The organism is Corynebacterium sp. HMSC072A04 (assembly GCF_001809235.1).
Lineage (GTDB): Bacteria > Actinomycetota > Actinomycetes > Mycobacteriales > Mycobacteriaceae > Corynebacterium > Corynebacterium hiratae.
The window spans coordinates 1-57671 of record NZ_KV796799.1 but is presented as its reverse complement, the minus strand read 5'-3'; the positions used below and the strand labels follow the sequence as shown (position 1 = coordinate 57671).

The 57671-nt window shown below is 62.3% G+C and carries 49 protein-coding genes, 1 tRNA gene and 1 pseudogene (1 of these 51 running past the window's edge); 34 read left to right on the top strand and 17 right to left on the bottom strand.

The window, feature by feature from the left end:
- The 6 genes from HMPREF2565_RS09075 to HMPREF2565_RS09050 form a co-directional block, all read right to left on the bottom strand.
- Positions 1–53 (bottom strand) — tRNA-Arg (locus tag HMPREF2565_RS09075) (it extends 21 nt beyond the left edge of the window).
- 138 nt (positions 54–191) lie between these two features.
- On the bottom strand, positions 192–1787 hold the full coding sequence (locus HMPREF2565_RS09070; protein ID WP_070511535.1) for an alpha/beta fold hydrolase: 1596 nt from the start codon (positions 1785–1787) through the stop codon (positions 192–194).
- Between the two features lie 104 nt (positions 1788–1891).
- Positions 1892–2521, bottom strand: a complete 630-nt coding sequence (locus tag HMPREF2565_RS09065) for a LutC/YkgG family protein (protein ID WP_071407187.1) — start codon at positions 2519–2521, stop codon at positions 1892–1894.
- On the bottom strand, positions 2518–4023 hold the full coding sequence (locus tag HMPREF2565_RS09060) for a LutB/LldF family L-lactate oxidation iron-sulfur protein (RefSeq protein WP_070511539.1): 1506 nt from the start codon (positions 4021–4023) through the stop codon (positions 2518–2520). The genes HMPREF2565_RS09065 and HMPREF2565_RS09060 overlap by 4 nt, the downstream gene beginning before the upstream one ends.
- A complete protein-coding gene (locus tag HMPREF2565_RS09055) occupies positions 4023–4808 on the bottom strand; it encodes a (Fe-S)-binding protein (protein ID WP_010187137.1) in 786 nt (261 codons plus the stop codon). The genes HMPREF2565_RS09060 and HMPREF2565_RS09055 overlap by 1 nt, the downstream gene beginning before the upstream one ends.
- Positions 4809–5132: 324 nt before the next feature.
- Complete coding sequence (locus HMPREF2565_RS09050) at positions 5133–6785, bottom strand: L-lactate permease (protein ID WP_049155101.1); 1653 nt, start codon at positions 6783–6785, stop codon at positions 5133–5135.
- Between the two features lie 236 nt (positions 6786–7021).
- On the opposite strand from HMPREF2565_RS09050, the gene argS reads away from it, so the two are divergent.
- The 4 genes from argS (at position 7022) to thrB (ending at position 12451) form a co-directional block, all read left to right on the top strand.
- Positions 7022–8683, top strand: coding sequence for an arginine--tRNA ligase (argS, locus tag HMPREF2565_RS09045; RefSeq protein WP_070511541.1), 1662 nt, complete (start codon positions 7022–7024; stop codon positions 8681–8683).
- 12 nt (positions 8684–8695) lie between these two features.
- The gene (gene lysA, locus HMPREF2565_RS09040) at positions 8696–10033 is read left to right on the top strand and encodes a diaminopimelate decarboxylase (protein WP_070511543.1); all 1338 of its coding nucleotides are present in this window, start codon (positions 8696–8698) and stop codon (positions 10031–10033) included.
- Positions 10034–10184: 151 nt separating this feature from the next.
- On the top strand, positions 10185–11510 hold the full coding sequence (locus HMPREF2565_RS09035) for a homoserine dehydrogenase (protein WP_071407186.1): 1326 nt from the start codon (positions 10185–10187) through the stop codon (positions 11508–11510).
- Between the two features lie 17 nt (positions 11511–11527).
- Complete coding sequence (thrB, locus tag HMPREF2565_RS09030; RefSeq protein WP_070511549.1) at positions 11528–12451, top strand: homoserine kinase; 924 nt, start codon at positions 11528–11530, stop codon at positions 12449–12451.
- A 1-nt stretch (position 12452) separates the two neighbouring features.
- On the opposite strand, the gene HMPREF2565_RS09025 is transcribed toward thrB, so the two are convergent.
- The 4 genes from HMPREF2565_RS09025 to HMPREF2565_RS09010 form a co-directional block, all read right to left on the bottom strand.
- Positions 12453–13154 (bottom strand): helix-turn-helix transcriptional regulator, encoded by a 702-nt coding sequence (locus tag HMPREF2565_RS09025; protein ID WP_070511551.1) that lies wholly within the window; start codon positions 13152–13154, stop codon positions 12453–12455.
- A 117-nt stretch (positions 13155–13271) separates the two neighbouring features.
- Positions 13272–15017, bottom strand: coding sequence for an ATP-binding cassette domain-containing protein (locus HMPREF2565_RS09020; RefSeq protein WP_232751643.1), 1746 nt, complete (start codon positions 15015–15017; stop codon positions 13272–13274).
- A 9-nt stretch (positions 15018–15026) separates the two neighbouring features.
- Positions 15027–15749 (bottom strand): molybdate ABC transporter substrate-binding protein, encoded by a 723-nt coding sequence (locus HMPREF2565_RS09015; protein WP_070754407.1) that lies wholly within the window; start codon positions 15747–15749, stop codon positions 15027–15029.
- Positions 15750–15771: 22 nt separating this feature from the next.
- A complete protein-coding gene (locus HMPREF2565_RS09010; protein WP_049155089.1) occupies positions 15772–16032 on the bottom strand; it encodes a DUF2249 domain-containing protein in 261 nt (86 codons plus the stop codon).
- A gap of 93 nt (positions 16033–16125) precedes the next feature.
- Here HMPREF2565_RS09010 and HMPREF2565_RS09005 point away from each other — a divergent pair, with 93 nt between their 5' ends.
- Complete coding sequence (locus HMPREF2565_RS09005; RefSeq protein ID WP_049155087.1) at positions 16126–17325, top strand: hypothetical protein; 1200 nt, start codon at positions 16126–16128, stop codon at positions 17323–17325.
- Positions 17306–18685, top strand: a complete 1380-nt coding sequence (locus tag HMPREF2565_RS09000) for a multicopper oxidase domain-containing protein (RefSeq protein WP_070515569.1) — start codon at positions 17306–17308, stop codon at positions 18683–18685. The genes HMPREF2565_RS09005 and HMPREF2565_RS09000 overlap by 20 nt, the downstream gene beginning before the upstream one ends.
- Here the strand turns inward: HMPREF2565_RS09000 and HMPREF2565_RS08995 are convergent.
- The 5 genes from HMPREF2565_RS08995 to HMPREF2565_RS08975 form a co-directional block, all read right to left on the bottom strand.
- A complete protein-coding gene (locus HMPREF2565_RS08995) occupies positions 18672–19238 on the bottom strand; it encodes a molybdenum cofactor guanylyltransferase (RefSeq protein WP_049155084.1) in 567 nt (188 codons plus the stop codon). The two genes, HMPREF2565_RS09000 and HMPREF2565_RS08995, sit on opposite strands and share 14 nt — an antisense overlap.
- A 6-nt stretch (positions 19239–19244) precedes the next feature.
- Positions 19245–19730 carry a cyclic pyranopterin monophosphate synthase MoaC gene (moaC, locus tag HMPREF2565_RS08990; RefSeq protein WP_070702019.1) on the bottom strand — a complete coding sequence of 162 codons (486 nt, stop codon included), beginning with the start codon at positions 19728–19730 and terminating at the stop codon, positions 19245–19247.
- A gap of 126 nt (positions 19731–19856) precedes the next feature.
- A complete protein-coding gene (locus tag HMPREF2565_RS08985; protein WP_049155082.1) occupies positions 19857–21074 on the bottom strand; it encodes a molybdopterin molybdotransferase MoeA in 1218 nt (405 codons plus the stop codon).
- Between the two features lie 10 nt (positions 21075–21084).
- A complete protein-coding gene (gene moaA, locus HMPREF2565_RS08980) occupies positions 21085–22224 on the bottom strand; it encodes a GTP 3',8-cyclase MoaA (protein ID WP_071407185.1) in 1140 nt (379 codons plus the stop codon).
- Positions 22225–22273: 49 nt separating this feature from the next.
- The gene (locus HMPREF2565_RS08975) at positions 22274–24028 is read right to left on the bottom strand and encodes a long-chain fatty-acid--CoA ligase (RefSeq protein WP_071407184.1); all 1755 of its coding nucleotides are present in this window, start codon (positions 24026–24028) and stop codon (positions 22274–22276) included.
- Between the two features lie 467 nt (positions 24029–24495).
- Between HMPREF2565_RS08975 and rho the strand changes: the two genes are divergently transcribed.
- From rho to HMPREF2565_RS08875, 21 genes are all read left to right on the top strand, one after another.
- Positions 24496–26439, top strand: a complete 1944-nt coding sequence (gene rho / locus HMPREF2565_RS08970; RefSeq protein ID WP_071407183.1) for a transcription termination factor Rho — start codon at positions 24496–24498, stop codon at positions 26437–26439.
- Positions 26439–27515 (top strand): peptide chain release factor 1, encoded by a 1077-nt coding sequence (prfA, locus tag HMPREF2565_RS08965; RefSeq protein ID WP_049155076.1) that lies wholly within the window; start codon positions 26439–26441, stop codon positions 27513–27515. The genes rho and prfA overlap by 1 nt, the downstream gene beginning before the upstream one ends.
- 25 nt (positions 27516–27540) lie before the next feature.
- Entirely contained in the window at positions 27541–28437 is an 897-nt protein-coding gene (prmC, locus tag HMPREF2565_RS08960; protein WP_070511573.1) for a peptide chain release factor N(5)-glutamine methyltransferase, read from the top strand.
- A 54-nt stretch (positions 28438–28491) separates the two neighbouring features.
- Positions 28492–29169 (top strand): L-threonylcarbamoyladenylate synthase, encoded by a 678-nt coding sequence (locus tag HMPREF2565_RS08955; RefSeq protein WP_070511575.1) that lies wholly within the window; start codon positions 28492–28494, stop codon positions 29167–29169.
- 10 nt (positions 29170–29179) lie between these two features.
- Entirely contained in the window at positions 29180–30355 is a 1176-nt protein-coding gene (locus HMPREF2565_RS08950; protein ID WP_049155071.1) for an MraY family glycosyltransferase, read from the top strand.
- 16 nt (positions 30356–30371) lie between these two features.
- Positions 30372–30806, top strand: coding sequence for a Cg1360 family ATP-synthase-associated protein (locus HMPREF2565_RS08945; protein ID WP_049155069.1), 435 nt, complete (start codon positions 30372–30374; stop codon positions 30804–30806).
- A gap of 446 nt (positions 30807–31252) precedes the next feature.
- On the top strand, positions 31253–32065 hold the full coding sequence (atpB, locus tag HMPREF2565_RS08940) for a F0F1 ATP synthase subunit A (protein WP_049155068.1): 813 nt from the start codon (positions 31253–31255) through the stop codon (positions 32063–32065).
- A gap of 98 nt (positions 32066–32163) precedes the next feature.
- Complete coding sequence (locus tag HMPREF2565_RS08935) at positions 32164–32406, top strand: ATP synthase F0 subunit C (RefSeq protein ID WP_010187073.1); 243 nt, start codon at positions 32164–32166, stop codon at positions 32404–32406.
- 45 nt (positions 32407–32451) lie between these two features.
- The gene (locus tag HMPREF2565_RS08930; RefSeq protein ID WP_010187072.1) at positions 32452–33024 is read left to right on the top strand and encodes a F0F1 ATP synthase subunit B; all 573 of its coding nucleotides are present in this window, start codon (positions 32452–32454) and stop codon (positions 33022–33024) included.
- 6 nt (positions 33025–33030) lie between these two features.
- Positions 33031–33846, top strand: a complete 816-nt coding sequence (locus tag HMPREF2565_RS08925; protein ID WP_010187070.1) for a F0F1 ATP synthase subunit delta — start codon at positions 33031–33033, stop codon at positions 33844–33846.
- A gap of 60 nt (positions 33847–33906) precedes the next feature.
- Positions 33907–35547, top strand: coding sequence for a F0F1 ATP synthase subunit alpha (atpA, locus tag HMPREF2565_RS08920; protein ID WP_010187069.1), 1641 nt, complete (start codon positions 33907–33909; stop codon positions 35545–35547).
- A 56-nt stretch (positions 35548–35603) separates the two neighbouring features.
- The gene (locus HMPREF2565_RS08915; RefSeq protein WP_070511577.1) at positions 35604–36587 is read left to right on the top strand and encodes a F0F1 ATP synthase subunit gamma; all 984 of its coding nucleotides are present in this window, start codon (positions 35604–35606) and stop codon (positions 36585–36587) included.
- 3 nt (positions 36588–36590) lie between these two features.
- Complete coding sequence (gene atpD / locus HMPREF2565_RS08910; RefSeq protein WP_010187062.1) at positions 36591–38039, top strand: F0F1 ATP synthase subunit beta; 1449 nt, start codon at positions 36591–36593, stop codon at positions 38037–38039.
- 10 nt (positions 38040–38049) lie between these two features.
- A complete protein-coding gene (locus HMPREF2565_RS08905) occupies positions 38050–38418 on the top strand; it encodes a F0F1 ATP synthase subunit epsilon (RefSeq protein WP_049155064.1) in 369 nt (122 codons plus the stop codon).
- Between the two features lie 174 nt (positions 38419–38592).
- Positions 38593–39078, top strand: a complete 486-nt coding sequence (locus HMPREF2565_RS08900) for a DUF2550 domain-containing protein (RefSeq protein ID WP_070511579.1) — start codon at positions 38593–38595, stop codon at positions 39076–39078.
- A gap of 23 nt (positions 39079–39101) precedes the next feature.
- A complete protein-coding gene (gene nucS, locus HMPREF2565_RS08895) occupies positions 39102–39794 on the top strand; it encodes an endonuclease NucS (protein WP_071407182.1) in 693 nt (230 codons plus the stop codon).
- Complete coding sequence (locus HMPREF2565_RS14260; RefSeq protein WP_080975079.1) at positions 39794–40078, top strand: hypothetical protein; 285 nt, start codon at positions 39794–39796, stop codon at positions 40076–40078. Before nucS ends, HMPREF2565_RS14260 begins: the two co-directional genes overlap by 1 nt.
- A gap of 10 nt (positions 40079–40088) precedes the next feature.
- On the top strand, positions 40089–40397 hold the full coding sequence (locus HMPREF2565_RS08890) for a thiamine-binding protein (protein WP_049155059.1): 309 nt from the start codon (positions 40089–40091) through the stop codon (positions 40395–40397).
- Entirely contained in the window at positions 40394–41329 is a 936-nt protein-coding gene (locus tag HMPREF2565_RS08885; protein ID WP_071407181.1) for a tetratricopeptide repeat protein, read from the top strand. The genes HMPREF2565_RS08890 and HMPREF2565_RS08885 overlap by 4 nt, the downstream gene beginning before the upstream one ends.
- 203 nt (positions 41330–41532) lie before the next feature.
- Entirely contained in the window at positions 41533–43110 is a 1578-nt protein-coding gene (locus tag HMPREF2565_RS08880; RefSeq protein ID WP_070511583.1) for a peptide ABC transporter substrate-binding protein, read from the top strand.
- Between the two features lie 47 nt (positions 43111–43157).
- Complete coding sequence (locus HMPREF2565_RS08875) at positions 43158–43556, top strand: arsenate reductase/protein-tyrosine-phosphatase family protein (RefSeq protein WP_071407180.1); 399 nt, start codon at positions 43158–43160, stop codon at positions 43554–43556.
- 91 nt (positions 43557–43647) lie between these two features.
- Here the strand turns inward: HMPREF2565_RS08875 and glgB are convergent, their stop codons facing one another.
- The gene (glgB, locus tag HMPREF2565_RS08870) at positions 43648–45768 is read right to left on the bottom strand and encodes a 1,4-alpha-glucan branching protein GlgB (RefSeq protein WP_071407179.1); all 2121 of its coding nucleotides are present in this window, start codon (positions 45766–45768) and stop codon (positions 43648–43650) included.
- Between the two features lie 106 nt (positions 45769–45874).
- Positions 45875–47881 carry a maltotransferase domain-containing protein gene (locus tag HMPREF2565_RS08865; RefSeq protein ID WP_071407178.1) on the bottom strand — a complete coding sequence of 669 codons (2007 nt, stop codon included), beginning with the start codon at positions 47879–47881 and terminating at the stop codon, positions 45875–45877.
- 57 nt (positions 47882–47938) lie between these two features.
- On the opposite strand from HMPREF2565_RS08865, the gene HMPREF2565_RS08860 reads away from it, so the two are divergent.
- The 7 genes and pseudogenes from HMPREF2565_RS08860 to HMPREF2565_RS08830 all read left to right on the top strand — a co-directional run.
- Positions 47939–48787 (top strand): ABC transporter ATP-binding protein, encoded by an 849-nt coding sequence (locus tag HMPREF2565_RS08860; RefSeq protein WP_046648947.1) that lies wholly within the window; start codon positions 47939–47941, stop codon positions 48785–48787.
- 96 nt (positions 48788–48883) lie between these two features.
- Positions 48884–49711, top strand: a complete 828-nt coding sequence (locus tag HMPREF2565_RS08855) for an NUDIX hydrolase (RefSeq protein WP_049154926.1) — start codon at positions 48884–48886, stop codon at positions 49709–49711.
- Positions 49712–49732: 21 nt separating this feature from the next.
- Positions 49733–50881 carry a THUMP-like domain-containing protein gene (locus HMPREF2565_RS08850; protein ID WP_070821223.1) on the top strand — a complete coding sequence of 383 codons (1149 nt, stop codon included), beginning with the start codon at positions 49733–49735 and terminating at the stop codon, positions 50879–50881.
- A 34-nt stretch (positions 50882–50915) separates the two neighbouring features.
- Positions 50916–51716 (top strand): electron transfer flavoprotein subunit beta/FixA family protein, encoded by an 801-nt coding sequence (locus tag HMPREF2565_RS08845; RefSeq protein WP_070511592.1) that lies wholly within the window; start codon positions 50916–50918, stop codon positions 51714–51716.
- 12 nt (positions 51717–51728) lie between these two features.
- Entirely contained in the window at positions 51729–52688 is a 960-nt protein-coding gene (locus HMPREF2565_RS08840; protein ID WP_070511595.1) for an electron transfer flavoprotein subunit alpha/FixB family protein, read from the top strand.
- Complete coding sequence (locus HMPREF2565_RS08835) at positions 52688–53824, top strand: cysteine desulfurase family protein (RefSeq protein WP_070515593.1); 1137 nt, start codon at positions 52688–52690, stop codon at positions 53822–53824. Before HMPREF2565_RS08840 ends, HMPREF2565_RS08835 begins: the two co-directional genes overlap by 1 nt.
- 112 nt (positions 53825–53936) lie before the next feature.
- Positions 53937–57639, top strand: a pseudogene (locus tag HMPREF2565_RS08830) (DEAD/DEAH box helicase family protein); the annotation flags it as partial.
- Positions 57640–57671 lie beyond the last annotated feature (32 nt).

The following is a 57671-nucleotide window of genomic DNA, read 5'->3' as shown; positions in this document are numbered from 1 at the left end:
CTGCGACCTTCGGTACCGGAAACCGATGCTCTAATCCGCTGAGCTACAAGGGCATTGCTGGCGAAATGCCAACGATGCGATTCTAGCCTATAAAGACTGAAGCGCAGTAATTGGCCTCACGCCGATGGGGGTGTGGTGGGAGGAGCGAGCGGTTAGGATCGCCGCTCGCTCGTCTCCCGCAGCCTGTGCGACTAAGCGGGCTGCTCCTGTGCCTGGGGCTGGTCAAAGAAGCCCGGCGCATCCGCGGTGTGGACCTCACCGGTGCGCAGGTAATCAACCACGATCTGGTCGACGGCCTTGTTGCCCATCGCGAAGTGGCCGTGACCCGGGCCGTGGACGGTCACCACGCGGGACTGCATCGGATCCGAGAGACCGCGGTAGAAAGCGTACGGGGTCTGCGGGTCACCGGTGGCCTGCAGCTGCAGCGGCTTGGTCTGCAGGTTCTGGCCGGAGACGGCAATCGGGGTGTTGACCGGTGCGCGGCCACCGCAACCCGCGCCGGAGGCGTACATCGAGTTGAACAGAGTGAAGGGGTCAATCGTGACGAAGTTCGACCAGAGGAACGCCGGAATGAGGGTGGGATCCGTCGGCGCGGTGTTCTCATTGCACATGATGATGTTCTGCATGCTCACGGCATTGAGAACGTCCTGCTGAGCCTGCTGCGGATCCTGCTGAGGCTGCTGTGCTGCCTGCTCCTCAAAGTTAATTGGCTCGATGCCGCCGATGTGCTTGGCCAGCGTGTCCCAGGCCTCCGGGCGGGGGAGCAGCTCACGGGTTGCGGACAGCGTCGGCGAGGAGGCTTGGACAGCTTGCGGGTTGCGTACCTTGCCGGCGAGGTGCTCCGCCTGCACGCGCAGCTCACCGGTAGCAGTCATGATATTGGCACCTGGCTGGCCGGCGAACTCCAGCCCCGGCGGGAGGTCACCAATCTGGGCGTTTGGTGGAAGCACAGTCGGGCGCACGCCTGCCTCGGCGGCAACAATCTGGGACCAGCGCTCGTAGGCCTTCAGCGGGGTCTTTCCGGCGTGGTAGGTGGCGTCATTCTTGGCCACGTACGCAAAGAAGTCATGTAGCGCATTCTCGTAGCCTGCCTGCTGGGAAGCGAAGATCTGGTTCCATGCCATGTTCGGGTTCATGCCAGAGTCGAGCACGACCTTGTCGGTGTGCTGTGGGTAGAGCGTGGCGTAGGTGGAGCCCAGGAAGGTGCCGTAGGAGAGACCGGCGATGTTGATTTTCTCCTCGCCGAGTGCCTGGCGGACAACCTCCCAGTCCTTGGCGGTGTTTTCCGTCGTCAGGGAGTCGGTGTAGCCAGGGGTGTTCTTCTCGCAGTCATTGCGGGTAATCGCGCCGATCTGCGTCATCTCCGCAAGGGGATTGGCGCCCAGCTCACTGGCCGTGCAGTTCACCTCTCCCGACTCGCGCAGGCCACGCGGCTGCACACCGATGATGTCGTAGCTCTGTTTGACTTCCTCCGGCCACGCGGCGAAGCTCACCCAGCTATACGCGTCACCGCCCGGGCCACCCGGGTTGGTAAACAGGGTGCCCTGTCGGTTTCCGGTGGCCTTGAGGCGGATGAGGCCGACGTCGATGGTGCCTTTCTCCGGGGCATCGTGATAGGTCGGAACGGTCACGTGCCCGCATTCAGCGCGCTCTTCGGTGACCCCTTCCGGGCACGGGCCCCAGTTGATGGTGGGTTGATCGGCGTGAGCAACAGCGGGCGCGGCAACCAGGCCGGCAGCAACAGCTACGGGCCCCAGCACCGAGCCTAAAACGCGAGAAAGACGCATAGAATAAGGCTCCTCAAATCGTTAATAAGTACGTGCCTTATCCTATGCGCCGGGGGTGATGTGAGCCGAGTGTTCGGAAGGGGCGGGTGCCCCCGAACGTCACACTACTTAACAATCACCACAATAAGATCGCGCGGGCCGTGGACACCCTCCACGCGGGAGAGCTCGATATCCGAGGTAGCGGAAGGGCCAGAGATCCACGTTGCCGGGCGCTCCGGGTTCATACGGGAAACCATCTCCGGGACACCGTAGACGATCTGGTCCTTGCGCACGATACACACGTGACGGTCCGGCACCAGGGTCAGCGCGCGACGGCCACAGGTCTCATTGGACTCAAGCACAATGGTGCCGGTCTGCGCGGAGGTGACGTGGGATTCGGTCACCACGGCATCGACAGCGTCGAGCTCGCGCGGGTCCTTGGCGTTGTCGTCTGGGGTGGTGGTGCCTTCGGAGCCGTCGAGAAGCCCAGCGTCCATGCCGGGTGCGTAGACGACGTTCGAGCAACCGCGCTCTTTAAGGATGTCCACGAGGGTGGAGTTCAACCCAGACTCATCGGTGACGTGCACATCAGCCTTGTAGTCTTCGAGGCGGTCCACCAGCATCTCACGCAGCTCATCCTCGTTGAGCGTGCCTTCCTTCTGGTACTCGCGCGGAATGTCTACGTGGTCCGGCAGGCCGGCCTGCTTCTGGGCGGCGGAAATGCGGTTGAGGATTTCCTCTTTGGCGGTGGTCACTTGATGCCCTCCTTCTTGGCTTGGGCGAGGAGTTCTTGAGCTTCGTCAGTGTCGAACCATTGGCGGAAGGACTTCTTCGGCGGAACGGCGGTGTCGCGTACGTCGGACCACCCAGACATGAACAGCGGCAGCTTGTCGATGACTCCGTTGAAACCGCCGAGGACACGGCCGAGCGCCACCATGTGGGTGATCTGGTTCCAGATCTTCGGGTTCTTCCACACCAGCTCAACTACCTGGAAGAGTTTCTCTTCGACCGGCGGGGTGGCGTGGGTGACCTTCTGGTAGCGGTTTTCCAGAATGACCTGGGAGAGCGGGATGCGCACCGGGCATACCTCGTCGCAACGGCCGCACAGGGAGCAGGCATAGGGCAAGCTTGCCGACGGATCGTTGTGGTCCTTCATGCCAGTCAGCTGCGGCGTCAGGGAGATACCAATCGGGCCCGGGTAAACGGAGCCATAAGCGTGGCCGCCGGCGCGCTCGTAGACCGGGCAGACGTTCAGGCAGGCAGAACAGCGGATGCACTTGAGTGCCTCGTGGCCCTTGGGGGAGGACAGAGCAGCGGTGCGGCCGTTATCCAGCAGCACGATGTGGAAGTTCTGCGGGCCGTCACCTTCGGTCACACCAGACCACATGGAGGTGTACGGGTTCATGCGCTCTGCAGTGGAGGAGCGCGGCAGCAGCTGCAGGAAGACCTCGAGGTCCTGGAAGGTCGGGACAAGCTTCTCAATACCCATCACGGTAATGAGGGTCTCCGGCAGGGTCAGGCACATGCGGCCATTGCCCTCGGACTCCACGATGTTGATGGTGCCGGTTTCTGCCACACCGAAGTTAGCGCCGGAGATGGCGACCTTGGCCTTCATGAACTGCTCGCGCAGGAACTGGCGGGATGCCTCAGCCAGTTCCGCCGGCTCGGCCTTGAGGGAGTCATCGGTATTCGGCATCTTGTTGACAAAGATGTCGCGAATCTCCGCGCGGTTGCGGTGGATAGCCGGGACCAGAATGTGGGAAGGCTTGTCCTCACCCAGCTGGACGATGAGCTCCGCCAGGTCAGTTTCCTGGGCGTGGATGCCGGCCTCTTCCAGGTGCTCGTTGAGCGCGATTTCCTGGGTGGCCATGGACTTGATCTTGACCACCTCGGTCTCACCGGTCTCGCGGATAAGACCCTCGATGATCTCGTTGGCTTCCTTGGCGTCGCGTGCCCAGTGGACGATGCCTCCGCGCTTGGTCACCTGCTCTTCGAATTGGAGCAGCAGTTCGCCCATGCGCACGGCGACGTCATCCTTGAGTGCCGAGCCGGCGTCGCGAAGCTGCTCCCAGTCCGGTGTTTCATCCACGGCGTGCTGGCGCTTGTCACGAATCGTGGTGGTGGCGTGGTGCAGGTTGCGGCGCTGGGTGGCGTTGTTGAGGCCCACGTGAGCCAGCGGCACGAAGGCCTTCGAGCCGCGCAGGTTGCCGTAGCCTTCAGGAGCGCGCGGAGGAGTGGTGTCGAGGAAGGAAGTCATTAGAGCATCTTCTCCTTGGAGTAGGCCGCAGAGGTAGGAGTCCACGGGTGTTCCTTGGTGGAGGCGAGGATTTCCGCCAAGTGGATAGCGCGAACACCGGAGCGCTGGCGGGCCAGGGCACCACCGATGTTCATCAGGCAGGAGGAGTCACCGCCGGTGACGTATTCGGCCTCGGTTTCGCGGATGTGGCGGGTTTTGTCACCCACCATCGCGGCAGAAACCTCGGCGTTCTTGAGCGCGAAGGTGCCGCCGAAGCCACAGCACTCTTCAGCATTAGGCAGCGGGGCGAGGTCGATTCCTTCGACCTCCTTAAGAAGCTGGTAGGGGCGGTCACCCAGTTTGAGGAAACGTAGGCCGTGGCAGGAGGGGTGGTAGGTCACGCGGTGAGGGAAGAAGGCGCCGACGTTGGTGACACCGGCGACGTCGACAAGAAACTCCGGCAAGTCCAGGGTCTTGCCGGCTGCCTTCTTGGCGCCGTCCACATCAGCGGAGGTGCCGAAGCGGTCCGCGATCATCTCGTGCTGCTCGCGCACGGCGCCCACGCAGGAGCCGGAGGCAGAAACCACGTAATCAATGGAGGGATCCGCGAAGGCGTCCGCATAGGTGCGGATCATGCCCAAGGTCTGCTCCTGGTAGCCGGTGTTGATGTGCATCTGGCCGCAACAAGTCTGTTCCTCGGGGAAGACGACGTCGTAGCCCAGGCGGGAGAGGATCAGGGCCGTGGCCTTGTGGGCATCGGGGAAAAGTGAGTCACCGATGCAGGTGGAAAACAATGCTATTCGCATTTGTGAGCGCTCCTTAATCTGCCTCCATGTGGCTTGTCCCGTGCTGTGCACAGCGGAGTTGTGCTCGGATGCGCGCTACCAGGACAGCCGCACTGGGCATTTTTCGAGTGTGTACCTTTGAGCCTACCGCCCAAAACTCACATTATCGACACGGGATTACCCCTCCTACCTGGCTTTTTATCGCAACACTAATGTTGTGAAATTCCTAACGTGCGGTGATGGTCGCAGCGGTCGCGGCCGATATGAGGCAACCCCCAGACTGGGCGATGAAGACGCCCGAATCTGGGGGTAGTTAGTGGTGTAGAACTGTGTGGCTAAACCTTTTTAGGGGACCAAGAAGCCCAGCACGTTGGTCATGAGGAAGACGATGACGCACACGACGGCGAGGAAGGCGACGGAGTAGCCCACGACCGCCTTGAAGATGCGGGATTCCTCGCCCTCCATCTGCACGGCGGTGGCGGCGATGGCCAGTGACTGCGGGGAGATCATCTTGCCCACAACGCCACCGGAGGTATTGGCGGCCAGCATGAGGTCCGGATTGACGCCGATGCGCTCGGCGGCGGTGACCTGCAGGTTGGCAAAGAGTGCGTTGGCGGAGGTATCCGAGCCGGTGACGGCGGTGCCGATCCAGCCCAGGACGGGGGAGAAGAGCGCGAAGATGCCGCCGACAGAAGCCACGAACTGGCCGATGGAGATGGTTTGGCCGGAGTAGTTCATGGTGTAGGCCAGTGCGAGGACCAGGATGATGGTCAGCGCGGAGAACTTCATGCGGGAGACAACCTCGCCGAACTTGGTCAGCGGCGCGGAGGCGTCCAGCTTGTAGCGGCCGTTCTCGTTGAAGGTCATGTAGATAAGGGCCACGATGATGCCGGAAATCAGCAGTAGGGTTCCCGGGTTGCCCAGCACGTTGAACGTGAAGGCGGTGTCCATGGCGTGGCCTTCGGCGTCGAAGACGGTGCCGTCGAGAAGCGGCCAGGCAACGTTGACCTGGAGGAAGCCGAAGATGGCCGGCCATGCGGTGGCGATGGCGAAGACAGCGGTGACCACGGCATAGGGCAGCAGGGCCATCCAAATGCGGCTGCCGTTGAGATCCGTGACCTCCTCCTGGGCGGGCAGCTCCATGCGCTCGCGCAGGCTGTCGACACCCTTGGGCTTCCACACACGCAGGAAGATGAAGCCCGCGCCGAGGGAGACGATGCAGGCCACGACGTTGGTGAGCTGGTAGGCGAAGAAGGTAGCCGCGGCCCACTGGGCAATGGCGAAGGAGATGCCGATGACGGCCGCGGCGGGGCCGGCCTCCTTAACACCGCGCATGCCGTCAAGGATAAAGAGGATGAAGAAAGGCACGACGGCGGCAATGAGCAGGACCTGGAGGGAAATCAACGCGGCGATGTCAGCGGTCTGCTCGGCGGTGCGCCCGCCGACCGAGCCCGCGGTGGTGACTGGGATGCCCACCGCGCCGAAGGCCACGGGCGCGGTGTTGGCAATGAGCACCGTGGTGGCCGCCTTGAGCGGCTTAACACCCAAGGCCAGGATCATGGTGGCCGTAATTGCTACCGGAGCGCCGAAGCCGGCGAGCGCCTCCAAGAGGCCACCGAAGCAGAAAGCGATGAGGATGGCCTGGATGCGAATATCGCCATCGCCCAAGAGATCAAAGGTCTTGCGCAGGTCATTGAAGCGGCCAGAGGCCACGGTGACCTCGTAGAACCAGATGGCGGTGATGATCACCCAGACGATGGGGAAGAGGCCGAAGAGTCCACCGCGCACCGCGGAGGACAAAGCCATGCCGGTTGGCATGCCCATGCCAAAAATGGCGATGAGAACCGCCACTACGAGCGCGACCGCACCCGAGGTGTGAGCGCGGGCCTTGAGCCCTAGGAGCATGATAAAGAACGCGATGAGCGGCAGCGTCGACACCAGCGCGGTGAGCCCGACGTTGCCAGCAATGGCGTCGGTGGTGATATTGAAGGTTGACATAAAGCTCAATTCCAGTTGGCTCCCGTCGGCGTCCCCGTGGAGGTCCCCAAGATGCGGCACCGCATGTTTCGGCCGAGCGAGAGGGCGAAAGGTTGGATCGATTCAGATAACGCCTTTTAGGGTAGAACTTGGTGCTTCGCTGTGCCGCATTGTTCACCTGATGGGGGTGGGTGACCTTGCTAACCTCTGCGACCTGATAGCGCCTCCCAGCGGCGGAGACGATAGACTTTGGCCCTATGAATCCTGAAGATCTTTCCGTCCTGATCAAGAACACTGCCGCTGCCGTGCTCACCGAGCATGAACTGGACGCCTCCGTCCTGCCGGAGACCGTCACCGTGGAGCGCCCGCGCAACCCGGAGCACGGCGATTACGCCACCAACCTGGCACTCCAGGTAGCCAAGAAGGCTGGTGCCCAGCCCCGCGAGCTGGCGCAGTGGTTGGCGGATGCCCTCGCCGGCAACGACGCCATTGATGAGGCCTCCATCGCAGGCCCGGGATTCCTTAACATTCGCCTCGCTGCCGCAGCGCAGGGCGCCATCGTGGCCCAGGTGCTCAATGCCGGCGCAGACTTCGGCAGCAACACCACCTACCAGGGCAAGAAGATTAACCTGGAGTTCGTCTCCGCGAACCCGACTGGCCCGATCCACCTGGGCGGAACCCGCTGGGCTGCCGTGGGCGATTCGCTGGGCCGCGTGCTCGAAGCCTCCGGCGCGGAGGTGACCCGCGAGTACTACTTCAACGATCACGGCGGACAGATCGACCGCTTCGCTCGCTCCCTCGTGGCTGCCGCCAAGGGCGAGCCGACCCCGGAGGACGGTTACGGCGGCGATTACATCAAGGAGATCGCTCAGGGTGTGCTGGAGCAGAACCCGGGCGCCCTCGACGGCAGTGATGCCGAGGTCCAGGAAGCCTTCCGCTCCGCGGGCGTGGAGATGATGTTCGCCCAGATTAAGGAGTCCCTCCACGAGTTCGGCGTGGACTACGATGTCTACTTCCACGAGAACTCCCTCTTCGAGTCCGGTGCCGTGGAGAAGTCCATCCAAAAGCTCAAGGACAACGGCAAGCTCTACGAAGCTGAGGGCGCATGGTGGCTGAAGTCCACCGAGTACGGCGATGACAAGGACCGCGTGGTCATCAAGTCCGACGGCAACGCCGCCTACATCGCCGGCGATATCGCCTACGTGGCTGATAAGTTTGACCGCGGCCACGACCTGGCCATCTACATGCTGGGCGCAGACCATCACGGCTACATCGCTCGCTTGCGCGCTTCCGCCCAGGCTTTGGGCTATGACCCGGAGGCCGTCGAGGTCCTCATCGGCCAGATGGTCAACCTGGTCCGCGATGGCCAGGCGGTCAAGATGTCCAAGCGTGCCGGCACCGTCATCACTCTTGATGACCTCGTCGAGGCCATCGGCGTCGACGGCGCGCGCTACTCCCTGGTGCGCTCCTCCGTGGATTCCAGCCTGGACATTGACCTGGGCCTGTGGGCTTCCCAGTCGGCGGATAACCCGGTCTACTACGTGCAATACGGCCACGCCCGCATCTGCTCCATCCTGCGCAAGGCAGAAGAGCTGGGCTTCGATACTGCCGCGCTTGCCGACGCCCCCCTCGACCTCCTCACCCACGATAAGGAAGGCGACCTCATTCGCACCCTGGGCGAGTTCCCGGAGGTTGTGGCCACCGCCGCCACGCTGCGCGAACCGCACCGCATCGCGCGCTATGCCGAGGAGCTTGCCGCCGTGTTCCACCGCTTCTATGACCAGTGCCAGGTGTTGCCGAAGGCTGGTGAAGAGACCGAGTCGATTCACTCCGCACGCCTCGCCCTGGCCAGCGCCACCCGCCAGGTCATGGCCAATGCCTTGACCATGGTCGGGGTCAGCGCACCGGAGAAGATGTAAGACAAGGTATCGATGACTGATTTCAATTCTCTTCCGGCCCACGTGTGGCCGCGCAACGCTGCTCGTGATTCCGATGGTGTGGTCTCTATCGGCGGCGTTTCCCTGACCGACCTTGCCGAAGAATACGGCACCCCGCTCTATGTCTTTGATGAGCAGGATTTCCGCTCGCGCTGCCGGGACATGGCCCAGGCCTTCGGCGGTCCTGACCACGTGCACTATGCCTCCAAGGCTTTCATCACCAAGCGCATCGTGCGCTGGGTAGATGAGGAGGGCCTGTGCCTTGACGTGGCCTCCCTCAACGAGGCCAAGCTGGCGCTCGCTGCGGACTTCCCACCGGAGCGCATGACCGCGCATGGCAATAACAAGGAAGACGAGTACCTCGAGCTGTGCGTTAACGAGCGGATTGGCCATGTGGTGCTGGATAACGCGGAGGAGCTCTCGCGCCTCAACAGCATTGCTGCGGCCGCCGGCCGCGTGCAGCCGGTGATGATTCGCGTGAAGCCTGGCGTGGATGCCCATACGCACGAATTCATCGCCACGGCTCACGAGGACCAAAAGTTCGGCATCTCCCTGTCCACCGGCGCTGCCTTCGAGGTGGCTCGCACGGTGCTGGAATCCGCGAACCTTAAGCTCGTGGGATTGCACTGCCACGTGGGCTCCTCGGTGTTTAATGCCGATGGTTTCAAGCTGGCAGCCGAGCGCGTGCTGAGCCTGTACAAGCGCATTCACTCCGAGCTCGGCGTTGCCCTCGAGGAGTTGGACTTGGGCGGCGGCTTCGGCATTCCCTACATGGAATACGAGGAAGCCCTCGACGTCGCCACGCTGGCCAAGGACCTGCTCGACGCCGTGGAGCGCACCGCTACTGAGCTCGGCATCAAGCCGCCTTTCGTGTTGGTGGAGCCCGGCCGCTCGCTGGTGGGGGCCTCCGCGGTCACCGTCTACCGCGTGGGCACGGTCAAGGATGTGGAGACCGGCAAGGCGGATCTGCCGATGCGCCGCTACCTCTCCGTGGACGGTGGCATGTCCGATAACATCCGGCCGGCGCTCTATGGCTCGGAGTACGACGTGCGCGTGGTCAACCGCCGCACCCAGGGCGAGCCCGTAGATTCGCGCATCGTGGGCTTCCACTGCGAGTCCGGTGACATTCTGGTCAACGAGCGCCGTTTCCCCTCGGATATCACTACCGGTGATCTCCTCGCTTTCGCCACCACCGGCGCCTACCAGTACATGATGGCCTCGCGCTATAACGGCGCTTTGCGCCCGGCGGTAGTTTCCGTGCGTGACGGCAAAGCCTCGCTCATGCTGCGCCGGGAAACGGTGGAGGACTTGCTGGCGTTGGACGTCGACTAGCGCGGCGTTGCCACAGCTCACCGCATTTTATTCACAAAGACATGGCCGGTCGCACGTTGTGCCGGCCATTTTGTATAGAAATAGACAGCTCGTTCTGTATAGTGATGGGCTAGCACGTAAGAATTTTTCGCAATTTCAACAAGGGGACACCATGACGACGACGAACCGTAGCAAGAAGCCCGAAGGCGAACCCGTAGGAATCGCGCTGCTTGGATTTGGCACCGTGGGCGCCGAGGTTTTCCGCCTCGTGCAGGAGAACGCTGACGCTTTTGCGCACCGCATCGGCGGCCCCGTGGAGATCCGCGGCGTCGCCGTGCACAACAAGAACAAGCTGCGCCCAGGCGTGCCAGAGGAGCTGCTGACCGACGACGCCAAGGCGCTTGTCCTGCGCGATGATATCGACCTCGTCGTCGAGGTCATCGGCGGCATTGATTTCCCACGCGAGCTCGTTCTCGCAGCCCTCAATGCCGGCAAGTCCGTGGTCACCGCCAACAAGGCACTTGTTGCCGCACACGCGGATGAGCTCGCTGAGGCCGCCGACCGCGCCGACGTTGACCTGTACTTCGAGGCCGCCGTGGCCGCTGCCATCCCGGTGGTGGGCATGCTGCGCCGCTCCCTGGCCGGTGACAAGATCCAGCGCATCTCCGGAATCGTCAACGGCACCACCAACTTCATCCTGGACGCGATGGAGTCCACCGGTGCCTCCTATGAGGATGCGCTGGCTGAGGCTACCCGCCTGGGCTATGCCGAGGCCGATCCCACCGCTGACGTGGAGGGCCACGACGCTGCCTCCAAGGCTGCCATCCTGGCGTCCTTGGGCTTCTATACCCGCCTGACCTTCGACGATGTCTACTGCGAGGGTATTTCCAAGATCACCGCCGATGACATCACGGCTGCCAACCAGGCTGGCTACTCCATCAAGCTGCTGGCCATCTGTGAGCGCCTCGTCGATGAGGAGACCGGTGCTGAATCCGTCAACGCCCGCGTGCACCCGACCTTGGTTCCGAAGGAGCACCCGCTGGCTTCGGTCAGCCAGTCCTACAACGCCATCTTCGTTGAGGCAGAGGCCGCTGGCTCTCTGATGTTCTACGGCAACGGCGCCGGCGGTAACCCGACGGCATCTGCTGTGTTGGGTGATGTCATCGGTGCGGCACGCAACATTGTCCACGGCGGCCGTGCGCCAGGGGAGAACACCTACGCCAACCTACCTATTGCGGAGTTCGGAGAAGTGGAAACTCGTTATCACGTCGACATGGAAGTTGAAGACCGCACCGGCGTGCTTTCCGCCATCTCCGGTGTCTTTGCCCGCCACGGGGTCTCCCTGCGCACGGTGCGCCAGGAAGACGGCGATGCCACTGCTCGCCTCATCGTGGTCACCCACGCTGCGAAGGAAGCGGTGCTCGAGGATATCGTCGCGGCCCTCGGCGAGCTCGATGAGGTCAAGGCCGTCCACTCCGTCATCCGCCTGGGCGTCTAAGGGGCTTAAGTACAACAATGAGTATCGATATCGAAGTAGGCACCAAGGTCACCGTCCAGGTTCCGGCCTCCTCGGCCAACCTGGGCCCGGGCTATGACACCCTCGGCATCGCGCTGAGCCTCTACGACACCGTGGAGGTAGAGGTCACCCGCTCCGGCTTGGAGGTAGAGATCTTCGGCGAGGGCGCCGATGAGCTGCCTCGCGACGGCTCCCACTTGGTGGTCAAGGCCATCCGTTCCGCGCTCAAGGCTGCTGACGTCGAAGTCTCCGGCCTGCGCGTGGTGTGCACGAATAACATTCCGCAGTCCCGCGGTTTGGGTTCCTCGGCCTCGGCCGCGGTAGCCGGTGTGGCCGCGGGCAATGGCCTGGCTGGCTTCCCGCTCTCCGAGGAGCAGGTCGTTCAGCTGTCTTCAGCCTTCGAAGGCCACCCGGATAACGCCGCGGCCTCCGTGTTAGGAAACGCCGTGGTCTCGTGGACCACCGTGCCTGTCGACGGCCGCTCGCTTCCGGAGTACCGCGCCGCCACTTTGGACGTGCACCCGACTATCAAGGCCACGGCCTTGGTCCCGGACTTCCATGCATCAACCCAGGCGGTGCGCCGCGTGCTGCCTTCCCACGTGACGCACGCCGATGCCGCCTTCAACGTCTCCCGCACTGCGGTGAACGTGGCGGCGCTGACCGCTTACCCGGACCTGCTGTGGGAGGGCACCCGCGACCGCCTGCACCAGCCCTATCGCGCTGATGTCCTGCCGGTCACCGCGGAGTGGGTGAACCGCTTGCGCAACCGCGGCTACGCCGCCTACCTGTCGGGCGCGGGCCCCACCGTCATGGTCCTGCACACCGAGCCCATCGAAGAAGCGATCCTCGACGATGCCCGCGAGCAGAACCTGCGCGTACTGGAGCTGGAGGTCGCCGGGCCGGTCTCCGTCGAGCGCGGTTAGGCTAGCTAGCTTCATTTTCCACGTTGATTCGGCACACGCCGTTTCCGGACTTTGGGATCAGTTTCAGGCTTAACCTCCCACCGGAATCGGCGGCCGCCTGCTCCAAGTAGCCATCGTGGATGGCACAGACAAAGGGGGAGGGCTCCACACCGGCGCTGACAAATGGGCAGGCGTGCAGCTCCACATCGGTGCGGCCCTCCTGGTCGAATTGCTCGGCTGAGGTTACTGGGTCAAAGCCCATTTCGCGCATCATCCGATGAAGCGAACCGAGCGCCTCAGCACCATGGCTGCTGGCAGCGGTCTTCGCCCACTCGCGGCCAAGCTCCCGCGCCTGCTCTGAGGCATAATCATTGAGCTGCTCCTTAGCCGCCAGGGCTTTAATCAACACACTGATCAGCGTGACGTACTCCTCCGCGACCGAACGGTTGTCCGGCACCCGCACTTGGAAGATCAGGGAGGGGCGCCCGCGCCCCTGCGCTGGGGCGGTGACTACTCGCACCGCGCCAGCGTTGACGAGTTCATCCAGATGCCCGCGCGCGGTGTTAACGTGCATGCCCATTTTCTTAGCAACTTCTGCGGCCCGTGCTCCTTGCGGGAACTTCTGCAAAACCGAGAGGACTTCGCGCTGCTTGGGGGAGAGCTTCATCGTGTCGGGAAAGAGCTCGGTCGATGAGCGAGGACTTTGTGTAGAAAATGTGGACATGGACTGTAGCTCCTTGATTAACGCTACGAGGATCCTACATCCAGACCGCTGTTTTTCTACTATTGCGGTCAGTACATATACCGAGATCTCCCTCACGACATGGGTAAATACACTGGATTAAGTACGGGTGTAGACCGTGAGGGCGCTGGCGTCGAGGGCCACGGGCACCACCTGGCCGGGAGCGTTTCTACGCGCTGGCTGGCCCACCGTGACCCGTTGGCCGTCAATATCAACGAGGGTAGTGCTTCCCAAATCAGCCACAATGGTGGCACTCAAACTGGTGGCGCCCTGCGCGCCAATGGGGTCGAAGCACAGCGCGGTTTGAGGGAAGGCCGCCCAGTGTTCGCCGTTGCGGTCTGGAGCAAACGTGTCTCCTCTGAAGGAACCGCGCAGTACATTAACGCCCGCTAGTTCTGCCATGAAGCGGGTGGTAGGTTGCTCCAGTAGTCGGTCTGCAGGGCCCTGGGAGACAATGTCGCCAGCTTCCATTACAGCGATATCGTCTGCCAGAGTTTCGAGGTCCACACGGCTGTGGGTGACAATGACCGTGGTGCGATCAGCGGCTGAGATACGCAGAAGGTGGCGCCACCGGGCGGCGGATTCGACGTCCATAGCGGCAAAGGGCTCGTCCACAATCAATACCTCTGGACGAGCGGCAAGCGCGCGCAGGAGGGCGACCTGCGCGGCTTGCCCGCCGGAAAGCTCGGAGACATGCCCGAGCTTCTGCAATCCGGCTGCGCTCAGAAGCTCCTGGGTGCGTCGTGCGTCCTTGGTCACCATGGTCAACGCTTGAGCCACGGTGGCAGTGGGTGGTAGCCCGGGGTCTTGGGAGAGCATGACCACGCGCTCGGCGTTAGTCTGGGCTCCTTGCAAGCGCCCGCTAATAAAGCGCATCAGCGTGGTCTTGCCGGCGCCGTTGGGGCCAACCACCGCGGTTACGCGCCCGCCACGGAAAGTTGTGGTGGTGTTGTCGACCGTTACGGAAAGCTCGTGGGGTGGCGCCAGCGGGGCAGTCGCCGCGCGGAGTGCATCTGGGTCCATCGGTTTCAAAGCGCGTACAGCCTGCTCGCGGCGGCGCCGCAGTAGCAGAGGCATTCCGGCTGCGGTGAGGGTGAGGATGGCTATCCCGATTAACACGGCCGACAGAGCATAGGCATTGTCCGCGCTGACCTCACGCTCAAGATAGATACCGCTCGGCATGGTTCGGGTAGAACCGGGCAGGGAACCGGCGAAGGTGATCGTCGTTCCGAATTCGCCCAGTGAGCGTGCGAAAGCGAGCGCTCCGCCCGTGAACACGGCAGGAAGGATAGTCGGGAGGATGATGCGCCAAAGGATGGTCCCTGCGCTCAGGCCGATGCCCCGCGCGCTAGCCACGACCTCAGGATCGAGCTGCCGCAGTGCGGAGTCCACCGCCACAACTACGAAGGGGAGGGTGACAAATAGATGAGCGGCCACGACGCCGGGGAAGGCAAAAGATATGTGCAGCCCTGCTTGCTCCAATGCTGGGCCAAGCAGACCGCGGCGCCCGAGCAGCGCGGTAAGGGCCAAGCCGCCAACCACGGGAGGCATGGCCAAAGGGAGGTAGACCACCAGCCGCACAAGGTGAGACACGCGGCGTAGCTGCTGGAGCCACAGAGCCAGACAGGTGCCCAGCAACGTGGACAACAAGGTAGACAACGCCGCCGCGGAAAGGCTGACGCGGAGAAGGTCATGGGTCGCCGGAGCGCTCAGCGTGTCGGCGAGCTTCGGCCAGGGCACTCGTACCCCGAGGGCGAGCACCGGGGCAAGGATGTAGACCGCAGCGAGCACGCCGGCGGCGATGACCGGCCGCGTTGTCCGCGGGCGCTGTTCGCGCAATATCACTCGTGACACTTAGTCCACCGGGGTAAATCCGAATTTTTCCCAGGTGCTGTCAAAATCCGAATCGAGGAGGTTGAGGACATCCTGGGTTTCATCGTGTCGGGGCGAATCAGACACGACCGCGCCCATGATCTCGTTACGGAAGTCTTCCGCGCGGTCAAGCGGAATGGCCTCGACATCCTCGCTAGCGGCAGCATCGGTGGAATAGACCCACCCGGCGTCCGCCTCGCCGGAGGCGACCTTACCTAGGACGTCAGCTACCTGGCCTTCAAGGGAGGAGGCCTGCAGATCCCAGTTGTTGGCCTCCATGATGCGCGTGGAAATCGCACCGCAGGGCACGCTCGGATCGCAGAGGACCAAGCGCGCGGAGGAATCCAAGTCCGCCGCGGAGCGCAGTCCTAAGGGATTGCCTTTCGGCACGACCATGACCATAACGTTGCTAGCGAGGGCTACAGGAGTGTCCACGCTGCCTTGCGCAGTCGCATTCTCCATGGTCTCGCGAGAGGCAGTAAGGAGCAGATCTGCGGGCGCTCCTTCATTGATCTGCTGAACGAGCGCGGAAGAGCCGCCATTGTTGAAGGCCAGCGGAGTTTCAGAAGCACTGGAGAGGTCGTCGTTGAGCACGCGCGTGGAGGACGCTGCAAAGACCTGCAACGGCTCGTCGGAGCTCGAGGTGCAGCCGGCCACTGTCAGCGCGGCGGCGAGAACAGAGACAGCAATTTTCAAGCGGCGCATGGTCAGTTACGTTACGGCATCTTTACGCGGTCCGCGTGAATTTAATATGGACTTCCTTTGGTTCCTTCTTGAGGTATTCACGGTCGAAGGATTCTTCGCGCTGGTCCACTTCGTTGAGCAGCGGAAGCGGGTCGTGGGGAGCAATGAGAATCATGGATTCGCCCACGTTGAGGGTGCCCAGCGCTCCGTGGATGGCGCCGTGGCGCACCGCGTGGGGAATTTCGGAGGCGTTGAGGGTGGGGATGGAGGGGCCTTGGGAGGCGTCAATAAGCGGCAAGTTCATGGGATTTTCCCTTTCGAGTTCTAGGGCGGCGGGCGTTGCTGCCCGTGCAACTAATTTACTACGATTATATCCGTGCAAATAAGAATGTCAGATATGTCTCTGCGTGATGTCTCCATGGCTGCTCGTCGGCGCTGGCACACCATTGCTTTTAGCCTGGTCGCCGTATGGTTCGCAGTGGGCGTGGGAATCGCAGTGGCGAATTTTTGGGGAGCGCCCGTGGTGTGGTGGGACCTTATCCACCCATTTACCCTCGGCGCGCTGACTACAGCCATCCTCGTGTTCAGTACTCACTTCACGGAGGCACTCACTCGCACCCCGGCTGTCGGTTTTCGCGGGGTCGGCGCGCGGGTCGGGCTGGTTCAGATGGGGCTGGTTCTCCTCCTTGTTGATCGCGCGGGCTACGACTGGGGCGTGCTTGCGGATATCGGCTCCGCTCTCGTCATCGCTGCCGTTGCGTGGCACCTGTGGGCGCTGTGGGGCAAGCTCCGGGGGTCATTGTCTGGTTCCTTCGCCGTCACCGTGCCTTTTTATCTGGCGGCGGCCTGCTTCATGATCTTCTCAGTAGTCCTGGTGATTCTGGCTGCGCACGGGGTGGGAAACTACTCGTTATTGGTAGCAGCGCACTCACGCGGGATGGTGTGGGGGTTTGCCTTGCTGACCATCCTGGGCACGGTCATTACACTGCTGCCCACGTTGACCCGAACCCCCATTTCAGCGGTTGCCCGGGCGCGGTGCAGCCGGGCTTTGACCGTGCATTGCGTGGGCCTGGCGGTGGCCATGCTTGCCGACGCCTCCGGGCTCACCCGCGCCGCCGGCATGGCACAGCTGCTCACCGTGCTTGCTGCCGTGCTCATTATCCAGCCGCTGCTGGCCGGCGCGCTTGGCGGCGAGAAGACCACGGCAAGCGTGTCCGCGATGGCGGGCCTGGTATGGATGGTGGCTCTCTGCGCCGGTGACGCCGCGGCCACCATCACAGGGGCCTACCCACGTGCAGTCACGTTGCTACTCATGCCAGCGTTCGTCGGTGCCGGCCTGCTGCAGCTGGTGACCGGGGTGCTTCACCACATGCTGCCCATCCTGGCCGGGGCAGTCCGTCCCGCGCGTGGACACCTTCCGGGGTTGTTGCGCGTGGCGCTTATCAACCTCGGCGGTGCGCTCAGCCTCCTCGGCATTGTCAGTGCGTCCGTGGCCGGGCTTATCATGATGGGGCTTGGCCTCATCGCCAATATTGTGGCCCTAGTGTGGGCCCTCGCATCATCCCAAGGAGAAGTTCATGTCAAGCGCGCCCGTTAAACAGGAGCATTCTGAGAAGCAATGGGCATCCTGGCTCATTATCATCGTGGCGCTTCTCGCCGTCATTGGGCTGGCGGTGTTCAACTCGGCCACGGGCAGGCAAGACCCAGCTACGGTGGCATCCGCCGACGCCGTGACTGTTGACGTCTCCGTGGACGGCATGGCCTTTGTCCCGTCCTCCATTGACGTGGCCGCGGGCAGTCACCTCGTAGTGAACTTCACCAACACCGGCGACCAGGTACATGACCTGAAGATCGGACGCGAGGAGACCGGACGGGTAGAACCGGGCGAGACCGTGCAGCTGGATGCCGGGGTCATCGAGGAGTCCATCGAAGGATATTGCACGATCGCCGGCCACAAGATGCAGGGCATGACGTTCATGGTCAACGCCGATGACTCCGCTTCGAGTGGGCATGATCATGCGGGGGCGTCGGAAAGCACGGGCTCTGCTGGTGCCCCGGCGAAGGTGCCCTCGGCTGCCGAGCGCATGGCAGCTCGCGAAGGATTTGAGGCTTTTGATGCTTCCCTTGCCCCTGCCAAAGGTGACCTTCATGAGGAAACGTGGGTGATGACGGAGGAGGAGATGGAAGTTGCCCCGGGAGTGCGCCAAACCCGGTGGCTTTTCAACGGGCAGGCGCCCGGTCCAACCCTGCGCGGCAAGGTGGGGGATACGTTCCGCATCACCATCAAGAATGAGGGCTCGATGGGGCACTCGGTGGACTTTCACGCTGGGGAGGTCAACCCGGATGAGAACATGAAGACCATCCAGCCGGGCGAATCGCTGACCTATGAATTCGTGGCTCACAGGGCGGGTATCTGGATGTATCACTGCTCGACCATGCCGATGAGTCTGCACATTGCCAACGGCATGGCAGGAGCGGTGATCATCGATCCGCGCGGCGAGGATGCCCTCGCAGACGTCGATGCGGAGTACGTCATGACGGCAAACGAGATTTTTCTGGCCTCCGCGGGCAAAGAAGCAGAGGGTGCGGATGCGCAGCGAGTCAGCGACGGCGATTATGACCTCACCGCCTTCAACTACTATCCCAACCAATATGACGAGGGCTTAGCCCCGCTGCGCGCCAAGGTGGGCGATACCGTGCGCATTTGGCTGGTCAACCTCGGCCCGGATCTGCCATTGAGCTTCCATGTCGTGGGCGAGCAATTCGACACCGTGTATAAGGAAGGCGCCTACCTAATTAAGGGCGCGAAGGACTCCGGCTCCCAGGCGCTGGACCTTTTACCGGCCCAGGGCGGATTCGTGGAGATGACCTTCAACGAGCCGGGCACTTATTCCTTTGTTAATCACCTGATGACGAATGCGGAGAAGGGCCAGCACGGCCAATTCATCGTTGAGTAGCAAGTCGCTCGCGCCGCGCTCGTAGCTCGTCCAAGGTGTCGATATCGCGCACTGCGGGCGTTGCCTCGACCTCGGCGATGGTGCCCGCGAGCCTCAGTAAGTGCATGGCCGGCTTGTTGCGTGGATCTCTGAGCTCCTCCAGCGCGCGGGTGAGGGCCTCGGTGCGCCACAGCGCGCACAGCGGCTGCGGGAGCCCATCGAGTGTGGCCACTGCGACATCAGCACCGGAGCTTTCTAATGCCTGTTCGAGGGCAGGCAGCATCTGTGGGGAATCTGGGGCATCGACGGCCAAGATGGCGGTCGTGGACTTTGCGGCACCAGCCAGCGCGGCGTGGCCCGCGGCGATTCCCGCGGCTGGCCCGCCGAAAAGGGGCTTTTCACATACTTGGGGCATGCCCAAGTGGTAGGGCGAGACAACCGCCACCGGCGCATCATAAGGCAATTGGCGCAGGAGGCGGTCGATGAGGCGCTCACCGGCGAGGATGATACTTGCCTTGTCCACACCACCCATGCGTGTGCCGCGCCCACCCGCCAAAATAATGACACCTGACATTGTTCACTATCCTTCCTCACCCGGCAGGTCGCGGGACCAATCACCCGAGCGGCCGCCGGACTTCGCTGTGATGCCGCAGCGCCGGATATAAGCGGAGCGGTCCACGCCTTTCACCATGTCGATGAGAGCTAGCGCCGCAACGTTCACCGCGGTCAGCGCCTCCATTTCCACGCCGGTGCGGTCGGCGGTGTGAACGTTGGCTTCGATGAAGACGTGGTCTTCGCGCAGCTCGATGTCGACCGCGCACCCGTGCACGCCGATGGTGTGGGCAAGCGGTAGGAGATCCGGGACCTTCTTGGCGGCCGCAATACCGGCCACTCGAGCAACCGCAAGCACGTCGCCCTTCGGCACGGTTCCTTCCTGCAGCGCGGTGAGGACCTCCGGCGAGCAGGCCACCTCGCCTTGGGCGGTGGCGGAACGCACGGTGGGCTTCTTATCGGTGACGTCCACCATGTAGGCGGAGCCGGCCTCATTAAGGTGAGTGAACTTCATGGCTACAGCGGGTCCTTTCCTTGGGTGGACCTAGCCTATCTGACGAAGAGTGGGCCGATCCGGCGTTTAGAGGCGCGATCTTTGGCAACAACGGAGGGGTGGGGGATGTGGTGAAGCACCGTGAAGCTAGTAGGGGTAGACGGTAAGTTGCTCCCCTGTGGTGACGGGGCTCGTCAGCAGCGCGAAACCTTGCGTGCCGGGCAGTGCTGCAACGTGGTGGCTGCGCATGCGTGGTCCAGGCGGCGGGAAGGCGGTGATGCTTCCGTCCAGAGCAATCGAGCACGGCTGAATAAGCGGGCGGTGCGGATGCGGGAAGTCAGCCCCAGCGACGGCCGTCAGGTGCGGCCGGTCTAAAACTCCGGTGGGGCGGGGCAGCCCACGCAAGGAACGCATCAGCGGGGTGAGGTAGAGATGCGCGGAGACGAACGCCGCCACCGGGTTGCCCGGCAAACACACCACGGGAACACCGTCCCACAGCGCGTGGCCTTGCGGCGCGCCGGGGCGCTGGTTGACGTGTCCGAACCAATAAGAGCCGCGCTCCACGGCATCCTCAACGACCGCGCGAACCACGTCAAAGGCTCCTGCGGATACCCCGCCGGTGGTGACGATGAGATCGGAGTCAGCGGCAGCCGCGTCGAAGCGGCGGCGCAGCTCAACGGGTGAATCGCCACATACCGTGCGGGCGATGTCAACGGGGCCGGTAGTGCTAAGGAGTGCGTCGAGCATCGGACCATTGGAATCCGGGAGCTGGCCGTTGAGCAGCTCCTCACCCGTGGCAATGACGGTCACCCGCGGGGTGCGGTGGAGCACGGCGGTGTCGACGCCGGCGGAGAGGGCGGCGGCGATAAGGGAGGCGTCCACCAGCGTGGCGGCACCGGCTAGTTGGTGCCCGGCCTCGATGTGGGAGCCGCGCCGCCGGATGTGGTTGCGCTCGGGAAGGCGGTGCACCGTGACGGTCTCAGGCAGTGGCCCGGGGCCTGGTGGAATATCGGTGTCTTCCACGGGGATGACCAGACCATCAAAGCCCGCGGGTACTGGACCACCGGTCATGATGCGCAGCGCAGTGCCGGGCGGCAGGGTTTGGGCCGGCGCGCCGGCAGGCACATCACCCACGACAGGCAAAGTGAAGGGAACGGTGAGACTGTCTGGTGAGGAAGGCTGAGGAATGAGGAAGCCATCCATGGCCGAATTATCCTGCGGCGGGAGGGGAAGGCGGGCGACGAGGGGCTCAGCCAGCACGCGACCCTGCGATAAGGCAGCGCGTTCCGAAGGCAAGGCGCGGACCAGCGCGTGGAGGCACTCGAAGTATTCCTCGATACTTAAGTCAGTCCCGGTACTCGTCATTGCACCCAATCTAGCCACCGATGGCGGACATCGGGCGATCTGGTTGGAGGAAACCTTCATCATCCACCCCATGGCCCGGTAATTTCCTCCACATTTCACCCGCCCAGGCAGTGGCGAGTTCCGCATCGCTGGCGCCCGAGCGCATGAGGTCGCGCAGGGAGGTTTCCGAGTTGCCGAAGAGGCAATTGCGCACCGCGCCGTCTGCGGTCAGGCGCGTGCGGTCGCAATTCCCGCAGAAGGGCCGAGTCACGGAGGCGATGACTCCGATGTGGCCTGTGGGGAGGGAGCCATCGCGCGAGACCGCGGACCACAGTGCAGCCGGCGCGGAGCCGCGGGGTTTCTTAGCCGGGGTGAGCTCGAAGTCTTCGGCCAAGCGCGCCAAGATATCCTCCGCGGTGACCATCCGGGAACGCGCCCACTCCTCCCGTGGGCCCAATGGCATCTGCTCGATGAAGCGCAGTTGCGCGCCGCGTTCGAGGCAAAAGCGAGCCAAGGGAAGGATCGCAGACTCGTTGACACCCGGCATGATGACGGCGTTGATCTTGACCGGGTCCATGTCGGCGGCCAGCGCGGCGTCGATGGATGTGAGCACATCCGCTAGGCGGTCGCGCCGGGTGAGCCGGGCATAGAGCTCCGGATCGAGGGTGTCTAAGGAGATGTTGACGCGGTCGAGCCCGGCGCGCTGCAGCCCCGGCAGGCGCTTATCCAGGCCCAGCCCGTTGGTGGTGAGAGCAGTAGTGGGTGCCGTACCTTCGTCGGTCCGCAGGGCTTTGGTCGCGGCGATGATTTTCTCTAAGGAGCCGCGCAGGAGCGGCTCCCCACCGGTGAAGCGCACCTGCTGGATGCCGAGCTTGTCTACCGCGAGGCGGATGAGACGGATGGTTTCTTCATCGCTGAGCGTGTGTTCGGTGGGCAGCCACTCATAACCTTCGGCGGGCATGCAGTAGGTGCAGCGCAGATTGCAGCGATCCGTCAGGGAGACACGCAGGTCGCGGGCTTGGCGGCCGTAGCGATCCACGAGCGCGCGGCGGCCGTCGGGCCCTGGCGCCGGCAGGTCCGTGGGCGGAGTCCCCGCGCCCCGTACGCGCGGCAATGGCAGCGTCAGCGGGGCGGAGGTGTGTGGCGAAGGTTGGGATCGTTGGGCGGACATTGCTGGCAAGTCTAGATCGAAGCCTGCCGTATGAGTAGGAGGGGTGGGGCTAGTCCTCCCCGTCATCCTCTCCGGCATCGAGGCGCTGCGCCTCGCCCGGGCCCTTCAGCCGGATGATGTTGTACTCGCCCTCCGCCAGGTGGGCGCGCAGGTCCTTCTTGTCGAATTTGCCCACCGAAGTCTTATCGATGGATTTCACGAAGGTCCAGTACTCCGGCAGCATCCAGGAGGGAAGCTCAGAGCGCATCCCGTTGCGCAGGCGCTCGGCGGTCTCAATCGTGGGGCTGATGTCCGCGGCGAGCACGGTGACAGCCAGCGGGCGCTCCACCCACTGTTTGTCGGGGTAGCCAATGACGGCGCATTCCAGCACCACCGGGTTGGCCATGATGAGGTTCTCCAATTGGACGGAGTAGATCCACTCACCGCCGGAGCGGATGACATCGCGGGCGCGATCCTCCACGGTGAGGAAGCCATCCTCGGTGACGAAGCCGACGTCGCCGGTGCGCAGCCAGCCGTCGGCCGTGAACTTGGAGTCCGCGTCCTCGACATCCTTGCCACGGAACTCGTGGGCAGCACCGCCGTCCTCCGAAGCGGGCGAGTGGTAGTAAGAACCGGTGACCAAGTTGCCGCGGACCTGAATCTCGCCGGCATTGCGGTCCGTGGTGTTGACCACGTGGCCGTCATTGACCACGCGGTATTCCAGGGAGGCAGGGAAGCGCCCTTGGGAGATGCGGTAGGCCCAGCGAGCCTCGCCCGAGGCGCCTGAGGGTGGGCGGGCCACCGTGCCCACCGTGGTGGTTTCCGCCATGCCCCACACGTGGACCACGTCCACGCCGTAGCGCTCTTCCCAGCTTTTGATGAGCTGCGGTGGCACAGGCGAGCCGCCAGCGAAGATCTCCGTCAGCGTCATGCGCTCCGGTGGATTCTTGAGGTAGTGCACGAAGAGCTGAATCCAAATGGTGGGCACACCGTGCGCCACGCGCGGGGAGGTGGCGGCGATGATTTTGGCCAGGGTGGCGGGGGAGACGTCGGCGTCGGGAAGCACCAGCGGCGTGCCCGTCATCCACGCAGCAAAGGGAACACCCCAGCTCAGCACGTGATAGATGGGGATGCAGCACAGGAATGTCTCGCCGTGGGTCACACACAGGGAATCGGAGGAGCGCAGCTGCATTCCTTCCAAGTACAGAGCGCGGTGGGAGTAGAGCACGCCCTTTGGTGCACCAGTGGTGCCGGTGGAGTAACACAGTGCGGCGGCGGTGTGCTCATCCAAAACCGGCCAGTCATAGACGGTGGAGCGCCCATCCAGCAGTTGCTCGTAGCTGTAGATTTCAACGTTGCCCGGCAGAGCGGTGCTGGGCTTGCCGACGCCCGTGAATACCACCGCACGCACGCAGTCCACGCCTTCCAGAACCTGGGCCAGTTGCTCGGCGAGGCGACAGTCCGCGACGATGACGCGGACCTCAGCGTGGTTGATGATGTGCCGGATTTGGTCATTCATCAGCTGCTTGTTGAGCGGCGTGAACACCGCTCCCTTACAGGCGGTGCCAAAAAGCACTTCGAGGTGCTCGGCGCAGTTCCACATCAGTGAGCCCACGCGCTCGTCACCGGTGATGCCGAGCGTGTCATGCAGGGCGTGGGCGAAGGCGGCGGCGCGGGCACCGATATCAGCGAAAGTGGTTTCCTCGCGTTCGTTGCCGGGATTGGCGCTGTGCCAGGTGATGACCTGGGTTTGGCCGTGGACGGAGGAACCGTACTCCAGGATGCGGGTCAGGGACAGCGGGATATCCTGCATTGTGGAGAGCATGCGCACTACTTTAGCCGTGTCAGTGTGAGCGCGGGGGAAGGATGCGGTATAGTTATCCGCGACTGGTGGGGAACGCTTTCCCCGCATCTCCGAGCTCCCTCCACGGCGCACACACCTGCGGTGACACTCTCATGGCAGTCCAACGGTGCGCGCGACGGTGAGAGGGGAGAGATACGCTCGCAGTCGCCTTCTTAAAATATCTCCCCGCGCTTGACCCGCGGCCGATTCCTTGAGTGCTTTCAGGAGTTCAACAAGGAGTCCTTCACGTTCCGTACCGCCGGGCCGGAGAGGGGGGAGAGCCAAGACAACCACCGCCCCACGGGGATCGCGGTTGCGTGAACTCGCTGGTGGCGGAGGACCATCCCAATTACACACTGGCTTCCAACGCCCGCTTGGAACAGCACCACGCACAGTGCAGGTGCGGCAGACAAGACGGCGCGCGTTGGTGAAGCGACGAAAGGATATCCGTGAGCGATACGGACAAGACCGCAGCACAGGATCTCGCCTCCCTGAAGCTGCCGGAATTGCGCAAGCTAGCTGCGGAGCGCGGACTTCGCGGCGTCTCCGGACTGCGCAAGGGGGATCTCATTACTGCCCTGACCACCGGCCAGGTGCCGGCGCGCGGCGCGAAGGCCGCTGCCCAGGGCGAGGCTAAGGACGCACCCGCCGCAGAGGACTCCGCACAGAAGGAGTTGAAGAAGGACGCGCAGCCGCGCCGCGCGACCCGCAAGGCTTCCCGCCCTGCCGGCGCTGCTGACCAGGCCTCCGAGAAGCAGGAGCCTGAGAACACTCACAAGGGCGAGGACGGCGCTCAGGAGTCCGAGCAGAAGGACGGCCACGACGAGCAACGCTACGAGTCCCGCTCCCAGGCCCGCCGCGCCCGCCGTAACCGCGCGCGCCGCCAGGAGCGCGAGGCCCGCGAAGAAGCCAAGGGCAATAACAACGGCAACGGAAATGGCAACGGCGCCGAGGACAAGCAGTCCAAGTCCGAGGGCAACCAGTCCCGTGGCGGCAACAACTCCGACAACTCCGATAACGGGGACCACGGCAACGGTGGCAACAACGGCGGTGGCAATAACGGGGGCGGCAACAACAACCGCCGCGATAACCACCGCAACGATGATGACAACAACGGCGGCGGTGGCCGCCGCAATCGCCGTAACCGTCGCAACCGCCGCGGGCGTGACCGCGATGGCGGCGGCAACGGTGGCAATGACCTGCAGATCCGCGAGGGCGATGAAGTGCAGGTAGTGGGCGGCATCCTCGAGGTCGTCGACAACAACGTGGCCTTCCTGCGCACTACCGGCTACCGCGCGGCCAGCTCCGATGTTTTTGTCAACAACAACCTCGTGCGCCGCCTGGGCCTGCGCTCTGGCGACGCCCTGACCGGCAAGGTCAAGGTCTCCGGCCCGACCCACACCCATGGCAACGGCCGCAACCGCCGCAAGTACAACCAGCTCGTGGAGGTCGACACCGTCAACGGCCTGGATCCGTCCACCGCGAAGGAGCGCCCGGACTTCGCCAAGCTCACCCCGCTGTACCCGAACCAGCGCCTGCGCCTAGAGACGGACCCGAAGATCCTCACCACCCGCGTCATCGACCTCATCATGCCGATTGGTAAGGGCCAGCGCGCGCTCATCGTTTCCCCGCCGAAGGCCGGTAAGACGACGATCCTGCAAAATATCGCCAACGCCATCGCCACGAACAACCCGGAGTGCTACCTCATGGTCGTCCTCGTGGACGAGCGCCCCGAAGAGGTCACCGACATGCAGCGCAGTGTCAACGGTGAGGTCATCGCCTCCACCTTTGACCGCCCGCCGTCAGAGCACACCTCGGTGGCGGAGCTGGCCATCGAGCGCGCCAAGCGCCTGGTGGAGCAGGGCAAGGACGTCGTCGTCCTGCTCGACTCCATCACCCGCCTCGGCCGCGCCTACAATAACTCCTCCCCGGCATCCGGCCGCATCCTGTCCGGTGGTGTGGACTCCAACGCCCTGTACCCGCCGAAGCGCTTCCTGGGTGCTGCTCGCAACATTGAGAACGGCGGCTCGCTGACCATCATCGCTACCGCGATGGTGGAAACCGGCTCCACCGGTGACACCGTCATCTTCGAGGAGTTCAAGGGCACCGGCAACGCCGAGCTCAAGCTCGACCGCGCCATCTCCGAGCGCCGCATCTTCCCGGCCGTGGACGTCAACCCGTCCGGCACCCGCAAGGACGAGCTCCTGCTGGTTCCGGAGGAAGCACGCATCATGACCAAGCTGCGCCGCATCCTTTCCGGCCTGGACTCCTTCGCTGCCATTGACCTGCTGATTAAGCAGCTCAAGAAGACCCGCTCCAACGGCGAGTTCCTCATGCAGGTGGCCTCGTCCGCGCCCATGGCGGCTGACACGGATGAGGAGGACTACAAGTAATGTCTAACCAGGTTTCCCTCGTCGATGACATTGTCTCCGAGTTCCAAGGCATCGAAATGCAGATGGCTGACCCGGAGGTAGCCGGTGATCAGTCCCAATTCCGCAAGCTGTCCAAGCGCTACGCCGAACTGCGACCCATCGTCGCTGTGAACGACGAGTTGGTCCAGGCTCGCCAAGACCTGGCCGATGCCAAAGAGATGGCCTACGAGGACCACGAGTTCCAGCCCGAGGTCGACCGCCTTGAGCCACTCGTCGTCCAGCTGGAGGAAAAGCTCGCGGACCTGCTGGCCCCGCGCGATGAGCATGACTCCGAGGACATCATCATGGAGATCAAGGCCGGTGCCGGCGGCGAAGAGGCAGCACTCTTCGCCGGCGACCTGGCCCGCATGTACGAGCGCTACGCCGATAAGGTCGGCTTCCAGTGGGAGGTCCTAGGCCTCAACGAGTCCGACCTCGGTGGTGTGAAGGACATGTCCATCTCCTTCAAGTCCAAGACCCCCTCGCGCGATGGCGCGTGGAGCGTGTTCAAGTTCGAGGGCGGCGTCCACCGCGTGCAGCGCGTGCCGGTGACCGAGTCCCAGGGCCGAATCCAGACCTCCGCAGCTGGTGTGCTGGTCTACCCGGAACCGGAAGAAGTCGAAGCCGTAAACATCGATGATAAGGACATCCGCGTCGACGTGTACCGTTCCTCCGGTAAGGGCGGCCAGGGCGTGAATACCACTGACTCCGCGGTGCGTATTACCCACCTGCCGACCGGCCTGGTGGTGACCTGTCAGAAGGAACGCTCCCAGATCCAGAACAAGGCGCGCGCCCTGCAGGTGCTGCAGGCACGCCTGGACCAGATGGAGCGTGAGGCCCGCGAGGCTGAGGCCGGCGAGCAGCGCGCTTCCCAGGTGCGCACCATGGATCGCTCCGAGCGTATCCGTACCTATAACTGGCCGGAGAACCGCATCACCGACCACCGCATCGGATACAAGGCCAATAACCTGGATTCCGTGCTCAACGGTGACATGCAGGACCTCATCGACGCCCTGCAAGCCCAAGAACGCGCAGAGCGCCTTGAGGCTGAGGACTAGAAGAGAAAAGGCACGGTTTAATTCGGTGACTTTTCACACCTATCGGGAGGCGCTTCGTGATGCCACGGAGCGCCTTCGCGCTGCCGGGGTACCTTCACCCGAGTGGGACGCGCGCCTGCTGGCTGCCCACCTCATCCACTGCGGCCACATGGACATCCCGCTTAACGAGGCTCCGATGCCCGGCTTTGACGTGGCATATGGGGCGTTGGTGGGGCGTCGTGAAGCGCGCGAGCCCCTCCAGCACATCCTGGGCGTGGCGTGGTTCGGCGCCCTCGAACTCGAGGTGGGCCCCGGCGTGTTCATCCCGCGCCCGGAGACGGAGGTGCTCGCCGACTGGGGAGTTAAATCTCTTCAGAGATTTAACTCGGGAAAGATGACGAAACTTGACCCGCAATCTCCCCGCGTCGTGGATCTGTGCGCCGGATCCGGGGCGCTGGCGCTGTACGTCGCCCACTATGTGCCGCAGGCCCAGGTGTGGGCAGTGGAGCTTGCCGACGCCGCCCTGGCCTACACCCGGCGCAATGCCGCAACCGCTGCGCGCGGCCGGGCGGGTTCTGTGAACGTGGTGCAGGGCGACGTCACCGACGCCCAGCTCTTGTCGGAGCTGCACGACACCGTTGACCTCGTGCTCACCAACCCACCCTACGTTCCGGAGACCCCGGACCTGGACCCAGAGGTCTACCAGGATCCGCACGATGCGGTGTTTGGGGGAGCAGACGGCATGGAGACCATCACCGCGATGATCCCGACCATCGCCGCGCTGCTGCGCCCCGGCGGGCGGGTGGGCATTGAGCACGACGACGAGACCTCCCAACAAGTGCAGGAAGCCCTGCGCGCGCACGGCGGCTTCAGCGATATCGAGGTGCTCAAGGACCTCACTGGCACCGCACGATTTGTCACAGCGAAGCGGGGAGTACAGTAGATTGGTCGAAGATTGGTCGACAAGCCGATAGGAACGGGATTAAAGGAGAGACCAATGCAGGGACAGATTTATAACTGTGCGGACGCTGCTGAGCGCGAGGAAGGCATGGCACTTGCCGTCAAAGCAGCCAAGTCAGGCCGACTCGTCGTGATGCCCACCGACACGCTCTACGGGCTGGGCTGCGATGCTTTCGATAACGATGCCGTGGCCAGCCTTTTGGCCACCAAGCACCGCGGCCCGGACATGCCGGTGCCGGTGCTCGTCGGCTCCTGGGACACCGTCAAGGGGCTTGTCGCTTCGTTGGATGACACCGCGCAGACCCTCATCGAGGCCTTCTGGCCGGGTGGGCTGTCCATCGTGGTGCCGCAAGCGCCTTCGCTGCCTTGGAACTTGGGAGATACCCGCGGCACGGTGATGCTGCGCATGCCGTTGCACCCCATTGCCATTGAACTCCTCCGCGAGGTCGGCCCCATGGCGGTCTCCTCCGCGAACATTTCCGGACAAACCCCGCCGACCACCGCGATTGCCGCCAAGCAGCAGCTGGGCAAGGCCGTCACGGTCTACCTGGATGGGGGAGAAGCCCAGGTGGGCAAGCCCTCCACCATTATCGATCTATCCGGTCCGCGCCCCTACCTCTTGCGCGAAGGCGCGCTGAGCGCCGAGCAGATTGGCGAGGTCATCGGAGTGTCTGCAGAGTCCTTGCGCACCCGGCCGGGTAGCCAATCCTCTTAAGGAGACATCAGTGGCTGGAACCGGAGTGCCGCTGCGCGAACTGGCGTTGATCATTTTCGTCGCGGCGGCGTTTACCTACATCACCACCGGACTGGTGCGCAGCGTCTTGGTGCGCAGCGGCCAGGTGGCGGAGATTCGTCTGCGTGATAGTCACTCGCAACCCACCCCGCAGTTGGGTGGCGTTGCCATGTTCACGGGGTTTGCGGCTGCTGTCTATCTCGCGGGCCAGCTTCCAGCCTTGACTCGCGGGTTTATGCCGGTCACGCCGGAGATGAACGCTGTGCTGTGGTCAGCCGCGGCCATTGTCATCGTCGGCGTGGTGGATGACCTGCTGGAACTGAGTGCTCTGGTCAAGCTGATCGGGCAATTGGTGGCGGCGGCCATCATGAGCGGTCTCGGTCTGACGTGGACTCTTCTCTTCTTGCCCTTTGGTGATGGAACCACGGTCATCCTCGACCAGGTCCAGGGAACACTCTTGACTACGTTCTTTACGGTCCTGCTCATCAACGCCATCAACTTCGTGGACGGGCTCGATGGGCTGGCTGCCGGGCTGGGCATGATTGCAGGTGGTGCCATCCTGGTTTTCTCGCTGACCGTGCTGCACGACCAGGGTGGGGCGGTCTCCGCCTATCCGCCGGCGATTATCGCGGCGGCGCTGGTGGGCGTGTGCGCCGGGTTCCTCCCGCATAATTTTGAACCCTCCCGCATCTTCATGGGGGACAGCGGGGCGATGCTCATTGGCTTGCTGCTGGCGGCTGCATCCACCTCCGCGTCGGGCAAGATCAACATGTCGCTCTATGGAACCGTGGACATCGTGGCGCTGATGTCGCCCGTCATCGTCGTGGTAGCCGCCGTCTTTATTCCAGTCCTGGACCTTGTCTGGGCCGTGATCCGGCGCGTATCCCAGGGGCGCTCGCCCTTCGCCGCGGACAAGGCCCACATCCACCACCGGCTGCTCTCGCTGGGACATACACACCGCCGCACCGTGTTGGTGCTGTACCTATGGGTCTCTGCGGTGGCCTTCGGGGCGGTCTCTTTTTCCATCGTCCCCGCGCCCGTGGCCGTCGTACTAGCGCTTGTCGCGCTCGTCGTTGCCTTTGGCGTGACCCTAATTCCGCTGCGCCAGGGCAAGCTTGGGCGCCAGCCGCGTCCCACCAGCGTGGTGCTGGAAACGGATCCCTCCTGAGGTAGGGTATGGGGCTGTGACTGATTCAACGACCTCCGAAGAGCTTTCGCCGTACGACGATCATCGGCGCCCCCTCAAGCGTGCGCTCCGCCTCGGAGCCATCGGCCTTGTCGTCGTGACCATCGCGTCCCTGGCTATCTGGGGCGGTGTCCGCGGGTTGCCTGGGATCTGGGGCGTACTCGTCGGCGCGGCCATTGGCGGTGGCTTCGTGCTCTTTACCGCGGCCTCAGTTCTTCTTACCGCGCGCACCACGCCGTCGACAACGATGGCGGTGGTGCTCGGCGGCTGGCTGCTCAAGGTGGTCATCCTGATTATGGTGCTGTTGCTGATTAAGGATCTTGAGTTCTACGACACGATGGCGCTTTTCGTCACCGTGCTGCTGGCGCTGGCGGTAACACTCGGCACTGAGGTCTGGGGTGTGATTACATCCAACGTGACCTACGTGTCTTAGCCAGTCTCGACCTTTTAGAGTGAGCCACTGCTTCCGGTGACCCCGGGAGGGTGGCTTTTGTGTAGTTAAGTGGCCACGGCGACAGCCCCCGTTACCCCCGTCAAGGTGGGAAAACGCGGGTGTGTGACCAAATACACTTGGCGGGGTTTCGGCAGAATGTGGGCGTTTTATAGGGCCCACTGGCACTAGGCTGTGCCTTTAGGGCCGCAACGGGGCCCCCACGTGCGAAAACTTGAGGGCGAACTGATAGCATTCTCTTCGGGTTACCGCGGGTTAGCGTCATGCTATCCCGAAAAAGTACGGTTTATCCTTGCCCTGTTTACGCTGATGTGCGACGGAGTCCGTAGACAGGGCAAAGAGCTTGAGACGTCCATCGCACCACATAGCCTTCGACAAGCTGTGTGGCCCGAACACGGGAGAGAACGCTGAGCGTTACGACATTGGCCATGAAGGGTGAGTTTCACGCACCCGAACTGGATCCAGAATTTTTCCCGGGGCACGTAACCGATGATGGTGAAGTCGTCGATCTTCTTTTCGCCGATTTCGCCAACGGTTGGTTCGCTTTGGATCGCATCATGCTGGTTCGTCTGTTCATGGCGGCCATCCTGGTGCTCCTTTTTGTTGTCGCCTTCAGGAACCCGAAGCTGGTTCCTAAAGGATTGCAAAACGTAGCGGAGCATGCGATTGACTTCGTACGAATTCACATCGCAGAAGACATCTTGGGCCGCAAGGAAGGACGTCGATTCCTTCCGATCTTGGCCACGATCTTCTTCGGTGTTTTGTTCTGGAACGTAGCAACTATTGTTCCAGCTCTAAACATCTCTCCGAACGCTCGTATTGGTATGCCAATCGTGCTGGCTGTCGTCGCGTACATCGCCATGATTTACGCCGGCGCCAAGCGCTTTGGCTTCGGCAAGTTCATCAAGTCCTCGGTGGTTATTCCTAACCTGCCGCCGTTGCTGCACGTGCTTGTCGTGCCGATTGAGGCTTTCTCTACGTTTGTCATGCGCCCAGTCACGCTGGCTCTTCGTCTGATGGCGAACTTCCTGGCTGGCCACCTCATTTTGGTCCTGTTGTACTCGGCAACGAACTTCTTCTTCTTCCAGTTCAACGGTTGGACCGCACTGAGTGGCCTCACTCTGGTCGCAGCGGTTCTGTTCACGCTGTACGAAATTATCGTCATCTTCCTGCAGGCATACATTTTCGCCCTGCTGACGGCGGTATACATCGAACTGTCGCTGCATGCAGATTCGCACTAACAACAACGCGAACCTCGCGGTTAACTAAATACCCCAAAACCACCACATCCCCCGCGGAAGAATCCGTGGGAAAACTTTGAAAGGGAACGACTTTCATCATGAACGAAATCATTCTTGCTCAGGCTGCTGACGAGTCCACCCTCAAGGGCCTCGGCGCCATCGGCTACGGCATCGCAACCATCGGCCCGGGTCTGGGCATCGGTATCCTCGTCGGCAAGACCGTCGAGGGCATGGCACGTCAGCCGGAGATGGCTGGCCAGCTGCGTACCACCATGTTCCTGGGTATCGCCTTCGTTGAGGCCCTCGCCCTGATTGGCCTCGTTGCAGGCTTCCTGTTCTAAAGAGCGCTTTACACAAAGTAAATCGAACTTTAAGAACGGAGCCCCATGAACAACGTCATTTACTACCTTGCAGCAGAAGGAAGTGAAACCCTGCCCCTCGAGTCGGGCAACTCTATCCTTCTGCCCAAGATGTACGACTTGGTCTGGTCGATCATTCCGTTCACCATCATCCTGATTGTGTTCTGGAAGCTCGTTCTTCCGGCATACAACAAGATGCTGCAGGAGCGTGAAGACCGGATCGAAGGTGGCCTTAAGCGTGCGGAGGCTCAGCAGGCCGAAGCAAAGGCCGCTCTGGAAAAGTACAATGCTCAGCTCGCTGACGCGCGAGCAGAGGCTGCGGAGATTCGTGAGCAGGCGCGCGAGCGCGGCAAGCTGATCGAGGCAGAGGCTAAGGAAGCTGCAGAAGAAGAGTCTCGTCGCATTCTGACCGCTGGCGAGAAGCAGCTTGAAGCTTCCCGCGCACAGGTCGTGTCTGAGCTGCGTTCCGACATCGGACAGAACTCCATCAACCTGGCAGAGAAGCTGCTCGGCGGCGAACTTTCGGACGCCACCAAGCAGTCCTCCACCATTGATAACTTCCTGTCCGAGCTCGACACTGTGGCACCGGCCGGAAAGTAGGCAACGATGAAGGCAGCTAGCCGCGAAGCACTCGCTACCGTTGAGTCCAAGCTGGATGAGTTCCTCTCCGGTGACCGCTCGGTGGCGACTGCTACCCAGGCAGGCCAGGACCTCTTTGAGGTGGTCCGCGTTCTCGACGGCGACCGCGAGCTGCGCGTCGCGCTGACCGACGACGCCTCCACCTCTGAGGAGCGCAAGTCCCTGGTCCAGACCCTTTTCGGCGGCAAGGTTTCCCCGGTAGCACTGCAGGTGCTCCAGGAGGCAGCCGCCGCACAGTGGTCGACCCCGCGTGATATCGCCCGCGGCCTTATCATCCTTGGCCGTCGCGCACTGCTGCGCGGCGCTGAGTTTGAGGGCAAGCTGGGCCAGGTGGAAGACGAACTCTTCTCCCTGTCGCGCGTGCTTGACCGCGAAGGCGAACTGACCCAGCTGCTTTCAGACCGTACTGCGACGTCCGACCGCAAGGTTGGGCTGCTGGCAAGCGTGCTCTACGGCAAGGTCACGATGGTTACTGAAGCGCTTGCGCTGCAGGCCATTGGCCGCCCGGAGCAGAACCCGATTGATGATCTCGCCGGATTGGCGGACACTGCAGCCAAGCTGCAGGGCCGTACCATCGCGCGCGTGACCTCGGCGGGTGAGCTGAACGATAGCCAGCGGGCAGCACTCGCTGAAAAGCTGGGCAAAATTTATGGTCGTGCGATGTCCATCCACTCTGAGGTTGACACCAGCCTCCTCGGTGGTATGACCATCCGCGTCGGCGACGAAGTCATCGATGGTTCGACGGCAGGCAAGATTGCTCGCCTTCGCGCGCAGATGGCATAAGCCGAAACGACAGAAACGATTAAGTAATTGCTGGAAGATACTACCGAGAGCAGGAAGAACATGGCGGAGCTGACGATCTCCTCCGACGAGATCCGTAGCGCGATTGCGAACTACACCTCGAGCTACTCCGCGGAGGCCTCCCGTGAGGAGGTCGGCGTGGTCATTTCGGCAGCTGACGGTATTGCGCAGGTTTCGGGCCTGCCGTCCGTCATGGCGAATGAGCTGCTCGAGTTCCCCGGCGGCGTAATTGGCGTCGCACAGAACCTTGACACCAACTCCATCGGTGTCGTGGTCTTGGGCAACTTCGAGTCGCTTAAAGAAGGCGACGAGGTCAAGAGGACCGGCGAGGTTCTCTCCATCCCTGTGGGCGAGGAATTCCTCGGCCGCGTTATCAACCCCCTGGGCCAGCCGATTGACGGCATGGGCCCGATCACCGCTGAAGAGGACCGCGTCCTCGAGCTGCAGGCACCGTCCGTGCTGCAGCGTCAGCCGGTGGAAGAGCCGATGCAGACCGGCATCAAGGCTATTGACGCGATGACCCCGATTGGTCGCGGTCAGCGTCAGTTGATCATTGGTGACCGTAAGACGGGTAAGACCGCCGTTTGTATCGACACCATCCTGAACCAGAAGGCTAACTGGGAGTCTGGCGACAAGAACAAGCAGGTCCGCTGCATCTACGTCGCCATCGGCCAGAAGGGCTCCACCATTGCTGGTGTGCGCCACACCCTGGAGCAGCACGGCGCTCTGGAGTACACCACCATCGTGGCTGCTCCGGCATCCGACGCCGCCGGCTTCAAGTGGCTGGCACCGTTCTCCGGTGCAGCTTTGGGTCAGCACTGGATGTACCAGGGCAACCACGTCCTGATCATTTACGATGATCTGACCAAGCAGGCTGAGGCCTACCGTGCGATTTCCCTTCTGCTGCGCCGTCCGCCGGGCCGCGAGGCTTACCCGGGCGACGTCTTCTACCTCCACTCCCGTCTGCTGGAGCGTGCTGCAAAGCTCTCTGACGACATGGGTGCAGGTTCCATGACCGCACTGCCGATCATTGAGACCAAGGCGAACGACGTCTCCGCCTTCATTCCGACCAACGTTATTTCTATTACCGACGGCCAGGTCTTCCTGGAGTCCGACCTGTTCAACCAGGGCGTCCGTCCGGCAATTAACGTCGGTGTGTCCGTCTCCCGTGTTGGTGGTGCCGCACAGACCAAGGGTATGAAGAAGGTTGCCGGTAACCTCCGTCTCGAGCTGGCTGCCTACCGTGACCTGCAGGCCTTCGCGGCCTTCGCATCCGACCTGGATCCGGCTTCCAAGGCTCAGCTGGAGCGCGGTGAGCGCCTCGTCGAGCTGCTCAAGCAGTCCGAGTCCTCCCCGCAGCCTGTCGAGTACCAGATGGTGTCCATCTTCCTCGCAGACCAGGGCATCTTCGACGTCGTTCCCGTCGAGGACGTACGCCGCTTCGAGAAGGAGCTGCACGACCACCTCAACTCTGCAACCCCGCAGGTGTTCGAGCAGATCCAGGGCGGTACCGCTCTGACCGACGAGTCCAAGGATGCACTTGTTGCAGCAGCAAAGGACTTCACTCCGTCCTTCCGCACGACCGAGGGCAACAACCTTGGTACCGAGGCGCCGGTTGACCCGCTCGCCGCGGATGATGTGAATAAGACCGAGCTCAACGTCTCCCGCAAGACGGCCAAATAGAGTTTCGCACGCTCTAAGAATTAACCGTCTAGAAAAAGAAGGGAGGAGCGAACACCATGGCTAATCTTCGTGAACTGCGTGACCGTATCCGGTCCGTCAATTCCACCAAGAAGATCACCAAGGCACAGGAGCTCATTGCTACCTCGCGCATTACCAAGGCTCAGGCCAGGGTAGAAGCGGCGCAGCCTTATGCACGTGAACTGTCCAACGTGCTTAACAAGCTGGCGGCGCACACGTCCTTGGATCACCCGATGCTCCGGGAACGCGAAGATGCGAAGGTTGCCGCTATTCTCGTGGTCTCTTCGGACCGCGGTATGTGCGGTGGCTACAACAACAACATCTTCAAGAAGGCGGCCGAGCTGGAAGCCCTGCTCAAGAGCGAGGGTTTCGAGACCGTCCGCTACGTGACCGGCAACAAGGGCGTTGGCTTCTACAAGTTCCGTGAGGACGAGGTCGCAGGCAGCTGGACTGGATTCTCGCAGGATCCGACCTGGGAAAAGACGCACGATGTGCGCCGCCACATTATCGACGGCTTCGTCGCCGGTTCGAACGGCCAGGCCAAGACCCGCGAGGGCATTAACGTGGAGGGCGAGACCGTTCGCGGTTTCGACCAGGTACACGTCGTGTACACCGAGTTCGAGTCCATGCTGACCCAGACCGCGCGTGTGCAGCAGCTGCTGCCGGTGGTACCGGTTATCGAGGAAGAGGACTACAACCTGGGTGAGTCCGCGCTTTCCGACGCCGAGCCGAACAATCAGATCACCCCTGATTACGACTTCGAGCCGGATGCGGACACCCTGATGGAAGCGCTGCTTCCGCAGTACGTGTCTCGCCTCCTATTTGCGATGTTCTTGGAGTCCTCGGCCTCCGAGTCCGCCGCACGCCGTACCGCAATGAAGTCTGCAACCGACAACGCTACCGAGCTGGTCAAGGACCTCTCGCGCGTGGCCAACCAGGCCCGTCAGGCGCAGATTACCCAAGAAATCACAGAGATCGTCGGTGGCGCTGGGGCGCTCGCCGAAAGCGCAGAAAGTGACTAGATTATGACTACAGCTCTGCAAGAGCAGAACACACAGTCGTCGGCTACCGCCGGCCGTGTGGTGCGTGTCATCGGTCCGGTCGTCGACGTGGAGTTTCCGCGTGGCGGGCTGCCGGCACTGTACAACGCACTGACCGTCGAGGTGACCCTCGAGGCTGTTGCAAAGACCGTCACCCTTGAGGTCGCTCAGCACCTCGGTGACAACCTCGTCCGTGCCGTGTCCATGGCTCCGACCGACGGCCTCGTCCGCGGTGCCGCCGTGACCGACACCGGCAAGCCGATTTCCGTCCCGGTGGGCGATGTGGTCAAGGGCCACGTCTTCAACGCCCTCGGTGACTGCCTTGACCAGCCGGGTCTGGGCCGCGATGGCGAGCAGTGGGGCATCCACCGCGAGCCGCCGGCTTTCGACCAGCTCGAGGGTAAGACCGAGATTCTGGAGACCGGTATTAAGGTCATCGACCTGCTGACCCCGTACGTGAAGGGCGGCAAGATCGGCCTGTTCGGTGGTGCAGGTGTGGGTAAGACCGTTCTTATCCAGGAGATGATTACTCGTATCGCACGCGAGTTCTCCGGTACCTCCGTCTTCGCCGGCGTCGGCGAGCGCACCCGTGAGGGCACCGACCTCTTCCTCGAGATGGAAGAGATGGGCGTTCTCCAGGACACCGCACTTGTCTTCGGCCAGATGGATGAGCCGCCAGGAGTCCGTATGCGCGTGGCTCTGTCCGGCCTGACCATGGCGGAGTACTTCCGCGATGTGCAGAACCAGGACGTGCTGCTGTTCATCGACAACATCTTCCGTTTCACCCAGGCCGGTTCTGAGGTGTCGACCCTGCTGGGCCGCATGCCTTCCGCCGTGGGTTACCAGCCGACTCTGGCTGATGAGATGGGTGTGCTGCAGGAGCGTATTACCTCCACCAAGGGTAAGTCCATTACCTCCCTGCAGGCCGTCTACGTGCCGGCCGATGACTACACCGACCCGGCTCCGGCGACCACCTTCGCCCACCTCGATGCCACCACCGAGTTGGACCGTGGTATTGCTTCGAAGGGTATTTACCCGGCAGTGAACCCGCTGACCTCTACCTCTCGTATTCTGGAGCCGTCCATCGTGGGCGAGCGCCACTACGAGGTTGCACAGCGCGTCATCGGTATTCTGCAGAAGAACAAGGAGCTTCAGGACATCATCGCCATCCTTGGTATGGATGAGCTGTCTGAGGAAGACAAGATTACCGTTCAGCGTGCTCGCCGTATCGAGCGCTTCCTGGGCCAGAACTTCTTCGTCGCAGAGAAGTTCACCGGCCTGCCGGGCTCCTACGTGCCGCTGGCCGATACCATCGATGCTTTCGAGCGCATCTGCAACGGCGAATTCGACCACTACCCGGAGCAGGCCTTCAACGGCCTGGGTGGCTTGGACGACGTCGAGGCTGCGTACAAGAAGCTGACTGAGAAGAAGTAGGGAGAGGCACATGGCTGACATCACCGCCGAATTGGTTTCCGTCGAGCGCCTGCTGTGGACCGGCAAGGCCACCATGGTGACGGCTGAGACCACCGAGGGTGAGATCGGCGTGCTTCCTGGTCATGAGCCCATGGTCGGTCAGTTGATCGACAATGGTGTTGTGACCATCCACCCAGTCGACGGCGACCGTCGCGTCGCCGCTGTCCAGGGTGGCTTCCTCTCCGTGTCCGAGAACAAGATCACCGTCCTCGCCGATTGGGCCATCTGGGCCCGCGAGGTCGATGAAGCCCAGGCACAGGAAGACCTGAAGTCTGAGCGTGAGTTGACAAGGTCTCGCGGCGAAGCTGCACTGCGCGCCGTACGCCGCTTCAACAGCTAACGGATGAGCGGAGAGGGAACCGACGGGCAGCAATGACCGCCCTTCCCACTTTCACTTAGGAACCCCACAACCTCGCTAAGAGGGGGTGGGGTTCCTTCGTCTTCTCCGCCCCCAAGACGAGTAACTCTGAGCAATGACTAGCGTTGTCTACTCCAACGGCGGTACAATCAACCCATGAATTCTCAGGTGCTTCAGGGGCTAACAATTCTTTTAGGTCTGTGTGCACTGGTCCTTCTGGTTTTCCTCATCCTGGCGGCGGTGCGCTTTTTCACCGTGCGCTCCCGCGGCACGAGCATCCTTTTGCGCCAACTACCGTCGAAGGACTCTCATTCTTGGCGTCATGGTCTCGTGCGCTATGACGGCGAGTATATGAATTACTTTAAGCTTCGCTCCGTCATGCCGCGCGCCAACAAGCGTTTTAATCGCCTCGACATCGAATTGGGTAAGACTCGCCCGATGGACGATGACGAGGCTTCTTTTATGCCCTCGGATCACCAAATTATCCAGATTCGCATCGATGGGCGGGACTACGAGATTGCCTCCGATGCGCAGGGCATTATGGCCCTGAACGCGTGGGTGGAGTCGGCTCCGTCGAAGCGCCAAGAAAAGCTGGACTATCACCAGATGCGCCAACGGGCTACCCGTTTACCTAAGAAGTAGCGCTCAACGATAGGGTAGAGGACATGCGTCTTGTCATCGCCCAATGCTCCGTAGACTACGTCGGCCGCCTCGACGCCCACCTTCCGATGGCGGATCGGCTCATCCTCATTAAGGCCGATGGTTCGGTGTCCATCCACGCGGATGATCGCGCCTACAAGCCCTTGAACTGGATGACGCCGCCGTGCACCTTTGAGGAGTCAGCGATTGAGGATATCGATGGCGAAGACACCGGGGAAAAGCTGTGGCTGGTGGAGAACCCCAAGGGTGAGCAGCTGCGCATCACCATTGCTGCGATCCACCAGGATATCGACACGGAGCTAGGTGAAGATCCGGGCTTGGTCAAGGACGGTGTGGAGGCCCACCTGCAAGAGCTGCTGGCCGAGCACATCGAAACGTTGGGGGAGAAGTACTCTCTGGTGCGCCGCGAGTACCCCACGGCTATTGGCCCGGTGGACATTATGGCGAAGAACGCTGAGAACGAGTTCGTCGCCGTGGAGGTCAAACGCCGCGGGGGCATCGATGGCGTCGAGCAGCTCACGCGCTACCTCGAACTGCTTAACCGCGATGATTTGCTAGCACCCGTGCATGGTGTCTTCGCCGCGCAGGAAATCAAGCCCCAAGCCAGGACACTGGCGGAGGACCGCGGCATTCGCTGCGTGGTCCTGGACTATCAGGAGCTGCGCGGTATCGAATCCAACGAGCTGCGGTTGTTCTAGTGCCACGCCGCAACCGCAGAATCCGCGAGGAGCCGCGCTCGCTGCCGCGCGATGGCAGCGCTTTCCTAGGCTCGCAGACGGTGGCAGGGCCGAGCTGGACCAATGGCGAGCCCTTCATCATGCGGCACGTCGGCAGCGCTGCCGCCCAGAAGTATTACGTCTGCCCAGGATGCAACCAAAACATCCCTCCCGGGGTGGCGCACATCGTGGCCTGGCCACGGGATACCGGTGGGCGCGGTGAGGACCGTCGACACTGGCACCGGCACTGCTGGGACCGGCGGTAGGATGGCGGGCATGATTGTTGCCTTTTCCGTAGCGCCCACTGTCGTGGGCGATGAAAGCGCTGAAATGTCCGAGGCCGTGGCCGAAGCAGTGCGTGTTGTCCGTGCTTCGGGCTTGCCCAATGAGACCAACTCCATGTTCACCATCATTGAGGGTGAATGGGACGAGGTTTTCGCGGTCATTAAGGAGGCCACCGATGCCGTACGCGCCGTGTCGCCGCGCACGAGCCTGGTGATTAAGGCCGATATCCGCGAAGGCGTGACCGGGCAAATCACCCAAAAAGTAGATTCCGTTAACCGTTACCTGGAGGAGAATAAGTGACCGGACCGTACGTAGGAGGAGCCCTCGACCTGGGTGCTATCAAGCAGCAGGCGGAGGCACGGGCGCAAGCCCAGACACAGGCTGCAAGCGCCGGAGCCGCTAGCTCCGGCGGAGGGATCGCGCCCTTCTTCGAGGTCACCGAGCAGAACTTCGAGAATGACCTGGTGCGCCGCTCCGCGGAAGTGCCGGTTATCGCCCTGATTGGCTCGCCGCGCTCCCCGGCCTCCGAGCAGCTCAAGAAGGACTTCGAGGAGATGGCGGCCGCCGGTGGGCTGAAGTTCATCGTCGGATATATCAACGCTGATGTGGTGCCCCAGGTGGCGCAGGTCTTCGGCGTGCAGAATCTGCCGACCACCGTTGCCATTGCAGCCGGCCAGCCAGTCACCAACTTCGAGGGCGGACAGCCGCGTGAGAACCTGGAGCAGTGGATCGCGGCGATCGTTGAGAAGCTCGGCCCCCAGCTCAAGGGCTTGTCTGAACAGGGCGAGGCGGGGGAGAGCCCCGCAGAGGAAGCAGCGGATCCGCGCCTGAGCCTTGCGGAAGACGCACTCAACCGCGGCGATTTCGATGCGGCCATTGCGACCTACGATGAGATCTTGGCCGCCGAGCCAGACAACGTGGAGATTAAGCAAGCGCGCGACACCACACTGCTGCTCAAGCGTTTGGACCCAGCTAATCGCAGCGAGGATCCCATCGCCGCGGCGGATGCCGCCCCGGAGGATGTGGCCAAGCAGCTCGATGCCGCCGACGCGGAGGTTGTCGCCGGTGCCCCTGACCGCGCCTTCGAGCGCCTCATCGACGCCATGAAGCGCACCGCCGGGGATGACAAGGAGCAGCTCAAGACTCGCCTCTTGGAGCTCTTTGGGCTCTTCGACTCCGGCGACCCTCGCGTGCTTGCTGCGCGCACGAAGCTGGCAAGCGCGCTGTACTAAAGACGGCGTAGTAATAGTGCCCGGCTTGTGCTGGGGCCGAGAGTGACCTTCCAGGACTGTCGCGGGTTGAACCCTCAGGATGACTCAACTGAGTCCTCTCTGAGGGTCTTTTGCGTTAAATCTATTATGTGAGTTGAAGCATGCTACATTCCTTCTAGTGTTATCACGCACACTGGTTGTTTAACTCTTTCAGGAGGACTCTCATGCGCAAGCTCCTCGGCGTCGTCGGCGCCGCCTCTCTTGCTTTTACCCTTGCCGCCTGCGGAAGCGACGGCTCCGATAGTGCCGGCGGCGCCAACTATGTTCGCGTTCTGGGCACCGAGCCGCAGCAGGGGCTTATCCCCGCGATGACGAATGAGAACGGTGGCGGACGCATCGTCGACATGCTGTTTTCCGGATTGGTGTACTACGACGCTGACGGCAACGTGCACAACGAGATGGCCGAGTCCATTGACAAGGAAGGGGACAAGACTTACAAGGTCACGCTCAAGCCGGACCTGAAGTTCTCCGATGGCTCCGCCGTAACCGCGGCTACTTTCGTCGATACGTGGAACTACGCTGTAGCCAACGAACAGCTCAATGAGAGCTTCTTCTCCTCCATTAAGGGCTACGGTGAAGGCGTCAAAGAAATGGAGGGCCTCAAGGTCATCGATGAGCGCACCTTCACCATCGAGCTCACCCAACCGGAAAGCGACTTTCCGAGCCGCTTAGGTTACAACGCGTACTTCCCGGTGCCTGCGGCCGCACTGGAGGACCCACAGGCTTTCGGCGAGACCCCGGTGTCCAACGGTCCGTACAAGATCAAGGAATGGAACCACAACCAGAACCTGATCATCGAGCCGAACCCGGAGTATAAGGGCGACCGCGCAGCGCAGAACGACGGCATCGAATTCGCCTTCTACGCCGACTCTAGTGCTGCGTACATGGACCTGCTGGCGAATAACCTCGATGTGCTCGAAGCCATTCCTTCATCCGCTTTCGGCAGCTATGAGCAGGACCTGGCCGGCCGCGAGGAGACCAAGCCGGCTGCCACCTACCTGGAGATGTCCATCCACGTAGAAACGCCTCATTTCAGTGGGGAAGAGGGCACGCTGCGACGCAAGGCAATCTCGATGGCCATCAACCGTGAGGAGATCGCGGAGACCATCTTCCATGGCACCCGCACCCCGGCCCGGGAGTTCACCTCACCGGTGCTGAACGGGTACAACGACAGCCTGCCGGGTTCGGAGAACCTGGACTATAACCCGGAGGAAGCCAAGAAGCTGTGGGCGGAGGCCGACAAGAAGTACGGTGCTTTTGAAGGCACGTTCCCGATCAACTATAACACCGATGGTGACAACAAGGACTGGGCTGATGCGGTGGCTAACAGCATCAGCAACGCGCTGGGAATCCAGGCCGTGGGCAACCCTTACCCGGACTTCAAGTCCTTCCGCGATGCCTACCGCACCGAGCGTATGGACGGCGCCTACCGCACGGCGTGGTTCGCCGACTATCCCTCGATGGGTAACTTCCTTGGGCCAAACTTTACCACGGGCGTAGCTTCGAATGACTCGAAGTACTCCAACCCGGAATTCGATGAACTGATTGTGAAGGCCAACGGCGCCGCGAACGAGGAGGAAGCCGCGAAGCTCTACAACCAGGCACAGGAGCTGCTGCTGCGTGACCTTCCCTCCATCCCGCTGTTCTACCCGAACGTGGTCGGCGGGTGGTCGGAGAACGTCCAGGACGTGACATTCAACTGGAAGTCCCTGCCGGTGTACTACGCGGTGAAGAAGAACTAGGGATCTGGTCCTACAGACACACCGCAATATGACTAAAGTGCGGAGGCATGACCTCCGTACTTTTTCTTTGCAATACCAACCGGGGCAAGTCTCAGATGGCGGCTGCCTTAGCTAGGAAGCATGCGCCCGATTGGGAAGTTCACTCCGCAGGCGTAAAGACCACTGAACAGCACCGTGAGCAGGGGGTGAACGCCGAGGCGCAGGCTTCCCTTGCAAAGGTCGGAGCGGACATGGAAGGTACGCCGACGCTGCTTGATGCCGGCCTCGCGTCTTCGGTGGATCACGTCATTATCGTCGGTGATGCCGACTACGACGGAGTGGCTGAGCGTTGGGAGATTGAGGACCCGTCCGTGCGTGGTCTAGAGGGAGAAGAGCGTATGGATGCGCTGCGCGATGACATTGATGCTCGCGTAAGAGCTTTCCTTGATGGTCACGCGCAGGACTGAAAACTGAAACTGCCCGAGTTGCCAAAACTAGGGGCTGGAATTCGATCCCAGCGGTGATCTTTGGCAACTCGGGCAGTTGTATTTTGAGAAACTAGCCACGGAAGGCGTACCACTGCACCGAGTTGGCCGGCAGGTGCAGCTGGACGGGGTTGCCTTCGGAGCGCACGCGGTGGGCAAGGTCGTTGCCAGCGCCTTGGTAGACGGCGTCGTCTGTGTTGATGAGCAGCTCCCACTCGCCATCGCGCGGCACCCAGAGGTCATAGTTGGGCACCGAGCTGCCGGAGAAGTTGCACACCGCCAGAAGCGCGGAGCCGTCCTTGCCGTAGCGCACGTAGCCGAGCATGTTGTTATTGGCGTCGTCAGCCTTGACCCACTGGAAGCCAGCCTGGGTAAAGTCCTGAGTCCACAGGGCCGGCTGTTGCTTGTACACCGCGTTGAGGTCGCGCACCAGGCGCTTAATGCCGTGGTGCCACTCGTTGCCCCAGCCCTCCAAATTGGACCAGTCCACGGAGTGCCCCTCTGCCCATTCGGTGGTCTGGCCAAACTCCTGGCCCATGAACATTAGCTGCTTGCCCGGGTGGGAGAACATGTAGCCATACAGTGCGCGCAGGCCCGCGGCCTTGTTCCAGTCATCGCCCGGCATGCGCTCCCACAAGGAGCCCTTGCCGTGGACCACCTCGTCGTGGCTAAAGGGGAGCACGTAGCGCTCCGAATAGGCGTAGACCATGGAGAAGGTGAGCTCACCGTGGTGGTAGCGGCGGTGAATCGGCTCGTGCTTGAAGTACTCCAAGGTGTCGTTCATCCAGCCCATGTTCCACTTCAGGCTAAAGCCCAGTCCGCCCTCATGCGTCGGGGCGGTTACGCCTGGCCAGGAGGTGGACTCTTCCGCGATGGTCAGCACGCCCGGGTGGGTGCGGTTCAGGGTGGCGTTGGTTTCCTGGAGGAATTGGACGGCCTCAAGGTTCTCGCGCCCGCCGTAGATATTGGGCAGCCATTCCTCGCGGGAGTAGTCCAGGTAGAGCATGGAAGCAACGGCGTCGACTCGCAGGCCATCCACGTGGAACTCCTCAGCCCAGTACAGGGCGTTAGCCACGAGGAAATTGCGCACCTCGTTGCGGCCGAAATCGAAGACGTACGTGCCCCAGTCAGCCTGTTCGCCGCGGCGCGGATCCGGGTGCTCGTAGAGTGCCTGCCCATCGAAGCGGCCCAGCGCCCACTCATCCTTGGGGAAGTGCGCGGGAACCCAGTCAACGAAGACGCCGATGCCTGCCTTGTGCAGGTCGTTGATGAGCGCGCGTAGCTCGTCCGGGGTGCCCCAGCGCGCGGAGGGAGCGTAGTAGCCGGAGACCTGGTAGCCCCAGGATCCACCGAAGGGGTGCTCGGCTACAGGTAGCAGTTCCACGTGGGTAAAGCCATGCTCCAACAGGTAGGGGATGAGCTCTTCGCGCAAGGTGTTGTAGTTAGCACCCACCTTCCAGGAACCGACGTGAAGTTCGTAGACGCTCATCGGGACGTCGAGGTCGCCGTTGCGCTTGCTCATCCACTCCTCGTCGCTCCACTCGAAGCTGGAGCGGGCCACCACGGAGGCGGTCTCCGGCGGGGCGATGGTGCGCTTGGCCAGGGGGTCGGCCTTGTCAATGCGCGGGGAGTTCTTGCCATGGACCGCGAACTTATAGCGCTCGCCCTCGCCTACACCCGGGATGAAAACCTCCCAAATGCCCGTGGAGCCGAGGCAACGCATGGGGTACTGGGTAGGGTTCCAACCGCAGAAGTCACCGACCACGGCCACGCCTTCCGCGTTGGGTGCCCACACGGCAAACGCCGTTCCTTCGACCTCACCCAAGTCGGTGGTGTAGCTCTTGAGGTTGGCGCCCAAGACCTCCCAGAGGCGCTCGTGGCGGCCTTCGCCAATGAGGTGCTGATCCAGGGTGCCCAGGGTAGGCAGGAAGTGGTAGCCGTCCGCTACCTCGACGGCGGGCTGGCCCGGGTAGGTGATGCGCAGGCGGTAGTCTGCTTCTTCGGCGAGCGAGGCCTCCCAGATATCATCCCCAACCGCGCGCATGGCGAGGGTTTCGGTGGCGGTGACGAGCTCGACGGCTTCGGCACCGGGGCGGCGAGTGCGGACGGTTCCGTCGTGCCACCCATAGAAATCATGGGGCGCGTGGTGGCGGCAGTGGTTGAGGCGTTCGAGGTCTGAGGCCGGGATGTTCATACAGACCAAATTACCGAACAACGCCCGCTCGCGGGGCCTAAAAGAAACCCCGCGCTACCTATGAAGGGGGTACGGGTTCAGCGCGGGGTTTCAGCGGCTTTAAAGCTTAGGCGCGGTAGTCGTTCACCCGGCGCCACGCTATGCGTTCCTGCAGGTCATGGTGGGCCGGCGGGAGGATGAAGATGTGGGCGACGTCACGCAGCGGTTCCAGGCGCACGAAGTTACGGTCGGACCACTCGTAGGCAGCTCCACTGATGGTGTCCTGCACCGTGAAGTGATCGCCCGGGTGGCGGCCCACGGCGGCAAGATCCAGGAAGACTGTGGCCTCCTGTGCATTGCGCGGATCCAGGTTGACCACCACGAGCACCACGTTGCCGGTGGTGGGATCAGCCTTGGAGTAGGCAATGATGGCCTCGTTATCGGTGTTGTGGAAGCGCAGCGTGCGCAGTTGCTGGAGGGCCGGGTTCTCGCGGCGGATGAGGTTGAGCAGGCGGATATAGGATTCCAGGGAGTCACCAGACTTGACTGCGGCCTGGAAGTCACGCGGGCGCAGCTCGTACTTCTCCGAATCGAGGTATTCCTCGCTGCCCGGCTTGACTGCTTGGTGCTCGTAGAGCTCGAAGCCGGAGTACACGCCCCACAGCGGGGAGAGCGTGGCCGCCAGGGTGGCGCGGATGGCGAACATGGCGCGCCCGCCGGTCTGCAGGGACTCGTGGAGGATATCCGGGGTATTGACAAAGAGGTTGGGCCGGCAGATATCGGCTTGCTCCACGTGCATCTGCGCGAATTCGGTGAGCTCGTGCTTGGAGGTCTGCCACGTGAAGTAGGTATAGGACTGCGTAAATCCTGCCTTGGCCAGACCGAACAGACGCGGGGCGCGGGTAAAGGCCTCGGAGAGGAAGATGACCTCCGGGTGGGTGATGTGTACCTTGGAGATCAGCCAGTTCCAGAAATTGGCCGGCTTGGTGTGCGGGTTGTCCACGCGGAAGGTGGTGACACCAGCCTCCACCCAAATCATGACGATGCGGTAGATCTCGGCATAGATGGCATCCGGATCGTTATCAAAGTTCAGCGGATAAATGTCCTGGTACTTCTTCGGCGGGTTCTCGGCGTAGGCGATGGTGCCATCGGCCAACACCGTGAAGAACTCCGGGTTGGTCTTGGCCCACGGGTGGTCCGGGGAGGCCTGCAACGCCAAGTCCAGTGCTACCTCCAGGCCCAAGTCGGCGGCCTTCTTGACCAGCTCCTTAAAGTCCTCCATGGTGCCCAGCTCCGGGTGCGTGGTGGAGTGGTCCTGAATGGCCCACGGCGAGCCCACATCACCAGGCTCAGCCACCACCGAGTTGTTGCGGCCCTTGCGGTGCACTTCGCCAATGGGGTGGATGGGAGGGAAGTAGACGGTGTCGAAACCCATGGCAGCCACGCGCTCCAGTGCCTGCGCTGTGGTCTTAAACGTGCCGTGCACGGGGTTACCCTCGTCATCCCACCCGCCGGTCGAGCGCGGGAAGAGCTCGTACCAGGAGTTGTAGAGGGCATCGCGGCGCTCTACCAGGACCTCGTGGATGTCACCTTCGACCAGCAGGTGGCGCAGCGGGTGGTGGTGGAGGATCTCGGCGACCTCCTCGGAGAGCGCGGTACGCACGCGCTTGTCGACGTCCACCGTGTCATCCTTGAGCTCTTTCGACGCCTGAAAGAGCAGCTCCGCCTTATCGCTCGGGCACTGGATGGCCGCCTCCTCGAAGAGCTCGGCGCCGTGCAACAGATCGTTGCTGAGCTCCTGTGCGGATTGCCCCGCCTCCATCTTCTTGATCACCGCGTTGCGCCACGTGGACATCGGATCCGACCAGGCATCGATGCGGAAGAACCAACGCCCGGGAGTCGCCGGAGTAAACACCCCGTGGACTCGGTCCTGGTCTTCCGGGTCCACGGTCATGGTCACGGCGGAGGTGGACGGGGATTCGGTGTTCCACACCGACAGCGTCGCGGCGACGGCATCGTGGCCCTCGCGCCACACCAGCGCGGTGACAGGAACAACCTCTCCGACTACGGCCTTCGAGGCGGCATTACCGGAGAGGGAGGGGCGGACATCGTCGATACCAAGGCGTTGAGTCATGCCCATAGAATAATGCAGCTGTGTCAGTTTCACCGGGGAAGGAGGATATCGGCCACAATGGTGCGTGTGAACACTCCAGAGCAATTGAGCCAGCAAGACCCTGAACTGATGGAAACCGACGAGGATTGGTTGATTGACTTCCGCGGCGTCGAGCTACGACGCGGCGGGCGCACGCTGGTCGGGCCCGTCGACTGGCAGGTGGAGCTCGATGAGCGTTGGGTCATCATCGGCCCCAATGGCGCGGGCAAGACCTCCCTGGTGCGCATGGCCGCCGCCGAAGAATTCCCGTCCGCTGGCGTGGCTTTCCTCATGGGTGAGCGCCTGGGCAAAACGGATATGCGCGATCTGCGCGCCGCCATTGGCATCTCTTCCGCTGCCGTCCAGCACCGCATCCCGGACAACGAGCGCGTGGATGATCTCGTCGTGTCTGCTGGCTATGCGGTCCTCGGCCGCTGGCGTGAGGACTACCAAGACATGGACTTCTCCCGTGCCGACGAGATCTTGGAACAAGTCGGCGCCGCACACCTTGCAGAGCGGACCTGGGGCACGCTCTCCGAGGGAGAAAAGAAGCGCGTCATCCTCGCCCGCGCGCTCATGGCTAACCCGGAGCTGCTCATCCTGGATGAGCCCTCCGCGGGCATGGACTTGGGCGGCCGTGAGGACCTCGTGGGCTACTTGGGGGACCTAGCACTCGATGCGGATGCCCCGGCGATTGTCATGATTACCCACCACGTGGAGGAAATCCCTTACGGATTTACCCATGCGATGCTCCTGGATGAGGGTAAGGTCGTGGCCAAAGGACTCATTAACTCTGTCCTGACGTCGGAAAACCTTTCCAAGGCCTTCCACCAACCTATCCAGGTGGATCGCATCGGGGAGAGGTACTTCGCCCGACGAGTCCGCTAACCCCTAGTACATATCTCTCAGTACAAAACCTCAGTACACACCCTCGACGTATACCTCTCGAATTCTGCCCCCCAGCCTGCAGACACGGAAAGTTGCATGAGTCAGTCCATCCACGACAGCCTTGACGCCATCGACCCTGGCGAAACAACGGGCTTTAACGGGGCACGTCTGGCCGCTACTGTCCTCTTGTTGCGCGATACGGCCGAGGGGCTGCGCGTGTGGATCCAAGAACGCGTGCGCACCATGCGCAACTACCCCGGCCACGTCGTCTTTCCCGGCGGCGGGGTAGACCCGCGTGACTTCCCGCCCCGAACCTGGGACTCTGGCGAACTGTGGGCAGGCCGCTCAGTGGTGTCCATGGCACGCCGCATGGGCGTAACCAAGTACAAGGCACACGCCCTTGTCTTCGCCGCCGCCCGGGAGCTTTTCGAGGAGGCCGGCACGCTGTTAGCCATCCGCGAGGACGGCTTGGTCTCCGACGCCTCTCGTTACCACCGCGAGCGCGAGCTGCTAGAAACCCACGAGATTTCCTTCACCGAGTTCCTTGAGCACAACGGCATGCGTGTCGACGCCGACATGCTGCTGCCTTGGTCCCGCTGGGCCGGCGAAGATAACAACCACTGGTTCGACACCTTCTTCTTTATCGGTGTACTGCCCGAGGGCCAAGAACCCGATGGGGATACGGGCGAAGCCGATGACGCCGGCTGGTTCGACCCCCAACTGGTCCTCGACGGATGGCGCGCCGGGCTGGTGCGCCTGGCCATCCCGACGTGGGCGCAGCTCAAGCGCCTCACGTCCTATTCCAGCGTTAAAGAGGTTTTAGATGATGCCTCTTTCTCCGACTTACGCCCAATTATCGGCGACCCGCGCGATGACGAGCGCTACCGCGAATACTTCACCACTTTTCCCGTCGACCGAATTTAATCCACCCCTGAAGAAACCTGCATGAGCTACACCCTGGACGAAGTTGCCTTCCTATGCGAGCACGCCGCCGCGATCGACGCCGCCGCAGCAGACCTGGAGGGGACCAAGAAGGCGCACCTGCGGGACGTCGCCAAGCTGCAGGCCCACTTTGGTGACTACGGGCGTGCCGTGGCCGAACTCATCCAAGCCCGCAGCTCCGGAAAGCTGCCGGGGCAGTGGCTCATGGACCACGACTCCGCCCAACAAGCCACTCCACCCGCAGTGGCGGCTTATCGCGCGCAGTTCCTTCAGGAACGCAACGTGGACATGGTCCACGACCTCACGTGTTCTATCGGCACCGAGGGGCAGGCTTATCGTCCCGGTGCTTATGTGGGCAGCGACCTGGACGCCTCACGCGTAGCCATGGCGCAGCACAACATTGAGCATCCCGTCTTTCGCGCTGATGCTCTGACCACCACGACCACCGCCGAAGTCTGCATCGCCGACCCCGCCCGGCGCCAAGGCGGCAACCGCATTACCCGCCTGGACCAACTTCTGCCCCCGCCAGCAGATCTGCTGGCCACCCACAGCGAGATGGCCATCAAATGCGCACCCGGCATCGACCACTCCGAATGGGAAGGCCTAGCCTGCGTAGTCAGCCTTGACGGAGGGGTGAAGGAAACCTGCCTGTACACCCCAGGCCTGGGAACAGGGAAAAGGGCAGTGGTCCTCAGTACCACGCCAGATGGAATCCACACGGACGTCATCGACGACGTCGCAGAGCACGAGCTACCTGAGGCCGGCCCCATCGGCCGCTTCCTCATCGACCCCGACGGCGCCATCGTGCGCGCCGGGCTGGTGCGCCACTACGCCGCGCGGGAAGGCCTGCACCAACTGGACCCGCGCATTGCTTACCTCACCGGTGACCGCCTGCCTCACGGCACGTCCGGATTTGAATTCATCGAGATGGTCCCCATGAAGAAGCTCAAGGCGGCTATGGCGGCTCACGACGTTGGCTCGCTGGAAATCCTGGTACGCGGGCAAGACGTGAACCCGGATCAGCTGCGCAAGAAGCTCAAGTTGAAGGGGTCGACCGCCAAGACGCTCGTGGTCACACGCATTGGAACGAAGGGAGTCGCGGTGTTGTGCGGACCGCGAGTAGTATCGACCGAAGGTAATTACGCACCCTAATAGTTTCAAAATTTACGGAAGGGGAAGTGCCCACATGCCAGTCATTGTGGCTCTGGTCAAGCACGTACCGGATACGTGGTCAACGAAGACCCTGGAGGCGGACCACACGTTGGACCGCACCTCGGTGGATAACGTCATCGATGAGGTCAACGAGTACTCCGTCGAGCAGGCACTGCGCCTGCGCGACGATAACGCCGACGCCGGCTACGAGGTCGTCGCACTCACCATGGGCCCGGCCGCTGCCGATGAGGCCCTGCGCAAGGCCCTGGCCATGGGCGCGGATCACGCCGTGCACGTGACGGATGACGCCCTCGCTGGCGCCGACGCCCTGGCCACCGCCTGGGTTCTTAACGCCGCCATCAACAAGGTGGCCGAGAAGTTCGGCGAGGTCCAGGTCATCACCCTGGGCAATAACTCCTCGGATGCCTCCACCGGTCTCATTGCCGGCCTGCTGGCCGAGTACCGTCAGCTGCCCGCGCTCACTGAGCTCAAGGCAGCCTCCCTGGCCGGCGCCACCGCCACCGGTACCCGTGAAGATGTCCACGGCCACTGGGAACTCAGCGCCAACCTGCCGGCCATCCTGTCCTTTACGGACAAGGCCGACAAGCCGCGTTTCCCCAACTTCAAGGGCCTGATGGCCGCCAAGAAGGCTGAGGTCACCACGCTCGCCGTGGCCGACCTGGGCATTGATGGCGTGCCGTCCACCACCACGGTTACCGCCTCCGCGCAGCGCCCGGCCCGTACCGCCGGTGAGGTCATCACGGATACTGATCCGGCCGTGGCTGCCGCCAAGGTCGCGGACTTCCTGGCCGCCAAGAATCTCATCGAGGGTTAAAGGAGAAAAATTATGTCTCACGTTTATGTCCTAGTTGAGCACGAAGCAGAGCAGCTGAGCCCCGTCACTGGTGAGCTCATCACCGCCGCCCGCGCACTTGGTACCGTCTCCGCCGTCGTCGTGGCGAAGGATGCCGCTACCGCCGCCTCCTTCGATGCCGAGTTGGGTAATTTCGGTGCAGCCCAGGTAGTGCAGGCGACCGCCGCGGACTATGAGCAGCGCATCGTCACCCCGGAGGTCGACGCCCTCCACGCCCTGGCCGCCAATAACCCGGCGCCCATCGTGCTGGCTGCGACTCCGACTAACAACGAGATCGCCGGCCGCCTCGCCGCCCGCCTGGGCTCGGGCGCCCTGGTCAACGTCGACGGCATCAATGCTGATGGCTCCGCGCACCACACCATCTTCGGCGGCTCCTACGAGACCTCCTCCACGGCCACTGGTTCCGTGGTTTACACTCTGCGCCCTGGCTCCGTGGCTGCCGAACCCCAGCCGGTCACCGCGGCACCCGCTCCCTTCGAGCTGCCCGCCGCCACCGTGAAGGACGTCACCGTCACCTCCTTCACTCCGGCAGAGAAGACCGCCCGTCCGGAGCTGACCTCCGCGAAGGTCGTCGTCGCCGGTGGCCGCGGCGTGGGCGATAAGTTCGCCGACGTGGTGGAGCCGCTTGCCGACGTCCTCGGTGGCGCCGTCGGCGCCACCCGCGACGCCGTGGACGAAGGTTTCTACGACCCGGCCCACCAGGTGGGCCAGACCGGCGTGACCGTCTCCCCGAAGCTCTACATCGGCCTCGGCATCTCCGGCGCCATCCAGCACACCTCAGGCATGCAGACCTCGGAGACTATCGTCGTGGTTAACCAGGATCAGGACGAGCCTTTCTTCCAGATCGCCGACCTCGGTGTGGTGGGCGACCTCCACGAGATCGCCCCGGCGCTGGTCTCCGAGCTTGAGTCCCGCAAGGGGGCCGGCAACTAATGCCTCGCTACCTCGATTACGCAGCTACCCAACCCATGCGCCAGTGCGCCATCGACGCATGGGTCGACGCCGCCGGGTCCCTCAACCCCGGCTCGGCCTATGGCTCCGGGCGTAAGGCACGCTCCGTGCTGGACGACGCCCGCGAGACCGTCGCCGAGCTGCTGGGCTGCGAACCCATCGAGGTAGTCTTCACCTCCTCCGGCACGGAGGCGGATAACATTGCCATCCAGGGTCTTTTCCGTGCTGCGCAAAGCGCAGCACCGGAGGCGGAGAAGCGCATCATCTCGACCCCCATCGAGCACCCCGCCGTCCTTGAGACCGTGGAGAAGCTCCGCGCTGAGCATGGCGCCACCGTGGATCTGCTGCCGGTCGATTCCACCGGCCACATCAGCGACTTAAGCGCCCTGGATACCCCGGCCGCGGTTGCCACCTGCATGTGGGCTAACAACGAGACCGGCGCTATACAGCCGGTCGCGGACATCACTCAGCGCGCCGCCGCGCAGAACACCCCAGTGCACATCGATGCCGTGCAGGTCGCCGGCAAGCTACCCATCAACTTCCATGAGCTGGGTGCCACCACACTCGCTGCCAGCGCCCACAAGTTCGGCGGGCCCCGCGGCATTGGCTTGCTGCTCGCACGCCGTACCCCGGCGCCTCAACCCATCGCCTTCGGCGGCGGCCAGGAGCGCGGCATCCGTCCCGGCACCGTCGACGTCGCGAGTGCGAGCGCGCTCGCCGCGGCCCTGCGCGAGTCCGTCGCGGAAATGGAGCAGGAAGACACCCGCCTGACGGCACTCCGCGACAAGCTCAAGGCCGGCATTGAGGACAGCATCGACAACGTCATCATCAACTCCACCGAGCCCACCTTGGCCTCCCACCTGCACGTGTCCTTCCCGGGTACGGATGGTGACAGCCTCATCATGCTTCTCGACGCCGCCGGTATCGAAGCCTCCGCCGGCTCCGCCTGCCACGCCGGTGTCAACCGCATGTCCCACGTGCTGGAAGCCATGGGCATTGACGAGGAACACGGGCGCGGCAGCCTGCGCTTTAGCCTGGGACGAATGACCACTGAAGAGGACATCGACGTGGTTATCAACGAACTTCCAGAGATTATTCGCCGCGCGCGGTCGGTGTAAACACAACAGCTCCCGGCCAGTACCGACGCCCAAAGACAAAGGCGAGCAAACGCGTTTCGCAATCTTCGGTGTTGTGCCACGGAGCCGATAGCCCATCAGGCACAATGTTGTCATGTCGAAGTTCTCTGAGGTCCTAGAACAGCTGCGTGAAAACCAACCAAAGGCTAAATATGGCATTGCCTTTGAGAAGCTGATGGTCAACTATTTCAAGACCGACCCGACCTTGAAGAACCAATTCGATGAGGTCTACCGCTGGACGGATTGGCGTTACAACGGTGGTAAGGCGGATACCGGCATTGACCTGGTAGCTCGCCGCGTGGATGACGGCACGTGGACCGCCATTCAGTGCAAGTTCTATGACTCCAAGGCACGCATCCAGAAGTCCCACCTGGATTCCTTCTTCGAGGCTTCCGGGCATTCTTTTGACACTGAAGAAGGCCGCCAGCACTTTGGCAGCCGCCTGATCATCTCCACCACGGACCACTGGTCCTCCCACGCGGAGGATGCTCTGGCCAATCAGATTATTCCGACCAGCCGCATTGGCATCTCCGCGATTGCGGAGTCACCCATCAACTGGGACGTGGCCTTCCCTGGCTCGGAGATACGCGATAAGACCATCCAGATCAACCTCTCCCAACGTGAGACTTTTGAGCCCCGCCCGCACCAGCAGGCGGCCATCGACAAAGCCATCGAAGGCTTCAAGACCCATGATCGCGGCAAGCTCATCATGGCCTGCGGCACCGGAAAAACCTTCACCGCGCTGCGCCTAGCGGAGCGCGTTGCTGAGGACAACGGCGGCAAGGCCCGCATCCTCTTCCTCGTGCCGTCCATCTCCTTGCTCTCCCAAACTCTGAAGGAGTGGACCGCCCAGGGCCGCCTCGACATGCGCGCCTTCGCGGTGTGCTCCGATAGCAAGGTTTCCAAGAAGGCCGAAGACATCGCCGTCTACGACCTTGAAGTCCCAGTTTCTACCGAAGGCAAGGACATCACCACGCGCTTTGAATCCGGCAAGCGCGCCAAGGGCCTCAACATCGTCTTCTCCACTTACCAGTCCATCCAGGCGGTGCACGATGCCCAGCAGGTAGGCCTCGATGATTTCGACCTCGTCATCTGCGATGAAGCCCACCGCACCACCGGCATCACCTTGGCCGGGGAGGATGCCAGCAACTTCGTCCGCGTCCACGATGCCGACTACATCAAGGCAGCCAAGCGCCTCTACATGACAGCCACCCCACGCCTTTATGACGAAGCCGTCAAGGGCAAGGCCGAAGAGCACTCCGCGGAGCTGGCCTCCATGGATGATGAAGCCATCTACGGCCCGGAGTTCTACCGCCTTGGCTTCGGCGAGGCCGTGGACAAGGGCCTGCTCACTGACTACAAGGTGCTCGTCATGACCGTGGATGAATCCGTGGCCGCCCAAGCCATGGCCCACAGTGAGAACAACCAGGTCAACCTTTCTCTAGCGTCTGCCATGATTGGCGCCTGGAACGGCCTGGCCAAGCGCTCCGGCGATTTGCAGGGCAAGAAGGGCGGCTTTGAGGAAGACGCCCAGCCCATGCAGCGCGCCGTGGCCTTCGCCAAGGACATCAAGACCTCCCAACTCATTGCGGAGACTTACCCCTCACTCATCGGTACACACCAAGAGTTGCTCAAAGAAAAGGCAGTGCTTAACGACGTCTCCCTCACCAACGTCGACCTAAACGTCGCCGCCCAGCACGTTGATGGCAGCATGAACGCCATGGAGCGCGGCACCAAGCTTTCCTGGCTGGAGGCTCCTTCAGGGGGGGGGGCAACAGTCGCGCATGCTCACCAATGCGCGCTGTCTTTCTGAGGGCGTAGACGTTCCGGCGCTGGACGCCGTCATCTTCTTCAACCCCCGCAACTCCATGGTGGACGTGGTCCAGTCCGTCGGCCGTGTCATGCGCAAGTCCGAAGGCAAGGATTACGGCTACATCATCCTGCCCGTGGCCGTTGCCAGCAACGTCTCCCCAGCAGAAGCACTCAACGACAATCAGCGCTTCAAGGTGGTCTGGCAGATCCTCAACGCGCTGCGCGCCCACGATGATCGCTTCAACGCGAAGATTAACTCGATTGCGCTTAACGGTAAACCCGATGATCTTCCGATCATCCCAATCCCTGTCAATCCGATTCCTGACGATCCAAACGATGCCAAGAAGGAAGAAGACCCTCGGGAGAAGCTCAATAGCAGCGACGCGAATATCGGTGGCGGCGATATTGACGAAGCAGAGCGACGCGGGGATCTCGCTAAACAGATGGCACTGTTTCCGCTGGAACAGTGGCAAGAAGCTATCTACACCAAGCTGGTGGACAAGGTCGGCACCCGCACTTACTGGGAAGACTGGGCCGACGACGTCGCTACCATCGCGGAGAACCAAATCACCCGCATTAGGGCGCTTCTCGACGGCGCCGATGGCTCCCTCCGCACCGAATTCGACAGCTTCGTCGAAGGCCTGCGCAATAACCTCAATGATGGCATCAGCGAAGAAGATGCCATCTCGATGCTCTCGCAGCACCTCATTACGGCACCAGTCTTCAACGCGCTGTTTGAGAACCATGACTTCATCACCCACAACCCCGTGGCCCAAGTCATGGAGAAGATGGTCAAGGCCTTGTCCAAGGCAAACCTCGATACCGAAACCGAGTCCCTGGAAAAGTTCTACGAGTCCGTCCGCGTCCGTGCTTCTGAGGTGAATTCCGCTTCAGGCAAGCAGCAGGTCATCAAGGAGCTTTACGAGCGTTTCTTCCGCAAGGCCTTCAAGAAGCAATCCGAGGCTCTCGGCATCGTTTACACCCCAGTCGAGATTGTCGATTTCATCCTGCGTGCTGCCGACGATGTATCCAAGAAGCACTTTGGCAAGGGATTGACCGATGAGGGAGTGTGCATCCTCGACCCCTTCGCGGGAACCTCTACTTTCACTGTTCGCCTCCTGCAATCCGGTCTTATCAAACCGGAAGACCTCGCCCGCAAGTACGCCAACGAGCTCTTCGCCACGGAAATCATGCTGCTGGCCTACTACGTCTCCGCGGTGAACATTGAGACCACCTACAACGCTCTGCGCGAAGAGGCAGCCCTGCGCAACGGCGAACCTGCACCCGAGTACGTGCCTTTCACCAACATCGCGCTGGCCGATACCTTCCAAATCCACGAAGAAGGTGACATCCCAGACCTCAACATCTTCCGCGAGAACAATGAGACCATCGAGCGTCAGAAGAAAGCACCCATCAACGTGGTGATTGGTAATCCGCCGTACTCAGTTGGTCAAAAATCCGCCAATGACCTCAACGCGAATCAGAAGTATCCAAGTCTAGATGAGCGGATCTCGGAAACTTATGCTGCTAGGTCCACCGCAACAAATAAGAACTCACTTTATGATTCCTACCTTCGTGCCTTCCGTTGGGCAACTGACAGGATTGGAGATCAGGGTGTAGTTATTTTTGTCACGAATAATGGTTGGATTGATGGAAATACCGGTGGCGGTATTCGTTTGTCCATGGCAGAGGATTTCACTGACCTCTACATATTCAACCTGAGGGGTAATTCTCGCACTGCTGGAGATGTCGCGAAGCGGGAAGGGGGAAATGTATTTGATATTCGTGTAGGTATTTCTATTGCTATCGGCGTGAAGAGCGCAAACAAGAAGTCTTTTGAATTGCATTATGCAGCTTCGCCTGACTATGCCTCCAAGGCGCAGAAGATTGAAGATGTGGTTAATGCAACTATCAATAATTTGGGTTGGCAGTCAATTGTTCCTAACAAGGAGGGGGACTGGCTGAATCAGCGGTCGGAGGAGTTTGAGGGCCCTTCCGGTTTTAGAGTGCGTTGATT

Coding starts and splice junctions, on each gene's coding strand:
- moaA (WP_071407185.1), bottom strand. CDS start 22,224: ATGTCCGCCCAACGATCCCAACCTTCGCCACACACCTCCGCCCCGCTG.
- HMPREF2565_RS08955 (WP_070511575.1), top strand. CDS start 28,492: ATGCAGGGACAGATTTATAACTGTGCGGACGCTGCTGAGCGCGAGGAA.
- HMPREF2565_RS09015 (WP_070754407.1), bottom strand. CDS start 15,749: ATGCGCCGCTTGAAAATTGCTGTCTCTGTTCTCGCCGCCGCGCTGACA.
- atpA (WP_010187069.1), top strand. CDS start 33,907: ATGGCGGAGCTGACGATCTCCTCCGACGAGATCCGTAGCGCGATTGCG.
- glgB (WP_071407179.1), bottom strand. CDS start 45,768: ATGAACATCCCGGCCTCAGACCTCGAACGCCTCAACCACTGCCGCCAC.
- atpD (WP_010187062.1), top strand. CDS start 36,591: ATGACTACAGCTCTGCAAGAGCAGAACACACAGTCGTCGGCTACCGCC.
- HMPREF2565_RS08975 (WP_071407184.1), bottom strand. CDS start 24,028: ATGCTCTCCACAATGCAGGATATCCCGCTGTCCCTGACCCGCATCCTG.
- HMPREF2565_RS09050 (WP_049155101.1), bottom strand. CDS start 6,785: ATGTCAACCTTCAATATCACCACCGACGCCATTGCTGGCAACGTCGGG.
- HMPREF2565_RS09070 (WP_070511535.1), bottom strand. CDS start 1,787: ATGCGTCTTTCTCGCGTTTTAGGCTCGGTGCTGGGGCCCGTAGCTGTT.
- HMPREF2565_RS08840 (WP_070511595.1), top strand. CDS start 51,729: ATGTCTCACGTTTATGTCCTAGTTGAGCACGAAGCAGAGCAGCTGAGC.
- HMPREF2565_RS09060 (WP_070511539.1), bottom strand. CDS start 4,023: ATGACTTCCTTCCTCGACACCACTCCTCCGCGCGCTCCTGAAGGCTAC.
- HMPREF2565_RS08905 (WP_049155064.1), top strand. CDS start 38,050: ATGGCTGACATCACCGCCGAATTGGTTTCCGTCGAGCGCCTGCTGTGG.
- atpB (WP_049155068.1), top strand. CDS start 31,253: ATGAAGGGTGAGTTTCACGCACCCGAACTGGATCCAGAATTTTTCCCG.
- nucS (WP_071407182.1), top strand. CDS start 39,102: ATGCGTCTTGTCATCGCCCAATGCTCCGTAGACTACGTCGGCCGCCTC.
- HMPREF2565_RS08845 (WP_070511592.1), top strand. CDS start 50,916: ATGCCAGTCATTGTGGCTCTGGTCAAGCACGTACCGGATACGTGGTCA.
- HMPREF2565_RS09000 (WP_070515569.1), top strand. CDS start 17,306: ATGTCAAGCGCGCCCGTTAAACAGGAGCATTCTGAGAAGCAATGGGCA.
- HMPREF2565_RS08835 (WP_070515593.1), top strand. CDS start 52,688: ATGCCTCGCTACCTCGATTACGCAGCTACCCAACCCATGCGCCAGTGC.
- HMPREF2565_RS09025 (WP_070511551.1), bottom strand. CDS start 13,154: ATGTCCACATTTTCTACACAAAGTCCTCGCTCATCGACCGAGCTCTTT.
- HMPREF2565_RS08850 (WP_070821223.1), top strand. CDS start 49,733: ATGAGCTACACCCTGGACGAAGTTGCCTTCCTATGCGAGCACGCCGCC.
- HMPREF2565_RS09010 (WP_049155089.1), bottom strand. CDS start 16,032: ATGAACTTGCCGCTTATTGACGCCTCCCAAGGCCCCTCCATCCCCACC.
- HMPREF2565_RS08985 (WP_049155082.1), bottom strand. CDS start 21,074: ATGACGAGTACCGGGACTGACTTAAGTATCGAGGAATACTTCGAGTGC.
- HMPREF2565_RS08925 (WP_010187070.1), top strand. CDS start 33,031: ATGAAGGCAGCTAGCCGCGAAGCACTCGCTACCGTTGAGTCCAAGCTG.
- HMPREF2565_RS08935 (WP_010187073.1), top strand. CDS start 32,164: ATGAACGAAATCATTCTTGCTCAGGCTGCTGACGAGTCCACCCTCAAG.
- HMPREF2565_RS09055 (WP_010187137.1), bottom strand. CDS start 4,808: ATGCGAATAGCATTGTTTTCCACCTGCATCGGTGACTCACTTTTCCCC.
- HMPREF2565_RS08875 (WP_071407180.1), top strand. CDS start 43,158: ATGACCTCCGTACTTTTTCTTTGCAATACCAACCGGGGCAAGTCTCAG.
- HMPREF2565_RS08930 (WP_010187072.1), top strand. CDS start 32,452: ATGAACAACGTCATTTACTACCTTGCAGCAGAAGGAAGTGAAACCCTG.
- HMPREF2565_RS09005 (WP_049155087.1), top strand. CDS start 16,126: ATGTCTCTGCGTGATGTCTCCATGGCTGCTCGTCGGCGCTGGCACACC.
- HMPREF2565_RS08855 (WP_049154926.1), top strand. CDS start 48,884: ATGAGTCAGTCCATCCACGACAGCCTTGACGCCATCGACCCTGGCGAA.
- HMPREF2565_RS08995 (WP_049155084.1), bottom strand. CDS start 19,238: ATGTCAGGTGTCATTATTTTGGCGGGTGGGCGCGGCACACGCATGGGT.
- argS (WP_070511541.1), top strand. CDS start 7,022: ATGAATCCTGAAGATCTTTCCGTCCTGATCAAGAACACTGCCGCTGCC.
- HMPREF2565_RS08915 (WP_070511577.1), top strand. CDS start 35,604: ATGGCTAATCTTCGTGAACTGCGTGACCGTATCCGGTCCGTCAATTCC.
- moaC (WP_070702019.1), bottom strand. CDS start 19,730: ATGAAGTTCACTCACCTTAATGAGGCCGGCTCCGCCTACATGGTGGAC.
- HMPREF2565_RS09035 (WP_071407186.1), top strand. CDS start 10,185: ATGACGACGACGAACCGTAGCAAGAAGCCCGAAGGCGAACCCGTAGGA.
- HMPREF2565_RS08865 (WP_071407178.1), bottom strand. CDS start 47,881: ATGACTCAACGCCTTGGTATCGACGATGTCCGCCCCTCCCTCTCCGGT.
- HMPREF2565_RS08890 (WP_049155059.1), top strand. CDS start 40,089: ATGATTGTTGCCTTTTCCGTAGCGCCCACTGTCGTGGGCGATGAAAGC.
- HMPREF2565_RS08860 (WP_046648947.1), top strand. CDS start 47,939: ATGGTGCGTGTGAACACTCCAGAGCAATTGAGCCAGCAAGACCCTGAA.
- lysA (WP_070511543.1), top strand. CDS start 8,696: ATGACTGATTTCAATTCTCTTCCGGCCCACGTGTGGCCGCGCAACGCT.
- HMPREF2565_RS08880 (WP_070511583.1), top strand. CDS start 41,533: ATGCGCAAGCTCCTCGGCGTCGTCGGCGCCGCCTCTCTTGCTTTTACC.
- prfA (WP_049155076.1), top strand. CDS start 26,439: ATGTCTAACCAGGTTTCCCTCGTCGATGACATTGTCTCCGAGTTCCAA.
- HMPREF2565_RS08900 (WP_070511579.1), top strand. CDS start 38,593: ATGAATTCTCAGGTGCTTCAGGGGCTAACAATTCTTTTAGGTCTGTGT.
- thrB (WP_070511549.1), top strand. CDS start 11,528: ATGAGTATCGATATCGAAGTAGGCACCAAGGTCACCGTCCAGGTTCCG.